At 39.9% G+C, this 57,671-nt stretch carries 60 protein-coding genes, 1 tRNA gene and 2 riboswitches (1 of these 63 running past the window's edge); of the genes, 40 read left to right on the top strand and 21 right to left on the bottom strand.

From position 1 onward, the window contains the following. Positions 1-245: 245 nt before the first annotated feature. On the bottom strand, positions 246-1,628 hold the full coding sequence (locus FPQ10_RS06195) for a glycine--tRNA ligase (protein ID WP_144161922.1): 1,383 nt from the start codon (positions 1,626-1,628) through the stop codon (positions 246-248). A gap of 420 nt (positions 1,629-2,048) precedes the next feature. On the opposite strand from FPQ10_RS06195, the gene pcrB reads away from it, so the two are divergent. The 6 genes from pcrB to FPQ10_RS13010 all read left to right on the top strand — a co-directional run bounded on the left by pcrB (position 2,049) and on the right by FPQ10_RS13010 (position 10,740). Beyond that, positions 2,049-2,756 (top strand): heptaprenylglyceryl phosphate synthase, encoded by a 708-nt coding sequence (pcrB, locus tag FPQ10_RS06200; RefSeq protein ID WP_144162233.1) that lies wholly within the window; start codon positions 2,049-2,051, stop codon positions 2,754-2,756. Beyond that, on the top strand, positions 2,757-4,970 hold the full coding sequence (gene pcrA / locus FPQ10_RS06205) for a DNA helicase PcrA (RefSeq protein WP_144161925.1): 2,214 nt from the start codon (positions 2,757-2,759) through the stop codon (positions 4,968-4,970). 39 nt (positions 4,971-5,009) lie between these two features. Continuing rightward, positions 5,010-7,004 carry an NAD-dependent DNA ligase LigA gene (gene ligA, locus FPQ10_RS06210; RefSeq protein ID WP_144161928.1) on the top strand — a complete coding sequence of 665 codons (1,995 nt, stop codon included), beginning with the start codon at positions 5,010-5,012 and terminating at the stop codon, positions 7,002-7,004. A gap of 12 nt (positions 7,005-7,016) precedes the next feature. Further along, on the top strand, positions 7,017-8,228 hold the full coding sequence (locus FPQ10_RS06215) for a CamS family sex pheromone protein (protein ID WP_144161931.1): 1,212 nt from the start codon (positions 7,017-7,019) through the stop codon (positions 8,226-8,228). A gap of 109 nt (positions 8,229-8,337) precedes the next feature. Continuing rightward, on the top strand, positions 8,338-9,894 hold the full coding sequence (gene pruA / locus FPQ10_RS06220; RefSeq protein ID WP_144161933.1) for an L-glutamate gamma-semialdehyde dehydrogenase: 1,557 nt from the start codon (positions 8,338-8,340) through the stop codon (positions 9,892-9,894). Positions 9,895-9,975: 81 nt separating this feature from the next. Beyond that, positions 9,976-10,740, top strand: coding sequence for a hypothetical protein (locus FPQ10_RS13010; protein WP_186278578.1), 765 nt, complete (start codon positions 9,976-9,978; stop codon positions 10,738-10,740). On the opposite strand, the gene FPQ10_RS06235 is transcribed toward FPQ10_RS13010, so the two are convergent. Next, positions 10,701-11,378 (bottom strand): Dph6-related ATP pyrophosphatase, encoded by a 678-nt coding sequence (locus FPQ10_RS06235; RefSeq protein ID WP_144161942.1) that lies wholly within the window; start codon positions 11,376-11,378, stop codon positions 10,701-10,703. The genes FPQ10_RS13010 and FPQ10_RS06235 overlap by 40 nt on opposite strands. 116 nt (positions 11,379-11,494) lie before the next feature. Next, on the bottom strand, positions 11,495-13,294 hold the full coding sequence (gene pepF / locus FPQ10_RS06240; protein WP_144161946.1) for an oligoendopeptidase F: 1,800 nt from the start codon (positions 13,292-13,294) through the stop codon (positions 11,495-11,497). A gap of 365 nt (positions 13,295-13,659) precedes the next feature. Here pepF and gatC point away from each other — a divergent pair, with 365 nt between their 5' ends. From gatC to FPQ10_RS06260, 4 genes are all read left to right on the top strand, one after another. Beyond that, positions 13,660-13,953, top strand: coding sequence for an Asp-tRNA(Asn)/Glu-tRNA(Gln) amidotransferase subunit GatC (gene gatC, locus FPQ10_RS06245; protein WP_144161949.1), 294 nt, complete (start codon positions 13,660-13,662; stop codon positions 13,951-13,953). A gap of 12 nt (positions 13,954-13,965) precedes the next feature. After that, a complete protein-coding gene (gene gatA, locus FPQ10_RS06250; protein ID WP_144161952.1) occupies positions 13,966-15,444 on the top strand; it encodes an Asp-tRNA(Asn)/Glu-tRNA(Gln) amidotransferase subunit GatA in 1,479 nt (492 codons plus the stop codon). After that, positions 15,441-16,871, top strand: coding sequence for an Asp-tRNA(Asn)/Glu-tRNA(Gln) amidotransferase subunit GatB (gene gatB / locus FPQ10_RS06255; RefSeq protein WP_144161955.1), 1,431 nt, complete (start codon positions 15,441-15,443; stop codon positions 16,869-16,871). Before gatA ends, gatB begins: the two co-directional genes overlap by 4 nt. 67 nt (positions 16,872-16,938) lie before the next feature. Next, positions 16,939-17,844, top strand: coding sequence for a diacylglycerol kinase (locus FPQ10_RS06260; RefSeq protein WP_144161958.1), 906 nt, complete (start codon positions 16,939-16,941; stop codon positions 17,842-17,844). Between the two features lie 85 nt (positions 17,845-17,929). On the opposite strand, the gene FPQ10_RS06265 is transcribed toward FPQ10_RS06260, so the two are convergent. Next, a complete protein-coding gene (locus FPQ10_RS06265; RefSeq protein ID WP_144161961.1) occupies positions 17,930-18,127 on the bottom strand; it encodes a hypothetical protein in 198 nt (65 codons plus the stop codon). A gap of 248 nt (positions 18,128-18,375) precedes the next feature. Between FPQ10_RS06265 and rlmD (FPQ10_RS06270) the strand changes: the two genes are divergently transcribed. Continuing rightward, on the top strand, positions 18,376-19,746 hold the full coding sequence (gene rlmD / locus FPQ10_RS06270) for a 23S rRNA (uracil(1939)-C(5))-methyltransferase RlmD (protein ID WP_144161964.1): 1,371 nt from the start codon (positions 18,376-18,378) through the stop codon (positions 19,744-19,746). Between the two features lie 183 nt (positions 19,747-19,929). Here rlmD (FPQ10_RS06270) and FPQ10_RS06275 read toward each other — a convergent pair whose 3' ends face one another. Next, entirely contained in the window at positions 19,930-20,214 is a 285-nt protein-coding gene (locus FPQ10_RS06275; RefSeq protein WP_144161967.1) for a phospholipase, read from the bottom strand. A 267-nt stretch (positions 20,215-20,481) separates the two neighbouring features. Then, positions 20,482-20,586 carry a YjcZ family sporulation protein gene (locus tag FPQ10_RS06280; RefSeq protein WP_144161970.1) on the bottom strand — a complete coding sequence of 35 codons (105 nt, stop codon included), beginning with the start codon at positions 20,584-20,586 and terminating at the stop codon, positions 20,482-20,484. A gap of 352 nt (positions 20,587-20,938) precedes the next feature. Here FPQ10_RS06280 and rlmD (FPQ10_RS06285) point away from each other — a divergent pair, with 352 nt between their 5' ends. Beyond that, positions 20,939-22,402 carry a 23S rRNA (uracil(1939)-C(5))-methyltransferase RlmD gene (rlmD, locus tag FPQ10_RS06285; RefSeq protein WP_144161973.1) on the top strand — a complete coding sequence of 488 codons (1,464 nt, stop codon included), beginning with the start codon at positions 20,939-20,941 and terminating at the stop codon, positions 22,400-22,402. 150 nt (positions 22,403-22,552) lie between these two features. Continuing rightward, positions 22,553-23,050, top strand: a complete 498-nt coding sequence (locus FPQ10_RS06290) for a hypothetical protein (RefSeq protein WP_144161976.1) — start codon at positions 22,553-22,555, stop codon at positions 23,048-23,050. 74 nt (positions 23,051-23,124) lie between these two features. Here FPQ10_RS06290 and FPQ10_RS06295 read toward each other — a convergent pair whose 3' ends face one another. Next, entirely contained in the window at positions 23,125-23,433 is a 309-nt protein-coding gene (locus FPQ10_RS06295) for a hypothetical protein (protein WP_144161979.1), read from the bottom strand. A gap of 1,065 nt (positions 23,434-24,498) precedes the next feature. Between FPQ10_RS06295 and FPQ10_RS06300 the strand changes: the two genes are divergently transcribed. Then, positions 24,499-24,852: a DUF2200 domain-containing protein gene (locus FPQ10_RS06300; RefSeq protein ID WP_144161982.1), complete on the top strand. Its 354-nt coding sequence runs from the start codon at positions 24,499-24,501 to the stop codon at positions 24,850-24,852. A 55-nt stretch (positions 24,853-24,907) separates the two neighbouring features. Here the strand turns inward: FPQ10_RS06300 and cyoE are convergent, their stop codons facing one another. Next, entirely contained in the window at positions 24,908-25,807 is a 900-nt protein-coding gene (gene cyoE, locus FPQ10_RS06305) for a heme o synthase (protein ID WP_144161985.1), read from the bottom strand. Between the two features lie 514 nt (positions 25,808-26,321). On the opposite strand from cyoE, the gene FPQ10_RS06310 reads away from it, so the two are divergent. Both FPQ10_RS06310 and FPQ10_RS06315 read left to right on the top strand, forming a co-directional pair. Continuing rightward, a complete protein-coding gene (locus FPQ10_RS06310; RefSeq protein ID WP_255439751.1) occupies positions 26,322-27,359 on the top strand; it encodes an alpha-hydroxy-acid oxidizing protein in 1,038 nt (345 codons plus the stop codon). Positions 27,360-27,431: 72 nt separating this feature from the next. After that, on the top strand, positions 27,432-27,884 hold the full coding sequence (locus FPQ10_RS06315) for an OsmC family protein (RefSeq protein WP_144161990.1): 453 nt from the start codon (positions 27,432-27,434) through the stop codon (positions 27,882-27,884). Positions 27,885-28,261: 377 nt separating this feature from the next. Here the strand turns inward: FPQ10_RS06315 and FPQ10_RS06320 are convergent, their stop codons facing one another. From FPQ10_RS06320 to FPQ10_RS06330, 3 genes are all read right to left on the bottom strand, one after another. Next, positions 28,262-28,780 carry a CueP family metal-binding protein gene (locus FPQ10_RS06320; protein WP_144161993.1) on the bottom strand — a complete coding sequence of 173 codons (519 nt, stop codon included), beginning with the start codon at positions 28,778-28,780 and terminating at the stop codon, positions 28,262-28,264. A 95-nt stretch (positions 28,781-28,875) separates the two neighbouring features. Beyond that, positions 28,876-29,295, bottom strand: a complete 420-nt coding sequence (locus tag FPQ10_RS06325) for a universal stress protein (protein ID WP_144161996.1) — start codon at positions 29,293-29,295, stop codon at positions 28,876-28,878. A 2-nt stretch (positions 29,296-29,297) separates the two neighbouring features. Beyond that, entirely contained in the window at positions 29,298-30,761 is a 1,464-nt protein-coding gene (locus FPQ10_RS06330; protein ID WP_144161999.1) for a SulP family inorganic anion transporter, read from the bottom strand. A 214-nt stretch (positions 30,762-30,975) separates the two neighbouring features. Here FPQ10_RS06330 and FPQ10_RS06335 point away from each other — a divergent pair, with 214 nt between their 5' ends. The 5 genes from FPQ10_RS06335 to FPQ10_RS13015 all read left to right on the top strand — a co-directional run bounded on the left by FPQ10_RS06335 (position 30,976) and on the right by FPQ10_RS13015 (position 36,168). Beyond that, positions 30,976-31,527, top strand: coding sequence for a recombinase family protein (locus FPQ10_RS06335; RefSeq protein ID WP_144162002.1), 552 nt, complete (start codon positions 30,976-30,978; stop codon positions 31,525-31,527). Between the two features lie 129 nt (positions 31,528-31,656). Further along, positions 31,657-32,439 carry an alpha/beta fold hydrolase gene (locus FPQ10_RS06340; protein ID WP_186278579.1) on the top strand — a complete coding sequence of 261 codons (783 nt, stop codon included), beginning with the start codon at positions 31,657-31,659 and terminating at the stop codon, positions 32,437-32,439. Between the two features lie 195 nt (positions 32,440-32,634). Continuing rightward, the gene (gene codA / locus FPQ10_RS06345) at positions 32,635-33,885 is read left to right on the top strand and encodes a cytosine deaminase (RefSeq protein ID WP_144162008.1); all 1,251 of its coding nucleotides are present in this window, start codon (positions 32,635-32,637) and stop codon (positions 33,883-33,885) included. An 841-nt stretch (positions 33,886-34,726) separates the two neighbouring features. Continuing rightward, entirely contained in the window at positions 34,727-35,995 is a 1,269-nt protein-coding gene (locus tag FPQ10_RS06350; RefSeq protein WP_144162011.1) for an MFS transporter, read from the top strand. 17 nt (positions 35,996-36,012) lie between these two features. Then, complete coding sequence (locus tag FPQ10_RS13015; protein ID WP_186278580.1) at positions 36,013-36,168, top strand: hypothetical protein; 156 nt, start codon at positions 36,013-36,015, stop codon at positions 36,166-36,168. A 51-nt stretch (positions 36,169-36,219) separates the two neighbouring features. On the opposite strand, the gene FPQ10_RS13020 is transcribed toward FPQ10_RS13015, so the two are convergent. Further along, a complete protein-coding gene (locus FPQ10_RS13020) occupies positions 36,220-36,393 on the bottom strand; it encodes a hypothetical protein (RefSeq protein WP_186278581.1) in 174 nt (57 codons plus the stop codon). A 119-nt stretch (positions 36,394-36,512) separates the two neighbouring features. Between FPQ10_RS13020 and FPQ10_RS06355 the strand changes: the two genes are divergently transcribed. From FPQ10_RS06355 to FPQ10_RS13025, 5 genes are all read left to right on the top strand, one after another. Then, positions 36,513-36,992: a MarR family winged helix-turn-helix transcriptional regulator gene (locus tag FPQ10_RS06355; protein ID WP_144162014.1), complete on the top strand. Its 480-nt coding sequence runs from the start codon at positions 36,513-36,515 to the stop codon at positions 36,990-36,992. 11 nt (positions 36,993-37,003) lie between these two features. Beyond that, positions 37,004-37,945, top strand: a complete 942-nt coding sequence (locus FPQ10_RS06360) for a ring-cleaving dioxygenase (RefSeq protein WP_144162017.1) — start codon at positions 37,004-37,006, stop codon at positions 37,943-37,945. A 19-nt stretch (positions 37,946-37,964) separates the two neighbouring features. Continuing rightward, the gene (locus FPQ10_RS06365; RefSeq protein ID WP_144162020.1) at positions 37,965-38,948 is read left to right on the top strand and encodes a ring-cleaving dioxygenase; all 984 of its coding nucleotides are present in this window, start codon (positions 37,965-37,967) and stop codon (positions 38,946-38,948) included. 253 nt (positions 38,949-39,201) lie between these two features. Continuing rightward, positions 39,202-40,131, top strand: coding sequence for an AEC family transporter (locus FPQ10_RS06370; protein WP_144162235.1), 930 nt, complete (start codon positions 39,202-39,204; stop codon positions 40,129-40,131). A 15-nt stretch (positions 40,132-40,146) separates the two neighbouring features. Then, positions 40,147-40,323: a hypothetical protein gene (locus FPQ10_RS13025; RefSeq protein WP_186278583.1), complete on the top strand. Its 177-nt coding sequence runs from the start codon at positions 40,147-40,149 to the stop codon at positions 40,321-40,323. A gap of 76 nt (positions 40,324-40,399) precedes the next feature. On the opposite strand, the gene FPQ10_RS06375 is transcribed toward FPQ10_RS13025, so the two are convergent. Together FPQ10_RS06375 and metX are read right to left on the bottom strand one after the other, a co-directional pair. Next, a complete protein-coding gene (locus FPQ10_RS06375) occupies positions 40,400-41,716 on the bottom strand; it encodes an O-acetylhomoserine aminocarboxypropyltransferase/cysteine synthase family protein (protein WP_144162023.1) in 1,317 nt (438 codons plus the stop codon). A gap of 14 nt (positions 41,717-41,730) precedes the next feature. Beyond that, entirely contained in the window at positions 41,731-42,780 is a 1,050-nt protein-coding gene (metX, locus tag FPQ10_RS06380; RefSeq protein ID WP_144162026.1) for a homoserine O-acetyltransferase MetX, read from the bottom strand. A gap of 94 nt (positions 42,781-42,874) precedes the next feature. Continuing rightward, positions 42,875-42,985, bottom strand: a riboswitch (SAM riboswitch). A 626-nt stretch (positions 42,986-43,611) separates the two neighbouring features. On the opposite strand from metX, the gene FPQ10_RS06385 reads away from it, so the two are divergent. The 3 genes from FPQ10_RS06385 to FPQ10_RS06395 all read left to right on the top strand — a co-directional run bounded on the left by FPQ10_RS06385 (position 43,612) and on the right by FPQ10_RS06395 (position 45,005). Continuing rightward, a complete protein-coding gene (locus FPQ10_RS06385) occupies positions 43,612-44,061 on the top strand; it encodes a cupin domain-containing protein (protein ID WP_255439753.1) in 450 nt (149 codons plus the stop codon). Positions 44,062-44,385: 324 nt separating this feature from the next. Further along, complete coding sequence (locus tag FPQ10_RS06390) at positions 44,386-44,595, top strand: helix-turn-helix transcriptional regulator (RefSeq protein WP_144162029.1); 210 nt, start codon at positions 44,386-44,388, stop codon at positions 44,593-44,595. Beyond that, positions 44,592-45,005 carry a hypothetical protein gene (locus tag FPQ10_RS06395; RefSeq protein WP_370512028.1) on the top strand — a complete coding sequence of 138 codons (414 nt, stop codon included), beginning with the start codon at positions 44,592-44,594 and terminating at the stop codon, positions 45,003-45,005. The genes FPQ10_RS06390 and FPQ10_RS06395 overlap by 4 nt, the downstream gene beginning before the upstream one ends. Before the next feature lie 308 nt (positions 45,006-45,313). Here the strand turns inward: FPQ10_RS06395 and FPQ10_RS06400 are convergent, their stop codons facing one another. Next, entirely contained in the window at positions 45,314-45,763 is a 450-nt protein-coding gene (locus tag FPQ10_RS06400) for a hypothetical protein (RefSeq protein ID WP_144162032.1), read from the bottom strand. 321 nt (positions 45,764-46,084) lie between these two features. Beyond that, positions 46,085-47,239 carry an MFS transporter gene (locus FPQ10_RS06405; protein WP_144162035.1) on the bottom strand — a complete coding sequence of 385 codons (1,155 nt, stop codon included), beginning with the start codon at positions 47,237-47,239 and terminating at the stop codon, positions 46,085-46,087. A 101-nt stretch (positions 47,240-47,340) separates the two neighbouring features. Between FPQ10_RS06405 and FPQ10_RS06410 the strand changes: the two genes are divergently transcribed. Together FPQ10_RS06410 and FPQ10_RS06415 are read left to right on the top strand one after the other, a co-directional pair. After that, positions 47,341-47,946 carry a hypothetical protein gene (locus tag FPQ10_RS06410; protein ID WP_144162038.1) on the top strand — a complete coding sequence of 202 codons (606 nt, stop codon included), beginning with the start codon at positions 47,341-47,343 and terminating at the stop codon, positions 47,944-47,946. After that, complete coding sequence (locus FPQ10_RS06415) at positions 47,939-48,445, top strand: DUF1648 domain-containing protein (protein WP_144162041.1); 507 nt, start codon at positions 47,939-47,941, stop codon at positions 48,443-48,445. The genes FPQ10_RS06410 and FPQ10_RS06415 overlap by 8 nt, the downstream gene beginning before the upstream one ends. Positions 48,446-48,458: 13 nt before the next feature. Here the strand turns inward: FPQ10_RS06415 and FPQ10_RS06420 are convergent, their stop codons facing one another. Further along, on the bottom strand, positions 48,459-48,719 hold the full coding sequence (locus tag FPQ10_RS06420) for a hypothetical protein (protein ID WP_144162044.1): 261 nt from the start codon (positions 48,717-48,719) through the stop codon (positions 48,459-48,461). Positions 48,720-48,812: 93 nt separating this feature from the next. On the opposite strand from FPQ10_RS06420, the gene FPQ10_RS06425 reads away from it, so the two are divergent. From FPQ10_RS06425 to FPQ10_RS06435, 3 genes are all read left to right on the top strand, one after another. Further along, positions 48,813-49,283 (top strand): hypothetical protein, encoded by a 471-nt coding sequence (locus tag FPQ10_RS06425; RefSeq protein ID WP_144162049.1) that lies wholly within the window; start codon positions 48,813-48,815, stop codon positions 49,281-49,283. A gap of 124 nt (positions 49,284-49,407) precedes the next feature. Further along, complete coding sequence (locus tag FPQ10_RS06430; RefSeq protein ID WP_144162052.1) at positions 49,408-49,824, top strand: DUF1801 domain-containing protein; 417 nt, start codon at positions 49,408-49,410, stop codon at positions 49,822-49,824. 78 nt (positions 49,825-49,902) lie between these two features. After that, complete coding sequence (locus tag FPQ10_RS06435) at positions 49,903-50,460, top strand: hypothetical protein (RefSeq protein ID WP_186278584.1); 558 nt, start codon at positions 49,903-49,905, stop codon at positions 50,458-50,460. Between the two features lie 63 nt (positions 50,461-50,523). Here FPQ10_RS06435 and FPQ10_RS06440 read toward each other — a convergent pair whose 3' ends face one another. The 3 genes from FPQ10_RS06440 to FPQ10_RS06450 all read right to left on the bottom strand — a co-directional run bounded on the left by FPQ10_RS06440 (position 50,524) and on the right by FPQ10_RS06450 (position 52,816). Further along, positions 50,524-50,838: a DMT family transporter gene (locus FPQ10_RS06440; RefSeq protein ID WP_144162058.1), complete on the bottom strand. Its 315-nt coding sequence runs from the start codon at positions 50,836-50,838 to the stop codon at positions 50,524-50,526. Between the two features lie 2 nt (positions 50,839-50,840). Continuing rightward, complete coding sequence (locus FPQ10_RS06445) at positions 50,841-51,176, bottom strand: DMT family transporter (RefSeq protein ID WP_144162061.1); 336 nt, start codon at positions 51,174-51,176, stop codon at positions 50,841-50,843. A 102-nt stretch (positions 51,177-51,278) separates the two neighbouring features. Next, a riboswitch (guanidine-I (ykkC/yxkD leader) is annotated at positions 51,279-51,375 on the bottom strand. A 43-nt stretch (positions 51,376-51,418) separates the two neighbouring features. After that, entirely contained in the window at positions 51,419-52,816 is a 1,398-nt protein-coding gene (locus tag FPQ10_RS06450; protein ID WP_144162064.1) for a sodium/glutamate symporter, read from the bottom strand. A gap of 559 nt (positions 52,817-53,375) precedes the next feature. Between FPQ10_RS06450 and FPQ10_RS06455 the strand changes: the two genes are divergently transcribed. Continuing rightward, a complete protein-coding gene (locus tag FPQ10_RS06455; protein WP_144162067.1) occupies positions 53,376-53,678 on the top strand; it encodes a hypothetical protein in 303 nt (100 codons plus the stop codon). 40 nt (positions 53,679-53,718) lie between these two features. Here FPQ10_RS06455 and FPQ10_RS06460 read toward each other — a convergent pair whose 3' ends face one another. After that, a complete protein-coding gene (locus FPQ10_RS06460) occupies positions 53,719-54,141 on the bottom strand; it encodes a hypothetical protein (protein WP_144162070.1) in 423 nt (140 codons plus the stop codon). 168 nt (positions 54,142-54,309) lie between these two features. Here FPQ10_RS06460 and FPQ10_RS06465 point away from each other — a divergent pair. The 5 genes from FPQ10_RS06465 to FPQ10_RS06485 form a co-directional block, all read left to right on the top strand. Further along, a tRNA-Ala gene (locus FPQ10_RS06465) sits at positions 54,310-54,381 on the top strand. A 264-nt stretch (positions 54,382-54,645) separates the two neighbouring features. Then, positions 54,646-55,671: a Delta(5) desaturase DesA gene (gene desA, locus FPQ10_RS06470; RefSeq protein WP_144162073.1), complete on the top strand. Its 1,026-nt coding sequence runs from the start codon at positions 54,646-54,648 to the stop codon at positions 55,669-55,671. A 67-nt stretch (positions 55,672-55,738) separates the two neighbouring features. Further along, positions 55,739-56,902, top strand: a complete 1,164-nt coding sequence (locus FPQ10_RS06475) for a sensor histidine kinase (protein ID WP_311379189.1) — start codon at positions 55,739-55,741, stop codon at positions 56,900-56,902. Between the two features lies 1 nt (position 56,903). Next, the gene (locus FPQ10_RS06480; RefSeq protein WP_144162076.1) at positions 56,904-57,503 is read left to right on the top strand and encodes a response regulator transcription factor; all 600 of its coding nucleotides are present in this window, start codon (positions 56,904-56,906) and stop codon (positions 57,501-57,503) included. A gap of 100 nt (positions 57,504-57,603) precedes the next feature. Then, positions 57,604-57,671, top strand: the 5' end (the start) of a protein-coding gene (locus FPQ10_RS06485) for an aldo/keto reductase (protein ID WP_144162079.1). Its footprint extends 757 nt past the window's final position; 68 of the gene's 825 nt are visible here — the first part of the coding sequence; the start codon lies at positions 57,604-57,606; the stop codon falls past the right edge of the window.

A 57,671-nucleotide genomic window follows, 5' to 3' on the forward strand; every position in this document is an offset into this window, starting at 1 on the left:
TTATTGCTCTATCGTTGAATAGACGCCCTCTAATCGACGGAAGGATCAAATTTTTTCACTCTATCGTAGAATAGAAGCCCTCTAATCGACGGTAGGATCAAATTTTATTGCTCTATCGTAGAATAGAAGCCTTCTAATCGACGGTAGGCCGGAATTTTCTTGCACTATCGTCGAATAGAAGCTCCGCAGCCCAGCCATAGCCACAAAAAAATGACACCAAGCCGAAACTTGGTGTCATTTTCATATTAATATTTCATTTTGTCAGCCAAAAAGGATTTTAGTTCGCTGATTGGCATTCTTGTTTGTTCCATTGTGTCGCGGTCGCGCACTGTAACTTGACCGTCTTCTTTAGAGTCAAAGTCGTAAGTGATACAATAGGGGGTTCCTACTTCATCGTGACGACGGTAACGTTTTCCGATTGAACCGGATTCGTCATAGTCGACCATGAACTCTGTTGCTAAGTCACGGAATACTTCTTGTGCTTCTTCAGAAAGTTTCTTGGACAATGGGAAGATTGCCGCTTTATATGGTGCGATTGCTGGATGGAAATTCATCACTGTACGTGTTGTTCCATCTTCAAGTTCTTCTTCTTGATACGCATCGGCTAGGAAAGCAAGGGCCAAACGGTCTGCGCCTAATGATGGTTCGATGACGTAAGGGATATAACGCTCGTTTGTTTCCTGATCGATGTATTCAAAGTTCTCGCCGGAATGCTCGGCATGCTGTGTTAAGTCATAGTCCGTACGAGATGCAATACCCCATAGCTCACCCCAGCCGAATGGGAAGAGGTATTCCAGGTCAGTTGTTTCTTTACTGTAGTGAGATAATTCATCTTCATCGTGTTCGCGGCGTCGAATCAATTCTTTATTCAGTCCGAGGTTTGTCAGCCAGTTGTGACTGAAGTCTAACCAATAATCAAACCATTCTTTTTCTTGGCCTGGCTTACAGAAGAATTCGATCTCCATTTGTTCAAATTCTCTCGTCCGGAACGTAAAGTTCCCTGGTGTAATCTCATTACGGAAACTTTTACCGATTTGTGCAATTCCGAATGGAACTTTTTTACGCATTGAACGCTGAACATTTTTGAAGTTCACAAAAATTCCTTGCGCTGTTTCCGGGCGCATAAAAATTTCATCTGAAGAGTCTTCGGTAACTCCTTGATATGTTTTAAACATCAAGTTGAATTGACGGATATCTGTAAAATCATCCGATCCACAATTCGGACAAGTAATGCCTTCTTCTTGAATGATTTTCTGCAATTCGTCAAAAGGCAAGCCATCAACGACACGCTCTTCGCCTTTTGCTTCAAAATGATTTTCGATTAAATGGTCTGCGCGGTGGCGTGATTTACATTCTTTACAATCGATCATTGGGTCATTGAAATTGCCTAAGTGACCGGATGCTTCCCACGTTTTTGGGTTCATCAAAATTGAAGCGTCCAAACCGACCATGTTCGGCTGTTCTTGGACAAACTTTTTCCACCAAGCATCTTTCAAATTACGCTTCACTTCTACTCCAAGTGGACCATAATCCCACGTATTTGCTAGTCCTCCATAAATTTCAGATCCTTGGAAAACAAATCCACGGTGTTTCGCATGATTGACAAGCTGTTCCATATCTTTCGCCATGTATATAGCCTCCTTCATAATCTGTTACATAAAAAAATCTCGTCCACAGGGCATTGACTGCCCAGGGACGAGATGTGATCTCGCGGTTCCACCCTGCTTGACATGAAACGATCATGTCCGCTTTCAAAATTACACTCCAGACTGCCTTTTCGCCAATCCTTGCTTCAGGCTTGCACCGTCCCTGAATCGCTTATTGCAGAGGTGATTGGTTACTATTGGTCCTTCTTCGTGGGTCTATATTCATATTTCCTGAGAACATCGTAGCATAACGGAATTTTTTTCTCAACAAAATTGTGTGGAGGGAGCGGATCGCCATCAAATTAATCCAAATTGCTTAAGAAGAATCGGTGAAAGACCCCCCTTGTTTCTGCTATAATAAGTGAGGTAAAGGTATGTAATTTTGGAGGCGTATGTCGAATGATTGAAGATTATCGAATGTGGAGACACATTTTTAAATTAGATCCCAATAAACCAATCGATGATGAATCGTTGGAAAAAATCTGTGAGTCGGGTACAGACGCAGTGATCGTAGGTGGAACGGACGACGTGACATTAGATCAAGTGCTTGATTTGTTGGCAAGAATTCGACGTTACCAAGTGACGTGTATTTTGGAAGTATCCAACTTGTCGGCGGTCACACCAGGCTACGATTTTTATTTTATTCCAATGGTATTGAATACAGAAAATCCAAACTGGTTGATTGATTACCATCAGCAAGCCGTTAAGGAATACGGGGAGTTCATTGAATGGGAAGAGTTGAAAGCGGAAGGCTATATTATGTTGAATCCCGAGTCAAAAGCGTATCAATGGACAGAAGCGAAGCAGGTAACGGATGAGGATGTCATCGCTTATGCACAAGTTGCTGAACATTTGATGCATCTTCCTTTCGTTTATATGGAATACAGCGGTACATATGGAGATGTAAAGCTTGTTGAACGAGTAAGTGAAGAACTCGATCAAAGTTTATTGATTTATGGCGGTGGAATTACCACAAAAGCAGAAGCGAGAGATATGGCGCGGCATGCAGATATCGTCGTTGTCGGAAATGTCATTTATGAAAATTTGAATGCAGCATTGCGAACTGTTCACGCGGTCCATTCAGTCGAGAAAATTAAGGGTGGGAAATAAATGAGTTTATCCATGCAAGAAATCCTTGAAGGAATGAACGAAGAGCAAGCGAAGGCGGTCAAGCATACAGATGGTCCACTGCTTGTCATGGCAGGTGCCGGAAGTGGAAAAACACGCGTGCTGACTCACCGGATTGCTTATTTACTATCAGAAAAAGAAGTCGCGCCAATGAACATTTTGGCGATTACATTTACGAATAAAGCTGCAAAGGAAATGAAGGAACGGGTCACGAAACTTGTCGGAGACCAAGCACGAGAGATCATCATGTCGACGTTCCACTCTCTTTGTGTTCGGATTTTGCGACGAGACGGGGATAAGTTAGGCATCGATCGCAACTTCGCGATTTATGATGCATCCGATTCGCAGACAGCCGTAAAAGAAGCGTTTCGGATTAATAACGTCGATCCCAAAGTGTTCAATCCGAAGGCGGTTAAGTACGCGATCAGTGATGCGAAGAATAAGTTGATCACGCCAAAAGTGATGAAGCAGCAAGCGAATGATTATGGTGAAGAAAAAATCGCTGAATTATATGAAACGTACGAAACGATTTTGAAGAAAAACCAGGCGCTAGATTTTGATAGCTTAATTATGGAAACCCATTTTTTATTCCAAAAAAATCCGGAAGTTCTTCATTACTACCAAAACCGTTTTCAATATATTCATGTCGATGAGTACCAGGATACAAACAAAGCGCAATATGAATTGGTGAAACAGTTAGCCGCTCGTTTTCAAAACCTATGCGTCGTAGGCGACTCCGACCAATCGATTTATAAATGGCGTGGAGCAGATATTTATAACATTCTTTCGTTTGAAGAGGACTATCCAAACGCGAAAGTAATCTTGCTCGAACAAAACTATCGTTCGACGAAGAAAATTTTACAAGCTGCGAACACGGTCATTGAAAATAACCAATCGAGAAAACCGAAAGATCTATGGACAGAAAATGATGACGGAACGGAAATCAAATTGTTCAAAGCACTTGATGAGCGGGATGAAGCACGTTATGTCATCGACCAAGTACAAGAGTTAAACCGGACAAAAGGTACACGTTATAAAGAAATGGCAATACTTTACCGGACGAACGCGCAGTCGCGTGCAGTGGAGGATGTACTCGTGAAGTCGGACATCCCTTACCAAATCGTCGGCGGGACTAAGTTCTATGACAGAAAAGAAATTAAAGACTTGCTCGCTTACTTACGGTTAATTACGAATCCGCATGATGATATTAGTTTTCAGCGTGTCGTGAATGTGCCGAAGCGTGGCATCGGAAAAACGTCGATGGAAAAATTACAAATGCATGCAGAAATCAATGATTTATCGCTGTTTGATGCGGTTAAAGAATCAGATTTTACTGGCATGAGCAAAAAGGCATCTAACCAGCTGAATTTGTTCCGTGAAATGATTGAAGACTGGCAACAACAGCAAGAATTTTTGAATGTCACGGATGTGGTCGAACAAGTACTGTCACGTTCAGGCTATGAAGCAGAACTGATGAAAGATCGTTCGATTGAATCACAAAGCCGCTTGGAAAACTTAGAAGAATTCAAAACTGTTACAAAGCAATTTGAAGAAACGAGTGAAGATCAGACGTTAATTTCATTTTTGACAGACTTAGCTTTGATCTCTGATTTGGATAACACCGATGAAGAGACGAAAGATAAGCTTACATTAATGACCTTGCACGCAGCGAAAGGACTTGAATTTCCAGTCGTCTTTTTAGTTGGAATGGAAGAAAACATCTTTCCACATACCCGCTCGTTATTTGATATGGATGAGATGGAAGAGGAACGTCGCTTAGCATACGTAGGCATTACCCGGGCAGAGCGCGATTTGTTTATTACACATGCGACGTCTCGTACGATTTTTGGCCGGACGCAATACAATGAGCGAAGTCGCTTTTTAGATGAAATTCCATTCGAATTAATTGAAGAAGACGTCAAAGAAACAACCCAACAAACAGGCTTTCGAACAACAATCGATGATTTCAGACCAAATCGGACGACGGGTAAAAGAAAATCTCGTGTAATTAAAGAAAAGCCAAAAGGTGATGTGAACTTCCAATTAGGAGATAAGGTTTCGCATAAAAAATGGGGCGAAGGTACGGTCGTCAAAGTGGTCGGTGAAGGTGAAGATACCGAGTTGGATATCGCATTTCCTGCACCGACAGGAATTAAACGATTGCTCGCCCAATTTGCACCGATCGAAAAAATATAAGGCGATTTTCTATGTGAAAAAGGATAAAGGATGAGTGACATGAGCGAAGCAGAAAAGAGAGCTGAAGCGTTACGAAAAGAGCTCAATCAATATAATTATGAGTATCATGTATTGGATCAACCGACCGTTCCTGATGCCGTGTATGATCAGAAACTACACGAGCTTGTTCAGCTGGAAGAAGAACACCCAGAACTCATTACAGATGACTCACCGACCCAACGCGTTGGCGGACAACCGTTAGACGAGTTTCGAAAAGTCGATCATACGGTACCGATGCTAAGTCTTGGCAATGCTTTTAATGCTGAAGATTTACGTGACTTCGATCGTCGTGTTCGAGGAAAAATTGGAGATGACTTTCAATATGTATGTGAGCTGAAGATTGATGGCTTGGCTGTTTCATTGCGTTATGAGGAAGGGAAGTTCGTACTTGGTGCAACAAGAGGTGACGGAAAGACAGGGGAAGACATCACGCACAATCTACGGACTGTCAAAAGCATACCCCTTCGTTTGACGGAATCTGTGACGATTGAAGCTCGCGGCGAAGTGTTCATGCCGAAACCATCTTTTCTTTCTTTAAATGATAATCGAGAAAAAGACGGGCTTGAACTTTTCGCAAATCCTCGAAATGCGGCGGCAGGTTCACTGCGTCAGCTCGATCCAAAAGTCGCCGCAAATCGTAATTTAGACGTCTTCTTATATGCGGTCGGTGAATGGCAAGCAGCGTCGACGGCTTCACATAGTGAACGATTGAAATACTTACGTGAATTAGGATTTAAAACAAACCCAGAAACGAAGCGATTCGACACGATTGAAGAAGTTATTGAATACACAGAAGAATGGACAATCCACCGAAATGAGTTGGACTATGATATTGATGGCATCGTCATTAAAGTTGATTCAATCCAGCAACAGGAGGAGCTTGGTTTTACAGCAAAGAGCCCGCGTTGGGCAATCGCTTATAAGTTCCCGGCGGAAGAAGCTATTACCGACTTGCTAGATATCGAACTCAGCGTCGGACGGACAGGCGTTGTCACACCAACAGCGATTTTGACCCCTGTTCAAGTTGCAGGAACGACCGTACAGCGTGCATCGTTGCATAATGAAGATTTAATTATTGAAAAAGATATCCGTATAGGCGATACCGTCGTCATCAAAAAAGCAGGCGATATTATACCGGAAGTCGTTCGTGTCGTTGAAGATCAGCGAGACGGTAACGAGCAGATTTTCCGGATGCCTGATAATTGCCCGGTATGCGGAAGCCATTTAGAAAAAATTGATGGCGAAGTAGCTTGGCGTTGTATGAATCCAAATTGTCCAGCTCAGCTAAAAGAAGGACTCATCCATTTTGTTTCACGGACTGCGATGAACATTGATGGTCTAGGTGAAAAAGTCATCGAACAATTATTTGACCATGAGCTTATTCGTAATATTGGTGATTTATACCATTTAAAGAAAGAGGACTTGCTTCAATTGGACCGAATGGGTGAAAAATCCGTTACTAATTTGTTGAATGCCATCGAAACATCTAAGGAGAATTCACTCGAACGACTGTTATTCGGGTTGGGAATTCGCTTTGTCGGCAGTAAAGCGGCAGATATTTTATCCGCTGAATTTAAATCGATTGATCCATTAATGGAGGCCGATCGCGAAACGCTTGAGCGTGTTCCGGAAATTGGAGAAAAAATGGCTGACTCCGTCGTGACATATTTTGAAAAACCAGAAGCAAAGAAATTGATTGAACGACTGAAGGAATCAGGATTGAATATGAATTATTTACACGAAGAGATCGAAGTACCTACTGATTCCCCATTTGCTGATAAAACAATTGTATTAACCGGTAAATTATCGGAAATGTCCCGCGGAGAAGCGAAAAGTCAAATCGAATCGCTAGGTGGAAAAGTAACAGGAAGTGTCAGTAAAAATACGGATTTATTGATTGCCGGCGAGGATGCTGGCTCTAAATTAGAAAAAGCCAAAGAATTATCCATCGAAATATGGAATGAAGCACAGATGCTAGAAGCATTGAATGCTTAGGGAGTGGACAGAATGAAACGATTTACGCTGTTCAGCCTGGCACTATTACTAATCGTCTCAGGCTGTGCACCAAACTATAACACCGACGAAGAAGTTGTTCAGGAAACAGAAGATGAAGAGGAACAGCGATACATTATCCCGACCAATAAGCTAGATGAAGATACGTATCGAACCATTTTGCCTTATGTTCCTGGTGTCGCGCGTGGATTGATCGTCAATAAAGTAAGAAATCGATACGATATCGATGAAGTCGAACAAGGATTGATCCGCCAAGCGAAAGACGTTTTCGATACAGAGGAATACTTTTTCCAAGAGGGGCAGTACTTAACAGAAGATTTGTTAAAAGATTATTTGAGTAGGCAACTTACAGAAGAAAAACTTCGTGAAGAATTAGCTGCGAACGAGGATGCAGACCCTGAGGATATTCAAGTCGGATTGAATCCGCCGTTAAATGAAAAGAAATATAAAAAGGCAGACAAAGAAAAGAAAAAAGAAATGCAAGAAGATAGTCCACAGATTCTCTCCTATATACACGAGCAAAACTATTTGCAACGCGTGAATGAAGATCAAATGCAACTTGGAGGAATCGCAGTAGCACTTGTATTGAAATCTGAATATGCTTTCCAAACAGATATTGGTGAACCGACGCTTTACACAGAAATCGATGAAGCGGAACTATTGAAGTTTGGCAAGGAAACGGCTGAAAAGGTGATCAATCGGCTAAGAGATCGTGAAGAATTAGCGGACATTCCGATTTTGGTTGCTTTGTATAAAGAAAATGAGGCAAGTGGAATTACACCTGGAAATTATTTAACCAAGGCGGTTGTCGATCCGAATGGCCGTACAATCGGTGAGTGGGAAAATATTAATGAAAAATACGTTCTTTTTCCATCTGGAGAAGCTGAGCGAAACCATTACGATCAATATGAAGCCTTTACGGCATTTGAAAGAGATGTCGGCGAATTTTTCCCGAATTATATTGGTGTAATTGGTACGGGTTATTTTAATGGTGGAAATTTACACGACTTATCAATTGATATAACAATAGAATTCAACGGAAAACAAGAAGTTGTCGGCTTCACACAACATGTGTACCGATTAGTTCAGGAACATTTTCCAAACCATTACGATGTGGAAGTGAATGTCATGTCACCGGAACGCCAAGAAAGCGTCGTTTACAGAAAAGCAGACAAAGAAGAACCAGAAGTTTATATCTATCAATAACTGTTTTTGATAGGGAGGCAAAAAAGAAGGATTGAATACCGCCTCCCTTTCATTTAGAATAGGTATGTAAGCGCTATAATATCAGAAAATTAAGAGGAGGAAGATTTCAATGGTAGTACCTTTCAAACATGAACCGTTTACAGACTTTTCATTAGAGGAAAATCAGAAAGCGCAGAAAGAAGCGCTTCATCAAGTTGAACAAATGCTTGGCAAAGAGTATCCTCTCCTCATCGACGGTGAAGAGGTTTATACAGATGATAAAATTGTTTCGACAAATCCAGGAAATAAAGATGAAGTGATCGGTAAAGTTTCCAAAGCGAATAAAGAACTTGCAGAGAAAGCGATCCAATCAGCAAATGAACATTTCGAATGGTGGAGAAAATCCACTGCCGAAATGCGTGCAGATATTCTTTTCCGTACAGCGGCAATTATTCGTCGCCGACGCTTTGAATTTAATGCATGGATTATCAAAGAAGGCGGAAAACCGTGGAAAGAAGCTGATGCGGATATCGCAGAAGGAATCGACTTCCTAGAATATTATGGAAGACAAATGCTCGAAATTGATAGTGGAAAAGGACTAGACATCGTCAGCCGTCCAATCGAAAATAACCGCTTCAGTTATATACCATTAGGCGCTGGTGTCGTTATTTCACCATGGAACTTCCTATTCGCTATTATGGCTGGAACGGCCGTTTCTCCAATGGTGACTGGAAATACCGTCATCTTAAAGCCAGCAAGTAATACACCAGTCATTGCTTACAAATTAATGGAAGCATTAAAAGAAGCAGGACTCCCTGGTGGAATCATTAACTACTTACCAGGACCAGGTGGAGAAGTCGGTGATTACTTAGTCGAGCATCCGAAAACGCGCTTTGTCAGCTTCACAGGTTCTCGTGAAGTAGGTACTCGTATTTTTGAACGTGCAGCAGTCGTGCAAGAAGGGCAAGAGTGGTTAAAACGTGTCGTCGCAGAAATGGGCGGAAAAGACACAATCATCGTGGATGACAATGCGGACTTGGAGTTAGCCGCTGAATCGATTGTTAACTCAGCTTTCGGTTTCTCTGGTCAAAAATGTTCAGCATGTTCTCGAGTTGTTGCGCATGAAGACGTTTATGATCAGTTGTTAGACCGCTGTGTTGAATTAACGAAAGAGCTTGATGTCGGTGACCCATCCGAGCAAAACTACTATATGGGTGCAGTGATTGATCAAGCTTCCTACGATAAAATCTTGAACTACGTTGAAATTGGAAAAGAAGAAGGTGCTCGCCTCGTACATGGTGGTACGGGAGATGACAAAAACGGCTTCTTCATTCAGCCGACAATCTTTGCGGATGCCGATCCAAAATCCCGCATCATGCAAGAAGAAATTTTCGGACCAGTCGTTGCCTTCACAAAAGCAAAAGACTTTGACGAAATGTTAGACATTGCAAACAATACAGAGTACGGCCTAACTGGAGCAATTATCTCCAACAACCGTACGCATATCGAAATGGCGAAAGAAGACTTCCACGTCGGAAACCTATACATTAACCGTGGATGTACAGCAGCAATCGTAGGATACCATCCATTCGGCGGATTCAAGATGTCCGGAACCGACTCCAAAGCAGGCGGACCTGACTACTTGAATAACTTCCTACAAGGAAAAACAATATCTGAAATGTATTAATAGATAGATGAGAAAATCCCGGCATAGCGCCGGGATTTTTCCTTTTGTATTTGGTTCTATGAGGTGGTTGATAAATGTGATTTGAATGTTGATAGAGTTGGTCTGACTGTCGATAAAAGCGCTCTGACTGTTGATAAACGTGTTCTAACTGCCGATAAGAGCGCTCTGACTGTTGATAAAGTGTTTCTAACTGTCGATAAGAGCGCTCTGACTGTTGATAAAGTGTTTCAAACTGTCGATAAAGTCGCTCTGACTGTTGATAAAGCGTTACTAACTGCCGATAAAGTCGCTCTGACTGTTGATAAAAGCGTTCTAACTGTCGATAAAGTCGCTCTGACTGTTGATAAAGCGTTACTAACTGCCGATAAAAGCGCTCTGACTGTTGATAAAAGCGTTCTAACTGTCGATAAAAGCGCTCCAACTGTTGATAGAGCGTTACTAACTGTCGATAAAGTCGCTCTGACTGTTGATAAAAGCGTTCTAACTGCCGATAAATACGCTCCAACTGTTGATAGAGCGTTACTAACTGCCGATAAAGTCGCTCTGACTGCTGATAACCACGAGTTTACTAGTCATAGCCACTCGCCTCACTCTAGTAGATGCACAGAGAGGTTTCAACCCTACACCAAATCATTCCGAATCTCTCCGGTTTTTCATTTCTTTAACTACATTGAGTCCTGCACCGATCGTGACACCTACAGCGATTCCGGTCACGAGGTTATCTGTAACGAGCCATACGGCAATGGCGATCATTACACCGATGACCATATCGGGAATCAAATTTGTTTTTTCTTTATCCTTATTTGTCATGTTGCTTCGCTCCTAACTAAATCGATATATGTATAATAAGGTCCTTCATGAGTGTGTTCACTAATCTTATAAGGTAAAGTTCGCTCAAATAACGGGCCGTCAACGACAAAGGTATGAAACTCACCATTTTCGCCGCAAACATCAACATTCTTAGGTAGAGCCTCTAGTAAATCCGTCGTTATTTTTTCTCCTAAAAAAGAAATCGGAACAGTCTTTGGATCTATTGTCGTGATGATCGTTTCATACCCGAGCTCCATGAATTCGTGAATTAAATCATCTGTCGATTCGCCCCATAATGGGAAAATCGCTTCCAATCCAGCTTCTTGTACTTGTTTTTCCCGGTAGTCACGAACATCCTTCAACAAAATATCACCGAAAACAATGTGAGAGATCCCTTCATCCCGTGCTGTTTCATAGGCATCGAAAATTAGTTGATTGTAATTTTCATTGGATGGATCTTTCGGTAAAAAAACTTTGTGCATCGGTAATCCTAAAAGTTCGGCTTGCAAATCGACGAGTTCTTCCCTGATGCCATGGGTAGTGGAACGTTCATATCCTTCAGTGATTGTCGTCAGCAAACCTACGACTTCAATATCTGATTGGTTCATCATTCGATGTAAGGCGAGCATCGAATCTTTCCCACCACTATGCGAAACCCATACTTTTCTAACCATATGTAAAACCTCCAGTTACTTATAGTTTATCGGATTTTAATCTTTTCTTCTAGAAAGTCGTATTTATACAAAAGAAAACAGAGCCCTGATTTCTTAGCAGCTCTGTTTCAATTCATTTATTCATAGCTTTTTTCAAGTTCATCAACGAGTGAACCGACATATGCGACCGCTTTTCTGACGGCGTCTGGTGTCGACATATCGACTCCTGCATATTTCATTAATTCAAGCGGTGTTTTCGTTCCACCCATTTTCAAAACGTCCAACCACCGATCAATTGCCGGCTGACCTTCTTCTTTAAACAATTGATGAACAGCGGTTGAAGCGGTGAGTCCAGCTGAATACGTATATGGATAAAGGCCCATATAATAGTGTGGCTGACGCATCCAAGTTAACTTGGCTCCTTCATCAATCTCAACGGTATCTCCCCAGAAGTTTTCCAAAGCTTCACCTTTTTGTTCAGATAACGTTTGGACTGTTAACGGAATGCCTTTTTCCGCCAATGAATAAACCCGGCGTTGATATTCTCCTTCGAGCAGGTGCGTCACGAAGTTATGGTAATACGTGCCAAGCAGTTGCAGGATAATCCAGCGACGCATCCGTGGGTCGTCCGTATTTTCCAATAGGTGATCGGCTAACAGCAACTCGTTCAATGTAGATGGTGCTTCAATGAAATAAGTTGACGGACGTGTATTGAAAATTCGCTGGTTTTGATTGGCAAAATAAAAATGACCCGCGTGACCTAATTCATGTGCCAAAATAAATCCACCACGCATGTTACCAGTAAATGTCAGTAAGATATATGGATGGGAACCATATGGACTCGCACAAAAGGCGCCAGTTGATTTTCCGACGTTATCGGCATAATCGACCCAACGCTCGGTCATCGCTTTTTTCATCGCGTCTGTATATTCTGGCCCCATCACTTGCAATGCATTGAGAATGGTATCGCACACTTCTTCATAAGAAGATTCTGGATTAAAGTCGGGGTCCAATGGAGCTTTTAAGTCGACAAAAGACATCTTGTCCAAGCCGAGCACTCGCTTTTTCAACTTTGCAAAACGTTGCATATGCGGTGCCAATTCTTTTTGAATGACATCCAGTTGGTTATGATACATTTCTTCCGTGACTTTTTGCGGTTGTAACAACATTTGTGTGACGTTATCATAGCCGCGAACCTTTGATAGCGTAACTTGCTTTGTCACTTCCGTTGAATACGTAGCGGCAAATGTATTTTGATAGTTTTTCAATGTTTCAACGAACGATTCATAGGCCTTATGGCGAATCGCCGTCTGAGGTGAAAGCTCATATTCATCTTCAAACAGAGCAAATGAATTCGGATACGTCTCGCCATCGTGTTCAAAGTCAGCGAAGGCCATATCTGATGACTTGCTCCGCTGATAAATCATATACGGCGCACTTGTCACTTGTCCAAGAGAAGCTAATACTTTTTCTGTTTCAGCGGATAAGGTATATGGTTTTTCTTCTATTAAATCCTGTAAAACCAATTGATAGTCACTCAGGTTTTCATTTTCGCTGAGATACTTTTCGATTGTACCTTCAGGCAACGCCAAGATCTCTGAATTTACAAAAGAGAGAGCTGCGCCAACCTTCGCGAGTGTAGCCGAAACTTTTGCTGAGTTCGCCTGGTTTTCTGCGTTCGTTCCATCTTCCGAACTACGTAGATTGGCATACGTTGCGACAAGCGTCGCTTTTTCCATCAATGCTGTTTGAGCTTCAAGGCAATCATACAAAACATTTGCCCCTTCATGGAGTCGCCCTTCATATTGTGTGACCGTCGGGAGCTCATCCTCCAACTCCATTCGTGCTTCTTCCCAATCAGCAAGTGTTGAAAATAAATCTTCTAAATTCCATGTTTGTTCAACAGGAACTTCTGAACGCTTTAAGCGTGTTGCCATGTAAATCCCCCTCATAAACTATTTCGTGATACTAAGTATTATAAAGGAAAGAATTAAATTTGTCAGTTTAATCTTACTATTTTTTATAGAAAGAATTTTTGAGAGGAAACCTAATGTCTAGCCCACGAGTTCGGACGTCCACCACGCAAATTTGAACGTCTATTGCTAAAAGTCATTAACAAGCAAAAGGGTGCCGTGCAATCTTAGTGAGTCAACTCCCGACCATCCAATTTTGTTAGCGATTCTCAACCTATACTTATCGTTGCCATGCGAACGGTTATTTTGCTATGATAAGGGAGTATTGTAAGGTTATTTTTGATTCATAATGTTACATATAGATGGATGTAAATATTGGAGGTGCCAGAATGTCTAAAAAGATTTCGACTGAAGATGTGAAGCATGTCGCTCATTTGGCAAGACTTGCGATTACAGATGAGGAAGCGGAAAAATACAGTGAGCAATTGAGCTCGATCATTAACTTTTCCGAGCAATTGAGTGAGGTTGATACAAGCAACGTTAAGCCGATGACGCATGTACTAGATATGAAGAACGTGTTCCGTGAAGATGAACCGAAAGATTGGATCACAAAAGAAGAAGCACTAAAAAATGCACCGGACCAAGCAGATGGGCAATTCCGTGTGCCATCAATTTTGGAATAAGGAGGGAACAAGGTGTCTTTATTAGATTTAACAATAAAAGAGCTACAAGAAAAATTAAGCAGCAAGGAAATTACGGTTACTGAATTAACACAAGCTTGCTTTGACCGGATTGAAGAAACCGATGACCAAGTAAATGCTTTTTTGACATTAAATAAAGAAGCGGCATTGGAACAAGCGAAGCAATTAGACGAAGAAGGAATCGATGCCGATCAATTCCTCTTGTTCGGTATGCCTATTGGGATCAAAGATAATATTATGACGAAAGATTTAAAAACGACGTGTGCAAGTGAATTTCTCAGCAACTTCGAAGACCCTTTATATGATGCAACAGTCATTACGAAACTCAAAAATGCGAATGCCATCAATATCGGTAAATTGAATATGGATGAATTCGCGATGGGTTCTTCAACTGAAAATTCAGCTTACCAAAAGACGACCAATCCATGGAATAAAGACTATGTACCAGGTGGGTCAAGCGGTGGCTCAGCAGCAGCGGTAGCAGCCGGACAAGTTCCATTCGCATTAGGCTCAGATACAGGCGGTTCCGTTCGTCAACCAGCATCCTACTGTGGTGTAGTCGGCATGAAGCCTACATACGGCCGCGTTTCGCGCTTTGGCTTAGTAGCTTTCGCTTCATCACTCGATCAAGTCGGCCCATTGACAAGAACCGTTGAAGATAACGCAAGAATTCTTGAAGTGATTTCTGGGGTAGACGAGATGGACCCTACGAGTGCAAACATTGACGTGCCAAATTACCGTGAAGCATTGACTGGTGATATTAAAGGCTTGAAAGTCGCTGTGCCTAAGGAATATCTCCAAGAAGGCGTCGACGAAGAAGTTGCCAATAAAATTAATCAAGCGATTGATACATTAAAAGAACTCGGTGCAGAAGTTGATGAAGTTTCCTTACCACACTCGAAATATGCAATCGCAACCTACTACATGCTTGCTTCCTCTGAAGCTTCTGCCAATCTCGCTCGTTTCGACGGAATCCGTTATGGAAAACGCGCGGAGAATGCGGACAACTTGATCGATATGTTCAAGCAATCGAGAAGTGAAGGATTCGGTGATGAGGTCAAGCGCCGTATTATGCTAGGGACGTTCGCATTGAGCTCGGGTTACTATGATGCGTATTATAAAAAAGCACAGCAAGTTCGCCGTTTAATTACAGAGGACTTTGAAAAAGTTTTCGAAGACTATGATGTGATCGTTGGACCGACTTCACCGACAACAGCATTTAAAATCGGTGAACAAATTGATGATCCACTAACCATGTATGCGAATGATATTTTGACGATTCCAGTCAACTTAGCCGGCGTACCAGCAATCTCTATTCCTTGTGGTTTCCATCCGGAAAACGACATGCCAATTGGACTGCAAATCATAGGGAAACACTTTGACGAAAGCAATGTCTATCGTGTTGCGCATGCGTACGAGCAACAAACAGAGCATCACAAACAAAAGCCAGCCATTGGGGGTGTCAACGAATGAACTTTGAAACAGTCATAGGACTCGAAGTACACGTCGAACTTAAGACGAAATCAAAAATTTTCAGCCCGAGCCCAAACGCTTTTGGTGACGAACCGAACTCTAACGTCAATCCAATTGACTTAGGCTACCCAGGCGTATTGCCAGTGTTGAATAAAGAAGCGGTCAATTTTGCGATGCGAGCTGCAATGGCGCTCAATTGTGACATTGCGACAGATACGAAGTTTGACCGAAAAAACTATTTCTATCCAGACAACCCGAAAGCTTATCAAATCTCTCAATTTGACCAACCAATCGGTGAAAATGGTTGGATTGAAATTGAAGTCGACGGTAAAAAGAAAAAGATCGGAATTACTCGTCTGCATATGGAAGAAGATGCAGGAAAATTAACACACGGTGATGACGGCTATTCCTATGTGGATTACAACCGTCAAGGAACACCACTCATCGAGATTGTTTCGGAGCCAGACATCCGCACACCTGATGAAGCTTATGCGTACTTGGAAAAACTACGGAATATTATCCAGTTCACAGGTGTTTCTGACGTAAAAATGCAGGAAGGCTCCCTTCGTTGTGATGCGAACCTTTCATTGCGCCCAGTTGGACAAGAAGCATTCGGGATGAAAACAGAACTGAAAAACTTGAACTCGTTTAACTTTGTTCGCCAAGGACTTGAGTTTGAACAAAAGCGTCAAGAAAAAGTGCTTCGCATGGGTGGAGAGATTCTACAGGAAACTCGTCGATATGATGAGAAAACAAAAGAGACAGTGCTCATGCGGATCAAAGAAGGCTCTGACGACTATCGTTACTTTCCAGAACCAGACTTAGTGCCACTTTATATTAGTGATGAGTGGAAAGAACAAGTACGCCAGTCGATTCCTGAGCTGCCGGAAGACCGGAAGAAACGTTATGTCGGAGAGCTAGGACTTGACCAATATGATGCAGAGGTTCTAACGTCTACAAAAGAAATGTCCGATTTCTTTGAAGAAACCGTTAAACACGGTGCCGATGCGAAACAAGCAACTAACTGGTTGATGGGTGATATTTCCGCGCATATGAACAAGCAACAATTGGAATTGTATGACTTGAAAGTTACACCAGAAAGCTTAGCAAAAATGACGAAGTTGATCGAAGAAGGCACGCTATCTAGTAAACTTGCGAAAAAAGTCATTACTGAACTGATGAAGCAAGGCGGCGACCCAGAAAAAATCGTCAAAGAAAAAGGTCTCGTTCAAATCTCTGATGAAAATCAATTGCGTGAAATCATTACGGAAATCTTGAATGAGAACGAACAATCGATCGTTGATTATAAGAATGGTAAAGACCGTGCCCTTGGCTTCCTTGTCGGTCAGGTGATGAAGAAGACCAAAGGACAAGCGAACCCACCAATGGTCAACAAAATTTTAAAAGAAGAAATAGATAAACGATAAAAAGAATATAATCCGACAACAATGATTTGCAACGACGAAAGAGTACAAGCTGAACGAAGGTGAAACGATGAAACGTGCTCGCGTAATTTATAATCCGACCTCAGGTAAAGAAGGAATGAGAAGATACTTACCTGATGTATTGGAAATGTTGGAGAAGGCAGGCTATGAAACATCTGCACATGCCACAACAGGTGAAGGGGATGCTACAACAGCGGCGCAAACCGCATGTGAACGACAATATGATCTCGTCGTTGCAGCTGGTGGAGACGGGACATTGAATGAAGTCATCCACGGCTATGCAAACCAGCCTCACCGCCCGAAGCTTGGAATCTTGCCGATGGGAACAACGAACGATTTCGCCAGAGCGTTAAAATTACCACGAGATCCCAAAAAAGCGACTGAGCTGATTTTAAAAGGGTATTCAAAAAAGCTTGATATCGGAAAAGTGAATGACAAGCATTTTATGAATATCGCCGGTGGTGGGAAACTGACGGAACTGACATACGAGACTTCCAGTAAGCAAAAAGCATTATTGGGTCAGCTGGCGTATTATTTGAAGGGAGTCGAAATGCTTCCTTCCTTACGTCCAGCTTACGTCAGAATTGATTATGACGGCAATGTATGTGAAGAAGAAATCATGCTTTTCCTTGTTGCGAATACCAATTCAATTGGTGGATTTGAAAAGCTTGCTCCTAGAGCCGTCATGAACGATGGGTATTTTGATTTGTTGATTCTGAAGAAAACGAACTTGGCTGAGTTTTTGTTATTGGCGAACAAAGCGTTGAGAGGGCAGCATGTTGATGATGATAAAGTCATTTATACCCATGCAAAACATATTGTTGTCGAACCACGAGATGAACTGTTATTGAACATTGATGGTGAATATGGAGGGAAGCTTCCAGGAACGTTTACAAACCTTCATAAACATATCGAGTTTTTTGTACCACAGGAATATTTTGAAGAAAACGAATAGTGAGCGAAACATCATAAAGTAGTTCAGGAAAGGATTGCATTTAAAAATCCTTCCTTGAACTACTTTTTTAGTTTTAAAACCGGTACTACTTAGGCAACGTTTCATTCCGTTGTTCATCTTTCACTTCCGTAATGTACCACTTTTTGTTTGATTTCGTATGCGAATTCAACTTTCTCACAAAGTTTTCTGCTGCAGAGAAATCATCGAATTTTTTGTTGGATGTACTGCTTGAATCTTTTAGAAATTCTGTTTTTCCATTTACTTTCCTAGCAATTATGTACATGACATCTCCTCCTTGGTTGTTTACAAGCATTTATTATTTTATAGCTGCATTTTAAATCTTTGAGTTTTCTGAATTGTTTAATTGTATTATACAATAATTAGCAAGTGATTGGAATAACATAATGATTAAATAATTATTTCATTTATATGTATAATGTTACGAAAACGAATGGTTTTCCCTTAGGCTTGGGAAAAATGAACTACTTCCTATATAATGGAACCACCAACACATAAAGGACGGAATGAAATATGGCAAAAGCACCTGTAGAAAAAAATCAATATATCGATGTTACATTCGAAGATCTAACACACGAAGGAGATGGAGTTGCGAAAGTAGATGGCTATCCTTTGTTTATTCCATACGGATTACCGGGTGAAAAAGCGAAGGTTAAAGTAGTCAAAACGCGAAAAAACTTCGGTTTCGGAAAGTTAATCGAACTGTATGAGGAAAGTGAGCATCGGACGACACCGCCTTGCGATATTTTCTTTCAATGCGGCGGCTGTCAGTTGCAACATATGACATATGAACGCCAACTTGAAATGAAACAAAAACAAGTGAAAGACGTGATGCGAAAAATCGCTCATCTGCCTGATGTCCCTGTCCATCCAACGATCGGCATGGAAAACCCATGGGATTATCGCAACAAAGTATCGATTCCAGTCGGTAAGCGGGATGGAAAGGTTATCACAGGCTTTTACCAAAAACGATCCCATAACATCATTGACATGGACTCTTGCCCGGTTCAACACCCGCAAAATGATAAGTTAATCCAAGAAATGGCGACTCTATTCGAAGAGCTCCAAATCGAACCATATGACGAGAATACTCATCGAGGTGTTATTCGCCATGTCATTGTACGAACAGGACAACATACAAACGAAATGATGGTCATACTCGTGACCAACACGAAAGAACTACCTAAAAAGAAGGAACTTATTGAAAAAATCCAAGCAATCGACCCGGACGTGAAAAGTATCATTCATAATGTGAATACGAAGAAAACGAATGTGATCATGGGTCCAGAGTCAAAGACAATTTGGGGTAGTGATACGATAACCGATCGAATAGATGACTTAGATTTTCAAATCGGCGCACATTCTTTCTATCAAATTAATCCACTGCAAACGGAAAAGCTGTATGCGAAAACGTTAGAGTATGCGCAGTTAAGTGGTAACGAAACAGTCATTGACGCTTATTGCGGTATAGGAACGATATCTTTGTTCCTCGCTCAGCACGCCAAAAAAGTTTATGGTGTTGAGGTTGTCCGCCAAGCGATCGATAACGCAAAAGATAATGCGAAGCACAACCGATTGACCAATACTGAATTTTACGTTGGACAAGCCGAAAAAGTCATGCCTTGGTGGCACGCACAAGGGTTAAGACCCGATGTAATTGTTGTCGACCCACCAAGAAAAGGGTGCGACGAAGAACTGCTGGATGCAATGGTCGGGATGAATCCAGATCGAATCGTTTACGTTTCCTGCAACCCATCAACATTGGCTCGTGATTTGAAAATTTTAGATGAAGCGGGTTATGAAACAAAACAAATCCAGCCAGTTGATATGTTTCCGCAGAGTAGTCATATTGAGTGTGTGACGGAGATTGTGAAAAAGGTTTAGTGTTGATAACAAATTCAAATTTAGGGTTCCCTCGGACTGATTATTCGGGGGAATTTTGCTTGCCAACGTATGTAATCAATGATAAAAAAATATCCCTCCACAATCGAAGAGATACTTATTCATGGGTATTTTAAACTTCTTAATATCTTGTAGACGCTTACTGCCTTGTGTATCCTTACTTTGCTAAAACCCACAGGTAAAGAATGTCTGCATCTTCATATAGTTATACATCAATCTCGCGCGACGCCCTTCTTCGGTATGCGGATTCATTAAATGACTTAACCTATCAAGAAACTCACGGTCGCAACGGCATGATGGGCCATATTGATCGTAACATTCATCATGGGCTTTGCAGGCAGCATCTACAGCATTAATCGGAGGCCTTGGCCCATGGCATCCTGGTCCACACCAATTATATCCGGGAAATATACAAAAACGTGGAGAAAACCTCCTGCCATTTTGATACATGATTATGTTCCATCTCCTCTCGCCATTAATTTAGGTGTCTTAAACAAAGAATGATGACATACCTTTCACCCGTTATTTGACAATATATGTAGAGAGGTGTCCTTGTGTATGTTTAGATACCTATAGAATATAAAATTTATGATTTTTTTAAGACAAATAAGAGAAGACCCTTTTGCAATCAGGCCTCCTCATTAACCACCTTTAAATCAATAACATTATTTACTATCAGAATGGTACAGTCGTTCCGAATTATTTAAACAGAACTAATTAATATCCATATCCTCCGTAACTGAATGCTCCTGCACCAACGATAATTAATAATACGAACAATACGACAATTAACGCGAATCCTCCGCCATAGCTTTGTGACATTCATATCAACTCCTTCCAGAATTAAAAGACCCCATTTAAAGGTCCTTTCTGTACTACTGTATGAAATTTTTCTCGATCTGTTTGGACTTCTGTATCTAAGACAGAAAAAGTTTAAGAAAAAAGTAAGGGAGATCATGTAAAAATCATGACCGAAAGAACGGGGAATTTATTGGTAGACTGATAATGTATAATAAAAAAACTTCCCGCGAAACAACCTATGTGTAGAACGGCTCCGTTATGTTAATTGCATGGGGAAATGTTATAATGTTTGATACTTATCCATTGTGATGTATTTAAAAGAAAAATAATCGATTTATATTATATAAAGAAGAAAGTTAGGTCGTGAATAAACATGAAACAAAAAAACAATAGAAATAAAGTGAAGAAAAATAAACGCAGCTCGACTAAAAAGCCAGCCAATCAAAGAACACATCAAAAAACGAATAACGCAAAACCTCAGCATAAGAACCAACCTAAATCGAAGAAAAAAACGATTGCTGAAGTTACTTGTACTGGTTTAACGCATGAGGGTAAGGGGATTTTTGAGTGGGAAGGGAAGTCTCTTTCTGTAGATAACTTCTTGCCAGGTGAGAAAGCAGAAGTACTCATTTCACAAAAGGGACGATTTCCAAAAACGGAACTCAAGCGAATCATTACGCCATCGAAAGACCGAGCGGGTTCACCAGCTTCCTATTATGCGCAGAGTGCGGGATGTCAAATTCACCATATGACGAATGAGGCCCAGGCTCGCTTCAAGCAGAATGTCGTGGACGATTTAATGAAGCCGTTCGGTAAGCCGAAACCAATTTTGACGATGGATCATCCTTATGATTATCGTAATAAAAACACGATGACATTCGGTTTGAATAAAAAGAAGGAAGTCATCACAGGTTTATACGCGCCGAATTCCCATCGCATCATACCGATGGAGCGTTCCATTATTCATGATCCGAAAGCCGATAAAATCATTCAAACGATTAAAGGGATGATGAAGTCCTTTAAAATGCAGCCATATGACGAAGATTCAGATCGAGGATTTTTGCGCCATGTGCTTGTAAGAGTCGGTAAAAACAGTGGCGAAATCATGGTTGTCATCGTTGCAGCTTCACCAATATTTAAGGGCCAGAAGAATTTTGTGAAAGCGTTAAGAGAAGCACACCCAGAGATTTCGACGATTTTATTGAACGTAAATACCAGAACGGACAGCATGATCCTCGGCGATCAAGAAAAAGTTCTTTTCGGCAAAGGTACGATCAAAGACACACTTTGTGGTTTGCAATTCGAAATTTCAGCCACATCTTTCTATCAAATCAATCCCGTTCAAACGGAAAAACTATATGCAAAAGCGATTGAAATGGCCAATCTGACTGGAAAAGAAACCGTCATTGATGCTTATTGTGGGATCGGTACAATTGGATTGGTTGCAAGCGAAAAAGCAGGAAAAGTCATTGGTGTTGAACTGAATAAAGGTGCTGTTCGTGACGCGATACAAAACTCGAAACGTAACGGTGTGAAGAATGCCAGGTTTTATCAAGGTGACGCAGGCAAATTCATGGTTCAAATGGCAGCGCGCGGTGAACAAGCAGACGTCGTTATTTTGGACCCACCGAGAAGCGGAAGCGATGAAGCGTTCCTATCGAGTGTCGTTAAACTCCAACCCAAACGCGTTGTATATGTTTCATGTAACCCAGAAACACAAGCTCGCGATATGAAGTATTTAGTGAAAAATGGTTATCGGGTAAAGGAAATTCAACCCGTAGACATGTTTCCGCAGACGAATCATGTGGAGAGTGTGGCTTTGTTGGTGTTGAAATAGCTGTCTAATTAAAATAAACTTTTAGCAACCATAATAAACTCTTCTATTTTTAAGATAATCTCTGGGCTTGAAACCCATTATTCTTATACCTATTCTCTATAAAAGGATATAATAAAGCTGTGAATTATAGAAATAACGGGGGAGTTAATTATGGAGATTATTTTACTTGTTATTTTGTATGCTCTTTTAGGATTAAGTCTTTATTTTATTTGGAAGGCTATAAATTTTGAGCGAGATAAAAATATAAAACTCGCAATTGGACTCAGCGCTATAACTTTTGGACTTTTAATCGCTATTCCTTTTATTATGATACCTAGATTCAATGGGTATTTCTGGTTAACTTTTTTGTCTTTCTTTATCTTTTTGATTGTTTTGTTAATTATTAATATAAAGACAGTTCCGAAGTGGGATGAGTTTATTAGTCTCACTCTAAAAATATTTGAATATTATTTAATTATTTTCGCATTTTTCTTTATTAACAGTTTTACTAGTATAGAGGAACAACTAAGGAAATTACCTAACTTTAGTACAGGTTTACCAATTGGAATAGCTACTACGCTATATATAATTTTTGTAATATTAAAGGTTTTAGATGCCATAGTAACACTCAAAGTTTTTTTAGAAAATAAAAAAATTAATAAGAATTAAATTCTACTTTACATAATCAGATTGTTTTTTAGCGTATTTGGTAATCTGTAAGTATATTTTAAATGACCCGGCTTTCATCTGAAACCTATATCTTTTATTTGTTCAATGTCCTCAATCCATACAGCATGACCGTATAAATTTTGTGCTTTATCATATACGATAAATAATTCAACTCTATCGGTGAAAAAGTTCTTTAAGAAACGTATCCAATCAGCTTTGAAGTCCTGTCCTTCATCAATTAGGCTATAATCAACTTTAAGATGGGGTTTTACGGCGTGTGACCGAAAGTAATCATTTGCAGTTTTCATAAGAGTAATATCATAATCCTCATCTTCACTATCACCATTGAAATTAACCTCTAATTGATGCTCTATTAAAAGCAATTTAAGAAAGTCATGAAAGTGACTAATAGTGATGTGCGATTTCAGTTTTTTCGTTCACCTTGATATTCTCCTGGACCAAATTGTTGACTACAAAGATCTCTTAAATAGTGTCTTAAAGTAATGTTAAAACTTAAAACTAAAACTTGATTATCTATTTTCGCTGCTTGAGTGGCCTTTTTAGCAATTATTACCGATTCCCCCGAGCCAGCGACTCCACTCCATCTACGTATAGAACCAGGACTTAAACTTGCTAGCTTTCTTTAATCACTTGTTAAAATAAAAGGTTGCCGACGTTCATAGTTATAATCAGCTTGTTAGAGTTGTAGGTTTAACTCAGTAACTAAATTTTCAAGCATACCATGGTGTGAAAAGTTTGAACAGTTTCTGGATAACGCATAAGTATGTTCATTATAATTTAATCGATTTTCAGACTTTCCTATATAATCTATATCTATTTTAGTCCATATTTTTGTATAGCTATCAAAAGCATTATAATAATCCATAGCAGCATGTTTATTTGCATAGTGAAAATAAGCAATCGTTTCAATACAAGAAAAGTAACGAGAAAACCTTTCAGATAGATTGACACTTGTAAGTAGCTGGTAATGTAAGATGTTTTTTTATAATATTCCACTTGATTTATTGGATTACTTTTATAATAATTTCCATCGGTACCGCGAATATAGCCATTTCTATTGTGGAATTTTATTGAAAATCTAAACTACGTAAATATTTAGTAGTATTTTTGAATTGCATTAGGTGTTGTTGAATTCCCTGGAGAAACGTGTATCAGTTAAAGGTTAAAGGAAGAAACAAGAGTATTTAAAAGAAAAGGGTTAAGCGTTGTCCAAACAAAATCGATGAATAAACGGTGTAGTATGTTAATATTTAATGTAAAGAACGAATTTTATATTATGCATGCTTATTTAATGAAAAAGCTTTAAACAAAATCACTCTTGAAAGAAATTACTTAACTACCCCTGCGTTCGCTAGCTCTTTGAACGGTTACCCAATGGGGCATTCATCTAAAGATCGGGCTGAAAATACAGAGCGGAGGAATATCTGATGGCTAAACATAAAATATATTCAATGAGCTTCGCAAGTGTCTATCCGCATTATGTCACGAAGGCGGAGAAGAAAAATCGTACGAAAGAAGAGGTCGATGAAATTATCCGCTGGTTAACCGGGTATTCACAAGCAGAACTTGATCAACAATTAGAAAATAAAGTGGATTTTGAGACGTTTTTTGCGGAAGCTCCCCAATTAAATGCATCAAGAAAATTAATTAAAGGAGTCATCTGTGGCGTTCGAGTAGAGGAAATTGAAGAACCGACAATGCAGGAAATTCGCTATTTGGACAAACTCATTGACGAGTTGGCAAAGGGAAAGGCGATGGAAAAAATACTCCGAACACAATAAAAAATGACCTCGAAATCCATTACGAGGTCATTTTTCATTGATTAAATTGAAGCGGTTATATTGTTAAGATAACCATCAAAAGGAACAGCAAAATTAAATAGATCAACGAGAAACGTAAACTTGTTTGTGCCCATTTCTTCTGGTCTTTTGCTTGGAACCCTTTCACTGCTTGGATCATCCAGCTAATGGTCAACAATATAGCAATGACGAAGAAAACCCAGCCTAGCGGTTCGATCAATAAGAACGGGAGAGGGAGTAACGCAATGATGTAAATCAAATGATGCATCATTGCGACTTGTACACCACGGACAACTGGTAACATCGGCACACCCGCTCGCGTGTAATCTTCCAAACGTCTGATTGTGATTGCTAATGTGTGTGGAACTTGCCAAATGAGTAAGATTACGAACAGTGTAATGGGAACAATGTGATTCGCAGGGGCGATGGCAGCCCAACCAATCAATGGCGTAAAAGCTCCAGAGATACTACCGATTAGCGTATTCCATGTATATCTTCGTTTTGACCAGAATGTGTAAAGTACAACATAGACAAACCAGCCTAAAAAGGAATAGAGCAGGGCTTCAGGTGTCGTGAACAACATGATGACCAATCCAATAATGGTTGTAAAGATACCAGCCCATAAAACAGCTTTTAAAGAAAAGTTCCTCGAGACGGTCGGCCGTTTCTGTGTACGGTCCATATTTTGATCCAAATCCACTTCAAACCAGTTATTCAGCATCAATGCTCCGGATATGACGAGAGTACTTCCGATCAACGTTAAGGAAAATAATCCGATATAGTCGCCGAATTGCTCTCCTTCGAAATAAATCGCTAACCAGAAAGCGGTGAACACTGGAAAAACGTTTGCGATTAACACTTTACCTTTTAATAAATTTTTTATATCAATAAAAAGGCCAATCAATCGATTTGAGCCATTGTTTGTTGCAGTTTTCATATAAATCTCCTAATCATTCACATCTAGTCATTCTAGTCTTATTATAGCACAAAAACGTTTTGGACTTATACGCCGAGAGATATTCAAAGTAGAAATTTCAGTGAATTAGTTGGAAAATGACTCCTATTACATATCATTGTCGAATGATTATAAAACTGACTTCTTGCAACCGCCCGACAAGCGGCTCCAACCGCCCGATAAGCGGTTCCAACCGCCCGACAAACGGATCCAACCACCCGACAAGCGGCTCCAACCACCCGACGAAATGCTCTAGCCGCCCGACATTAGCGCGAATCTATGTGAAATTAGCTCGAAACCCTGATAGATATAAAGTCGCTGATCTAACTAGGTATTGTTATTGTAGAATGGTAAACTAGTAAAAGAAATGCATTATGTTTAATAAGGGTGAGCAGTTATTTCTATTTATAAAAGCAACGATTATATCGTACAGTCGATCGAAGGGAATCAATTACCAATCAGTTACGAAGAGCTTGAACAAGCAGCTAAAGCGGCGTTGTCTCCACAAGCTTTTAGTTATATAGCATCGGGAGCTGGTGCAGAAGAGACGGCGCACAAAAATAAAAACGCATTTCAAAGGTATTCTATCGTTCCAAAGTTATTGAATGATGTTTCTGAATTAGATACAAGCATTTCATTGTTCGGAAAAACGTATCCAACACCTTTCGTCTTAGCGCCTGTTGGGGTGTTGAAGCAAGCGGATGAACAAGGAGATCTTGCTGTGACGCGGGCGGCTTTGAGATATGGCATCCCATTTATTCAAAGTACGGTCTCTAGCTTTTCCATTGAAGAGGTTGGCGAATCGAGTGATGGGCCGAAATGGTTTCAACTGTATTGGACGTCGCTTGAAGATATTTCTTTTAGTTTTGTGAAACGAGCGGAAGAAGCCGGTTTTGAGGCAATTGTCGTGACGATTGATACTGTTACGCTTGGATTTCGGGAAAAAGATTTGTTCTATGGGTATTCTCCGTTGGCTCATGGGTATGGGCAAGGGAATTTTGAATCTGATGATGTTTTTTTATCTACGCTGGATGAAGTGAGTAACAGCGCAATCGTTGATGGGATCATTAAACAGATTAACTATCCGGCATTGAACTGGTCACACATCAAAAAATTGAAAGAAAAAACGAGCCTACCAATTCTTTTAAAAGGTGTGTTACATCCAGATGACGCGCTTCGGGCGGTCGATTGTGGTGTAGATGGGTTGATTGTTTCCAATCATGGCGGAAGACAGTTGGATGGCTTGATTTCGAGTGTGGATGCCTTGCCTGAAATTGTGAACGTTGTTAACGGGAAAATCCCTGTATTATTTGATAGCGGTGTTCGACGCGGAAGTGATGCATTGAAGGTGTTAGCACTTGGGGCAGATGCGGTTTTGATTGGTCGACCTTATGTATATAGCTTGGCAGTCAATGGCGAGCAAGGAGTAGAACAATTTTTGACTACTTTCCTTCAAGATTTCAATAGTTCCATGACGTTATCCGGTGTAAAAGATATAAATCAACTAAAACAAATGAAGATTGTCCGCGATTAAGTTTTTTCCTGCATGCTTGTATTTATCCATTGTTTCACATTAAGTAATGAGATTAAAAAAGGAGATTTCAAAATGACCAAACCACGATTAGCAACATTAAATGTAAATGGAAATTTGGAAGAAGGGTTGAAAAATACAGTTCATGTAAGAGATTTGGCACCATTTTTCGTAGATGAACCAGAACGGTTAGGTGGGACGAATGCGGGACCAAATCCGTTGGAATATTTCCTCGGTGCTTATTCAGCATGTACATCCATTATGACTTCATATGCCGCTAAAGATTTAAACTTTACATATACAGGCTTGAATTTTGATACGAATGGAAGCTTGGATCCAAGAGGTTTTAAAGGAGTAGAAGGCATACAAACGTATTTTCAAACAGTCACGATTCAAGTAGAAGTAGAGACGGAAGAATCTGAAGAAGCTTTGGAGCAATTAAAAGAGACAGTAGAAAAAAGATGTCCATTACATAATTTGTTGGTGGATGCAGGTGTGGAAGTTCAAAGTCAGTGGATGAAAAAATAAATAACATAGAACAACAGTTCGTGTTCTGTTATACTGTTAGCAACAACAGATCGATGAATTTTATGAGGGGTGGCGTTACTGAGTGACCTTCTTTGGATTTTTCCGAGGAAGGGAGGTGACGCCTATGGACATTGCGAACGTATTGACTTTAATGATATCCTTCGGGATGTTAATCGCGTTTATTATGTCCGACCATAAAAAATAACCCCTCATATGCTTTGACCGGCAAAGGGGTTATTTTGTAACCTATAACGCCGCCTCCTCTGATGGAGTTCGACTGTTGTACCGTAGACGTGAAAATACGTCTACGGTTTTATTTTATGACTTGCTGTTTATATTATACCCGATATTTTGGTATATGAAAACATCAAGAAAGCTTACATCAATTGCATCGTAGTAACACACGTACCGTCTTCTTCAAAAGTAGAAACTTCAGATTCAACGGTTTTTCCATCATGCTTGACTAAAACTTGATACGTTTGATCTCTTGGAAGCCATAAGTCAACGAATCCGTTATTTCCAGCATTGCGTGTTTCATCAAAAACGACGTTTCCGTCAGCATCCGTAATGGTAATCTCAAAATCTTCATTCGCCAATTCGCCTTGACAGCCTGTCAGACTGTGATCGCCACATGGATGTGTTTGATTGATGAATGGAGCAATCGAGACGAAGAACTCATTTTCCGGTAATTCATATCGTTTTTCTTCGTCGTTTTCTTGAATGATCAATTCGGTTGATGTAATAGAAGCTTGTTCATCACCAAAATTTCCTGCACTATATTCATTGACCATTTCTTTTACATCCGTTTGTTCGGCAGGGGACGCATCATCTGATGTATTACATGCAGCCAACAAAAACAATGACATTAAAGCTATATAAAAAACCTTCAATCGCATGAAGTTCACTCCTCACAAAGTTTGTTAGCTTCATTATATACCGAATGCCAAACCTCTTATACAAAAACAGTAAATTGACATAAAAGCGTCATGATTTATTTAACAACCAATACGGGGCAGTCTGCTCGCTTGACGACCTTGTGACTGACACTGCCTAACACCATTTCTTGAAGCGTATTTAATCCACGACTGCCAATCACCAATAGATCAAATTGTTGATCATTGGCATGTGAAACAATCGTTGGTCCAGGTTCGCCATGGAGAATGTTTACTTCATAGTTCACATTTTTTTCTTGAATGATCTTTTCGATATCAATTAACTTTTTTCGTCTTGAGACTTCAAGTTCTTCTTTGCCTTGTGAATGAAGGACTTCGTTTTTGGCTTTAGAAAAATCTGCAACGAGTACAACTTCAATCAAGCTATCCTCAATTAAAGAGGCGATTGCTACCGCCTGCTCGGTTGCACGTTCGGAGTGCTCCGAGCCATCTACTGCAAGTAAAATACGTTGATACATCATTATCCCTCCTGAACTACTTCAGTATTCAAACGCTGAACAGCTAGCTGATTAACAATCTTTTGGCTTGATTTGTTTAGGCCTGTAATTGTCACTTCGTTGTCGTTTTCACTTAGTTTTAACACAACTTTATCGATGGCTCCGACAGCTGAGTCATCCCATACATGTGCTTGGGAAAAATCAATCTTAATCTTGCCTTCACGCTCTGTTAGATCAATCGCATCGACAAAGTTATCGACAGAGGCGAAAAACAGTTGCCCTGTAACATGGTAAATCGTTGAATGATCTACTATTTGTTTTTGTACTTGAATCTTGGAAATCTTAATGACGAAAAATACAGCACTTAACAACACACCGGCAATGACTCCTTTGGATAAATCATGTGTCGCTACAACAATCCCCATCGTCACTACCATCACGGCTGCGTCTGCTTTTGGTGCATTTTTCAAATATTTAAAGGATGTCCAATCAAATGTTCCAATGGATACCATAATCATAATTCCTACTAAAACGGGCATTGGAATTTGAACAACCAGATTACCTAAAACGAGAATCAAAAACATTAAGAAAGTACCAGCGACTAGCGTTGATAAGCGGCCGCGACCACCTGATTTTACGTTAATGACAGACTGACCGATCATCGCACAGCCGGCCATTCCGCCGAAGAAACCTGTTGCGACGTTCGCAATCCCTTGTCCACGTGCTTCTTTGTTTTTGTTGCTTTCCGTATCGGTCATATCATCAACGATCGAAGCGGTTAGCAATGATTCGAGTAAACCGACAATCGCTAATGCGAGTGAATAAGGAAAGATAATCATGAGCGTTTCAAAAGTGAATGGAACGTTCGGAATGAAGAAGGATGGTAACGATTGTGTAATCGCTCCTAAATCACCGACAGTTCGTAAGTCAAAATTACCATAAAGTGCAACGGCTGTTAAGAGCACGATTGCAATTAACGGAGCCGGAATCGTTTTGATAAATCGTGGTAGCAAATATACGATCAACAACGTAATCGCAACAAATACATACGTTAAGTTATTGATTCCGATAAAGTGTGGCACTTGGGCCATGAAAATTAAAATCGCCAGTGAGTTTACAAAGCCGATCATGACAGCTCTAGGAACAAATTGCATTACTTTCGCTACTTTAAAAATACCGAATAAGATTTGAATAACTCCTGTTAAGATGGTTGCTGCAAGTAAATAATCGAGTCCATACTCTTTGACTAATGGAACCATCAATAGCGCCATCGCACCGGTTGCAGCTGAAATCATTCCTGGACGGCCACCTGTGAATGCGATAATCACGGCGATACAAAAGGATGCGTATAAACCGACCATCGGATCGACACCTGCTATAATAGAAAAAGCAATGGCTTCTGGAATTAAAGCCAATGCTACGACAATACCAGCGAGAATATCTCCTCGGACGTTTGAAAACCAAGATGTTTTTATTTTCTCTATCAATTTTCTCTACTCCTACTTTATAATTTATGGCTTTTTTCCGTACTATAAAAAAGCAATAGCAATAGTCTATCATCTTTTGTGTCAAAAGGGAACGTTTTTGGGAACTTTTTTAAACTGAAAATGAACTTTTTGTGTAGTTAGTCGGATGAATGTTTATATCGACTTTTGCTGTGTTAATATAAAGGAAATGGCTTTTAGGAAGGTAAAATGATAAATGATTATTGGTTATTTGCGTGAAGCAAACATAAATATAGATTATAGAAAACAATTAGCACAATTGCAACAGAAAAACTGTACGGAAATCGTGGTCGAAACTGGACATTCGAACCAGCAGGACGAGCAACTTGATCGACTGGTTCATCGGTTGAAAGAAGGAGACAAATTAGTCGTCGTGAAACTTGCTGTTTTAGCAGACTCTATTCGTTCTCTGGCTGAATTACTTGAGAAAATACACCAAAAAGGTGCTTTCATTCAATCGATTGATGAAAAAATCGATACGAGTGAAACGACGAAATATGATTTGCTTGATGTAGTAAGTGGACTAGCCAATTTTCATCGAGATAAAATTAGTGAAAAAACGAGAAAAGGCCTTCATGAAGCCAAAAGCAGGGGAGCGAACACAGGTCGTCCTCGAAAACCGAATGCCAATGTGAAACGCGCACTCAGCTTATATAGTAGTAAAAAATATAGCTTACAAGAAATCAAAGAACAAACAGGAATCAGCAAATCTACTTTATATCGCTATCTTGAACGCAGTGAATCGTAACGAAAGAAAATTTAATTTACGATAATCCACGATTGATTGAAATGCATTCTTCATAAAGAATGTTAAGTAACCGGAAAACAACTGCCACCGCATTAAAAAGAATACCAAAACGATCGGGGATAGAAAATTTTGTTATACCACAAAGTATTGCAACATGAAAGTTCAGATGAATGGGTAATATTTGTACACGGCGCAGGCGGAAGCTCCGCAACGTTTTATCGCCAAATTAAGGATTTTAAAAAACATTTCAACATCGTTATGCTCGATTTGAGAGGGCATGGACGATCAAAGGATGTTAATCAAAAGAGACCATTAAAAAACTATTCTTTTGATAAAGTAACTGAAGACGTCATTGAAGTCATGGATCATTTGAAGATAAAAGAAGCTCATTTCGTTGGTGTATCCCTTGGGACGATCATCAATCGAATTCTTGCCGAGAAATATCCTGATAGAGTAAAAAGTCTTGTGATGGGAGGAGCCATCACGAAGATGAATATCCGTTCCAATACGTTGATTAATATTGGTAACTTATTGAAACACATTGTACCTTTTTCTTGGATTTATAAAATATTGGCATTCATCATTATGCCAAGTAGGTACCATAAAGAATCCAGGAACTTATTTATCCGTGAGGCAAAAAAGATTTATCAAAAAGAGTTTTTAAGATGGTTTAAGTTAACGAAAGATATCAATCCACTTTTACGGAAGTTTAAAGGAAAACCTCTTAAAAAACCTGCCTTGTATATCATGGGCGATGAGGATCACTTGTTTTTGGAAACATTGAAAAGAGACATTGGAGACCATCAGACAAGCCAACTGATTGTTTTGGATAATTGTGGCCACGTCTGTAATATCGACCAAGCCAATGAATTCAATAAACATTCCATTTCATTTTTAAAAGCTTGTAGTTAAAGATAAACTTATATCTTTCGGTAGACAAATGACTCCTTCTTAAGAGCAAGAAATTGTTTTTAGGTGGGAGTCGTTCAATAGATGACGACATGGCTGTCTAATCAAAAAATACAGTGTCGTTTTGATGGTAATCGTTCGAGACAGACCATAACATGATGCTAATTAAAGAAGATGGATGCGCTAGGAGATGATTGTATGATTTTAACAAATGCTAAACTATATGGTCAGGAAGGCCGTTGGGATATTGAAATTCAAGACGGCAGGTTCAAGAAAATTTCAGTTTCAGAAGGGCAAAAACAAAGTGAAAACGAGATTGATCTCGAAGGAAAAATTGTGTTGCCACCTTATGTAGAGCCACATATTCATCTTGATTATGCGTTGACAGCTGGTACGCCTCGTTGGAATCAGACAGGTTCTGTGTTTGAAGGAATCGAAATTTGGTCTGAACGCAAGCAGTTAATCGATGAATCCACTGAAGATATTAAAAAACGTGCTAAAAATGCGTTAAAAATGCAAATCAAACATGGCATTCAGCATGTACGGACACATGTTGATGTTGGCGATCCAGAGTTGAAAGGCATGAAAGCTCTATTAGAAGTAAAAGAAGAAATGAAACCTTGGGTCGATCTTCAGCTCGTTGCTATGCCACAAGAGGGACTTTATACGAAACCAAGTGCTGAGAGATTACTCATTGAAGCAATTGAAATGGGAGCCGACGTAATCGGTGGCATTCCACATTATGAGCTAACGAGAGAAGACGGCGTGCGTTCTATTCATCGGATCTTAGAGTTAGCAGAAAAATACGATAAACTCGTCGATGTTCACTGTGATGAAATCGATGACGATCAATCTAGATACTTAGAAGTACTTGCCGGGGAAGCACTTAAACGAGGAATCGGTCACCGTGTAACAGCAAGTCATACAACCGCTATGGCTTCCTATAGTAATGCTTACACGTATAAGCTTTTCCAAACTTTAAAGAAAGCAGGCATTCATTTCGTCGCTTTACCAAAAGCAAATCTACACTTGCAAGGTCGATTCGATAACTACCCAGTTCGAAGAGGATTGACAAGAGTAAAAGAAATGTTGCACGAAGGAATCAATGTTTGTTTTGGGTTGGATTCGATTATGGACCCGTGGTATCCACTTGGAGATGGAAACTTGATGCATGTCACTGAAATCGGATTGCATGCATGCCATATGACTGATTATGATCACATTGTTTCAGCTCTAAATCTCGTTACAACAAACGGAGCAAAAACGTTAGGAATTGATCAACTATATGGAATTGAGCAAGGAAACGAGGCGAACATGATTGTCATTGATTCGGACTCTGAATATGAAGCCATCCGGACACAAGCTCCAGTGCTTTATTCCATCCGTGAAGGTGAAATCATCGTTGAAACAAAACCTGCAGAAACAAAAATGAATTTCGAAATGGATTAATTTAAATCCGAACGAATATTTCGTTCGGATTTTTTATAGTTGAAAGCAAACGAACTCACTTCCGCTTGCTTAACAAATGTTCTAATCAAAGATAGCGGGCTAAAGTGATGCTCTATCATCGAATAGAAGCGCTCTAATCAAGGATAGCACGCCGAAAAAGATGACTACCCACGAATAGAAGCTGTCAAATCGGCGGTAGCGCTTCAGAAAAGAAGACTACCCCTGAATAAAGGCTGTCAAATCGGCGGTAGCGCTTCAGAAAAGAAGACTACCCCCGAATAGAGGCTGCCAAATCGGCGGTAGCGTGCCACAAAAGAGCGCTACCCACGAATAGAAGCTGTCAAATCGACGGTAGCGCTTCAGAAGAGAAGACTACCCACGAATAGAAGCTGTCAAATCGACGGTAGCGCTTCAGAAGAGAAGACTACCCCCGAATAGAGGCTGCCAAATCGACGGTAGCGCTTCAGAAGAGAAGACTACCCCCGAATAGAAGCTGTCAAATCGACGGTAGCGCTTCAGAAGAGAAGACTACCCCCGAATAGAAGCTGTCAAATCGGCGATAGCGTCCCAAAAAAGAAGACTACCCCTGAATAGAGGCTGTCAAATCGACGGTAACGTGCCATAAAAGAGCACTATCCCCGAATAGAGGCTGTCAAATTAACGATAACGCTTCAGAAATCGAACGCTATCCAGCGAAAACATAGAATCTACTCAAAGACGAACTAACCGCTCAATCATTTCGCTGAACGCCACCTCAATGAATGCTCAAAATAAAAATGAGTGATATAATCAACCTTTGTAAACGAATATACAGTGTCGATTTCTAAAGAGGTGAGCATTGATGGCGGCATTTTTCGGAAGGATTTATTATGGTTGGATTATTGTTTTTATCGGTGCACTTGGAATTTTCTTTTCGGGACCCGGTCAAACGTACTCCAACTCTATTTTCATTGACGCATATATAGAAGATTTCGGCTGGTCTCGCTCACTGGTTTCCAGTGTTTATTCCATTGCAACATTGGTTGCTGGACTCATTATGATTTTCGTCGGTCGGTTCATCGATCGTTTCGGCCAACGTGTCATGATGGTTGTCGTGGGAACTTTATTTGCGATTGCTTGCTTTTGGAATAGTGCCGTTTCGACCATTTGGATGCTTTCAATCGGTTTCTTTGCCATCCGTTTGCTCGGTCAAGGCAGTATGTCGCTCATTCCGAATACACTCGCTGCTCAATGGTTTGTGAAAAAAAGAGGCTTCGCTGTTAGTTTGATGGCACTTGGTAGCTTTATCAGTGCAATGGTCTTTCCGATTATCAATACATGGTTGATTGATACATGGGATTGGCGCTTTGCTTGGCAATTTTGGGGAATTCTATTATTGGTGATTTTCGTACCAGTTGCGTTACTTGGTGTACGTAACAAACCCGAGGATATCGGGCTTGAGCCTGATGGCCCCTTAAAGCAAAAAGAAGAATTAAAACCGATTCTAGGCAGTGCGGTAGTGAAAGAAGCAGAAGAGGACTGGACATTGCAGGAAGCGAAGAAGACACGTGCTTTCTGGGCGATATTAATTTGTGTCGGCATTCCATCAATGATCAACACCGGCATTACCTTTCATATACTATCGATTTTTGGATCGAATGATCTTTCCCCAGGAATCGCTGCGACTGTTTTAAGTTTAATGGCGATGGTAGGTATTCCCATGTCTTTCGTCTCGGGTTTTATTACCGACCGTGTCCAGACCAATTATTTACTTCTAGCCATTTTCATCATTGAATTTATCCTTTTATTAATGCTGCTCATTACGAATAATTTCTTTATGGCAATTCTGTTTGGTATCATATGGGGTACAGCCAACGGGTTGGAACGTATTAGTTTAAATGTTATTTGGCCGAACTATTTCGGTAGAAAATATATCGGAAGCATTAACGGTGTCGGTGTGACGATGACTGTTTTGGGCTCCTCATTAGGACCACTTCCGTTCGGTGTTGGTTTTGATTTATTTCATAGTTACACGCCAGTATTACTCGCTTCATTAATTTTTCCGGTTATAGGAATGGTTTGTGCGATCCTTGCAAAAAAACCGGATAAATCTGAAGTGTTAGCAAAATAGCTTGTGAGGTGTTGACGATGAGATGTGGAGAAAAATGTTTTGTTGTGGAAATGGAAACGAACGGGGAGTCGCAGACGAAGCAATTAAATGCGCGAACCCCAGCTGAAGCTCGAAAAAAGATTCGGAAACAGACAGGTGAACAAACGAAGATCATTTCAGTCTTGAAAAAATAAAAAGCCAGCTCTTCCGCCTATTAAAGGGGATGAGCTGGTTTTTTAATGGATTCATCGATTCGATAACTGCTGGAGTGCTTTGTTCACCTGTAAGAAACCGATTCCTGAAACCAATGCACCTGTAGCGCCGATCATGGCTGCAATTCCAATATCCCCGAACATCATCGATCCTAAAAGAATCCCAACCACTCCAATGACAATTAAAATAATTCCAATTGCTTTCATATAGAAGCCCCCTTTTTCTTTATTGTAATCGAACCTTCTGAAAATAGTAAGGATACTAAAAAGCATTATGGTTGAATTACAAATAATCATCTTGTAAAATTAATATTAATTCGAGATAAATGAATTTGAGAGATACAAAAGAGGTGATTCGTTTGGCAGAAGAACGAGACGAGGGATTATCTTTAAAACTTTTTATTGTTTTGACACGTGCGTTAGATGCTATTCAAAAGCGTGTCATTGAAGATATTAAACATTTAGGATTGAATCCGACTGAATTCGCGGTTCTTGAGTTAATTTATAACAAAGGAGACCAACCCATTCAAAAAATCGGTGAAAAGGTTTTGATTGCAAGCAGCAGTATAACTTATGTAGTCGATCAGTTAGAAAAGAAAGAGTTACTTGAAAGGAAACTTCATCCAAGTGATCGTCGTGTTAAATTAGCAACAATCACTCAAAAAGGCAAGACGCTTATGGATGACGTATTTCCAACACATAAAAAAGGGTTACAAGAAATCTTCGCTGGACTCGATGTCGAAGAAAAAGAACAGCTCATTGAGCAGTTGAAAAAACTTGGGCTACATGCTCAAAACTTAAATTAGGAGGCGTGTATATGGGAAAACAAACAAAAGGAATTCACCATATTTCAGCCATCGTCGGCCATCCGCAAGAAAACGTCGATTTTTATGCAGGTGTGCTTGGATTGCGATTAGTCAAAAAAACGGTTAACTTTGATGACCCGGGTACGTATCATTTATATTTTGGTGATGAAGAGGGAAGTCCAGGCACGATCATTACCTTTTTCCCTTGGGCGAATGGTCGTAAAGGAAGAATAGGAGATGGTCAAGTAGGTGTGACGACGTATGTTGTGCCAATAGGGTCATTGGAGGATTGGAGAAAACGACTGGAAAGTTTCCAAATTTCAATTAGAGAAACGGAACGCTTTGGTGAAACGTATTTGCAATTTGATGACCCACACGGACTTCATCTTGAACTCGTTGAACGTGAGGCTAGAGAGAATAACTCATGGGAATTTGATGGCATCACGCCAGGTATGGCGATTAAAGGATTTGGCGGGGGCATTTTATATTCATCCAATCCGACTAAAACGGCCAATTTACTTGAAGACCAGATGGGTTTAACGGAAATCGATGCGGATGATGAATATATTCGTTATCAATCGCAGGCAGATATCGGGAACATCATTGATGTAAAAATGGCATCAAATGACCGAGGCATGATGGGTGTAGGAACAGTGCACCACATTGCATGGAGAGCAACTGACGATAATGACTTAAGAGACTGGCAAGAACATTTACATCAAAGTGGATTCGGCGTCACAGAAGTCAAAGACCGAAACTATTTCAACTCTATTTATTTTAAAGAGCACGGTGGAATTCTGTTTGAAATGGCGACCGATTCCCCAGGTTTCGCGATTGATGAAAATAGAGATGAGCTTGGTAGTGAATTAAAGCTACCGCCTCAGTATGAAAATCTTCGCGATCAATTAACTGAATCATTATATCCAATTGAAGTTAGAAAGCGATCGAAATAAATTTATGGAGGAATTTTTAATGGAACAATTAAAGGGCATGCACCACGTAACAGCCATTACAAGCAGTGCGGAGAAGAACTATGAATTTTTCACATATACGTTAGGTATGCGCTTAGTGAAGAAGACAGTGAACCAAGACGATATTCAGACGTATCATTTATTTTTCGCGGACGATCAAGGGAATCCAGGAACAGACATGACATTCTTTGATTTTCCTGGTATCCCTAAGGGACAGCACGGAACAAACGAAATCGCCAGAACATCCTTCCGCGTACCAAGTGATGAAGCACTTGATTATTGGGTGAAGCGATTTAATCGCCTAGAAGTTAAACACCAAGGAATTCAAGAACAATTCGGCAAGAAAATACTTCCGTTCGTTGACTTTGATGACCAACAATATCAGTTGATTTCTGATGAAAACGATAACGGGGTTGCACCTGGAACGCCATGGCAAGACGGCCCAATTCCACTGGAATATGCAATCACTGGTTTAGGCCCGATTATCGTCCGCGTTGATGACTATGAATTTTTCAAAAAAATGATGGAGCAAATCTTGAAATTTAAGGAAATTGACAAGGAAGATTCATTCCATCTATTTGAAACGGGTGAAGGCGGAAATGGTGGCCAAATAATCGTAGAATACAACACGGTTTTACCAAGGCATCAACAAGGTTACGGAACCGTTCATCACGCCGCATTTCGTGTTTCAAACAAAGAAAAACTGGAAGACTGGATTAACCATTTCCAAAAAGTTGGATTACCGAACTCTGGATTCGTTGAACGATTTTATTTCGGTTCATTATATGCTCAAGTCGCACCACAAATTTTATTTGAAATTGCGACAGACGGACCAGGATTCATGGATGACGAGCCATACGAAACACTTGGTGAAAAACTAGCATTGCCACCAAAATTGGAACCACAACGTGAGGAAATTGAAAAAATGGTTCGCCCGATTGACACAGTCAGAAGTACGAAGACGTTCGAAAAAGAATATGAGTAAAATGGAGCCCAACGTCATGTTGGGCTTTTTTGATATGAGGGTAAGGCACATATATTTTTAAGTTAGTCACATATATCTTTAAATTGGGATCATATTTTTTGATGAGGGGTTCATAGATCAATGAAATAGGGCCAAATAGATGTTTACAGGCCCATATTTTTCTTATTTAGGCTCATATCATTCCAACCCGCCTAACCTCAACAGCTAAATTATGGTAAGATACAGGTAGAACAAACGAAGGTATGGATTGATCATGCAAATTTTATTCAATATTATTATGGGTATCATTTTACCATTGCTAATCTTAGTTGCGGTCGGTGCATTATTGCAGCGAAAATTTACGTTAGATTTAAAGACATTATCAAAGATCTTGACGTATTTACTGTTACCTGTTGTCGCATTTGTCAATATCTACGAGAGTGATATCAACTTAAACGTTCTCTTTGATGTCTTGTTTTTTCAAGGAATTTTATCCATTTTACTAATGATATTTTCGTATAGTGTCGTCAAATTACTTAAGCTTGATAAAGGGATGTCAGCGGTTTACAAGAATAGTGTTGTATTGATCAACTCTGGAAATTACGGAATACCCGTCAGCCAGATGATTTTTCACCAACATCCACTAGGGATGACCATCCAGATTATCGTGATGCTTATTCAAAATTTCATTACGTATACATATGGTTTAATGAATTCAGTTTCTGTTCATGCAAAAGGAAAAGGGGCTGCTTTCGGTCAATTTCTGAAGCTTCCGATGTTATATGCTTTGTTATTGGGAGTGGTTTTGAAAGCATTGAATATCAGCATCCCAACGGTTCTATGGCAACCGCTAGAAAACTTATCGGACGCTTTTTTGGCCATTGCTTTGTTGACACTTGGTGCGCAGCTTGCCTATGTCCAGTTAAAAAAGTTTAATAAACTTTTATTGTTGTCAATCCTTGGTCGTCTGTTTGTTTCGCCAGCTTTGGCGTTAGGGCTGATTTTTATTCTCGGATTGGATGGTATTGTCGCACAATCATTGTTTATCGCTAGTTCTTTTCCGTCCTCAAGAAATAGTGCGCAATTCGCCTTGGAATTCGATCATCATCCAGAGTTAGCTGGCCAGATTGTTTTGGTTTCTACAATTCTAAGCAGTTTGACTGTTGGTGTCGTGATCTATGTTGCTGAAGTGCTATTTGGATAATGGAAGGTGAAGGTAATGAAAAAAGTTTTAACAGATTTGACTTGGGTTGTGCTTCAATTGTCCGCGGTGATTGCTGCATTCATTGGCGTTCTTTTAGCCGGGAATGGAAATGGTTATTGGGTTTTTTTCATCGTTTTGACCTCTGTTTTGACGTTTTTGGCAATTACACGTGCTACTAAACTGGCTGAATAAATTTATAAGAAAAAATTCGTAGTAGTTGGATAGAAAAACGACAACCGAATATAGTGGTTGTCGTTTTTCTTTTTGTTTATACGGTTGTTGTTTCTGTGTTCGATGTTATCCCTGTAGCTTTGGCAATAGCTTGCTCTAAGTCATCGATTAAATCATCGACGTGCTCAATGCCGACAGACAAGCGAATTAAATCTTCAGTGACCCCAGAGGATTGCAGTTCTTCTTCGTTTAACTGCTGATGAGTTGTGCTTGCCGGGTGGATGATCAAGCTTTTGGCATCCCCGACGATTGCGAGGTGCGACCACAGATCTACTTGGTTAATGACTTCTGCACCTGCTTCGTATCCACCTTTAATGCCAAAGACGACGACAGACCCCGCACCTTTTGGTAGATACTTTTTGGCGAGTTCAACGGATTCATGGTTTTCTTGTTCAGGATACGTAACCCACTCGACAGCTGGGTGAGATTCCAGGTAGTCAACGATCTTTCGCGTGTTAGCTACATGTTCTTTTAATCGAACATGAAGCGTTTCGATTCCAAGGGCAATCTGGAAAGCGTTGAAAGGACTTAAAGCAGCACCGGTATCACGTAAAACCTGTACGCGGGCCTTTGTGATGAAAGCAGCTTCTGGTAAAGCTTCGGCATAAACTAACCCATGATAGCTAGGGTCAGGCTGTGTGAAACCAGGGAATCGTTCATTATCCCAGTCAAACTTTCCACCATCGACAATGATTCCACCTAATGTTTTACCGTTTCCACCTAACCATTTTGTTGCCGAGTGGACGACGATGTCAGCGCCGAAGTCAATTGGACGACAGAGATAAGGAGTTGCGAAGGTATTGTCAATGATGAGCGGCACGCCGGCTTTATGTGCGATTTTAGCGACTCTTTCAATGTCTAAAATGTTTAAACCTGGATTTCCGATTGTTTCGGCAAAAATGGCTTTCGTTTTTGGAGTGATGGCCTCTTTAAAATTCTCTGGATCTTTCGGGTCGACGAATCGAGTAGTAATGCCATGTTTCGGGAATGTCGTCGCAAACAAATTGTATGTCCCACCATATAACGTTGAGGCTGAAATAATTTCATCGCCAACTTCCGCTACGTTGAAAATTGCTGCTGTGATTGCCGCCATTCCACTGGAAAGCGCCAATGCACCGACACCACCTTCCAATTGAGCAACTCGTTCTTCCAATGCGCCGACTGTCGGATTTCCAATTCGTGTATAGATATAGCCTTGCTCTTTTAAGCCAAACAAATCAGCTGCATGCTCTGTGTTATTAAATTGGTAAGCATTCGTTTGATAAATCGGCAATGCACGTGAACCGGTTGCCGGGTCTGCTTCTAGTCCTCCATGAATACTGACAGTTTCCAAACGATAATTTTTCTTAGTCATGTAAATCGCTCCTTTTAATTTTTAATAGTTTCTAAAGACATTGATTTTTCTTGAATAAAAGGTCCCCATTTTTCAAACTCAACCAAAAATCCATCATGTCCGAAGATTGTTTCGACCTCGTGATATTCTGCATACGCCCCAGCTTTCTCAAGATCTGTCACGAAGCGGTTAATTTTTTCTGGTGGATAAAGCAGATCATTTTGAAATCCCAAAGCAAAGATCGGCACATTCAATTGCTCAAGTACTTGTTGATAGCTACCTCGGCCTCGGGTGATATCGTGTCCGTTCATCACTTCCAATAATCGAATATAACTATATGGATTGAAGCGGTTCGCAAGCTTTTCGCCTTGGTAATTTAAGTAAGACTCAACATCGTATACACCATTTTGTTGTTGTCTGGAAAATCGCTTGCTGAACAATTCTTCCGGTCGATAAGTGACCATACCGACCATTCGTGCCAAATGTAATCCGTCTTTTGGCTGTTCACCATTTTTAAAAGCCGGATCGCGTAGGATGGCTTGCTTTGCGATGTGATTAAAGGCGATCGCATAATCGGAAAAAACAGGTGTGACGGCAATGGGGAAGATGGCCTCCATGTAATCGGGATACATAAATCCCCACTCCAATACTTGCATTCCACCTAAGGAACCACCGATGACCGCTTTCAATTGATCGATGCCCAAAATGTTGAGTGCAACAAATTGAGCTTCAACCAAATCACGAACGGTGAGTGTCGGGAATTGATCCTGATAAGGTTTACCATTCGATTGCAGTGAACCCGGTCCAGTCGAACCATCACATCCACCTAACACATTGAACGTAATTACTTGATAGCGTGTCGTATCGATGTATCCACCGTCTTGAATCAATCCATGCCACCAACCAGGATTGGATTCAGTCCCTACAGCGAATTGGTTTCCAGTTAGTGCATGACAAACGAGAATGGTCGGTGCATCGATCGGACCACATTGTTCGTAGGCAAGGTGGATCTCATCCAATTGTTCGCCGCTTTCCAAACTGAAATTTGGAATGGAAACTGAACCATGCTGCACAGTCTTTGTCATTGATGTTCTCCTTTCATTTTGATCTCACGGTATTAAAAAGACCTCCCTGCTTTGAGCAGAGAGGCCAGAATATACGATGTCGACATTTTGGTCCCTCTCATCTCTCAAAGCAGATTTGCTTTGCTGGAATTAGCACCTTTTAAAACCGTTGTTTAAAGGTTGCCGGGCGTCATCGGGCCAGTCCCTCAGCCACTCTAGATAAGAGTTTGAAAAATATTAATTTTTTGAGTTAAATGATATGTTAGCACGTTGAAGGAGAAGTGTCAACGCGTAAAATGATTTTTTGTATCTCTATATACCTGGTCGGCTGTGAAAATTGCATGGAAATTCTTATAGGAGGTCTCTAGACGTCCGAATGGCTGAAAAAATAGAGAGCGTCTATCAAGCACGGAAGCTGAGCGAATATTGCTGCTTCCGTAGAAGAGAGCGTGTATCGAGCACGGAAGCTGGGCGAAAATCGAAGTTTCCGTAGAAGAGAGCGTGTATCGAGCACGGAAGCCGAGCGGAAATTGAAGTTTCCGTAGTAGAGGGCGTCTATCGAGCACGGAAGCTGAGCGATTATTGCTGCTTCCGTAGTAGAGAGCGTCTATCAAGAACGGAGACCGAGCAAATTTCGTGACTTCAGTAGTTGAGAACACGTATCAAGAACAGAAGTCGGGTAATTATTGCCATTTGCCGGAAAATTTATAGAGAATGTCTATCCTCCGAGTGGCTATGAAAATTGCACAAAGAGTCTTATAGAATGAATCGCTGTCGATACAAACCAATAATCACAAAAATGGTTATTCGCATAGATTAAACTGAAATATATTTTTGAAAGGAAGTTGGTTTATGAATTACGGATACCTAAATCATCCATATAACCATTCCATGCCTGATTGTGGTTGTCACCCATTTGTTGTCAATATTGCCGGCGCTACCCGGTCCAATGAAACATTTCGTACAGCGATTTGGACGGGAGAACATTTTCAGGTGACGTTGATGACCATTATGCCTGGTGACGATATAGGCTTGGAAATTCATCCGAATACGGATCAATTTTTACGGATAGAAGAAGGGCATGGATTTGTTCAGATGGGAGATCAAAAGGACCGGTTAGATTTCTGTGTGGAAGTTGGACCAGGTGATGCGGTGATGGTACCAGCAGGAAAATGGCACAACATGACAAACATCGGTCCATTTCCATTAAAACTGTATTCAATTTATGCGCCCCCTGAGCATCCCTATGGAACTGTACATGCAACAAAATTAAATGCGATGGAATCAGAACACGGGTATTAAATGTAGAAGCACGAAAAGATCATTTGAAGAAACAAGAGGAATGCACATGCAAAGTGCGTTTCTCGTTACATATATTTTTCGAATTATCAATGTTCAATAGCAACCTTAACTTTGATTTGGCAGGCCCGTTAGAAATGAAAAATTGGCGCTATAAGACTAAGTAGTTCCGTTTCTGTGGAGAAAATTCGAAATATCAATAAAGTTTTTGATAAAACGCTTTTCCATCGAAAGGATTAGCGCTTTTTCATAAATACGATGTAATGTATAATTTGAATTATGTAATTTATATGTTACAGTAACACTGTGTGAGGAGGGATTATATAAGTGAAAAATAATGTGAAGATAGCTCGTGTTCAAAGGGACTTAACCCAACAGCAACTAGCTGAAAAAGTAGGCATCACCCGTCAGACAGTTAGTTTAATTGAAAAAGGAAAATATAATCCCACTTTAAAATTGTGTCTTTCGATTTGTGATGTCGTAAATAAGTCATTGGATGAATTATTCTGGGTAGAGAAGGAGGAGCGAATGGAATGATCAAAAAAATTAAAGATGAACGATTGAAACTGCAAAACTTACAGAACATCAGGATTTTATTCTTATTTGAGAACATTGCGATTATTGGTATATTAGGGTATGACCTAGTCACCAAAGGAATGGATGGAATGAGAGCTAATCCGTTATGGTATGTTCTTATTTTGACAGGAGTTATTTCCGCATACTTGTCTATGGGGATCAGTGTAGATCATGAATCAAGTAAAAAGTCTCCGAAAAAGGGACTGGTCATTTCAGTAATTGTAAGTTCGATTATTGCCATTGTATTTGGGGGTTTAATTACCTTTACAGGTGATATTTCAACTGGAATACTTGTAGGAGGAATATTCTTTGTTTGTTTCCTTGTTCCATCAATTTACATTTATTTCCTGCGTACAAAGCGACAAAATTAAATTTCAACAATCGGGCACAGTCGTGACACACTCATTGCGCATGAATAAAACATCATCCTTGAAAATGAAAATACATTGCACCAAGCGGAATTAGAACAACTTGTGTTTTGCAAGTCGAAAACAGTTGGAGAAATTGTATTCAATTATTGGGATTAACTTCTAAGTTAACAGATTGAGTCTTTCAACGTCGTTTTCTAATTAACTATATTCATGTCTAAACATTGGAAACCACTCGACGAAAAAAGAATCTCCTATAAATTTACCATGAAGCTGGGCGCTCCCAGAACTATTAATTAACAACATTTCAACTAATGTCCAGGATGTTTGCTTTCCCAATTAAAATCAGTATTCTCAATAATATCATATAATTTATTCTCTCCTACTACTTTATACGCAGCGTCGGGTAAATGAACAAACTCTTTACCTAATGCGATGGTATAATAACTACCATTCGCAGCGGAATAAGTACTAGTCGAAGTTCTAATAGTGATTAAATAATCAATCGAAGGAGTTTTATCTGTTTCTTTAAGCTCCATTTTTTTAGGTTTCTCTATAATGCTTTGAATTACTTCTTGGGAATTTGAATGCACCAGTTTGTGATTTCGCTTGTCATCAATTTCAACTTCCACTATACCTTTACGATCAATTGACAATTCAGATATTGCAGATTCATACGTAGTATATTTACTTTGATCATTGATAAACCATGCTACCGCAACAAACACAATAAGCATTGTAATCAGAATTTTTTTCTTCAAATCATCTCTCCTTTTTTAATCATAATCATATAGTTACTCTTATTAAAACATATAAGTATTATAATGGTAAAAATGGCTTAAACCTTCATTTGAAGTTTAAGCCAATATTTTCATTTGTTTATGCTAACAATTCTCAATAACTTTTCTATCTTTATTAATGATATAAAAAAACGCTTGGAGTACTAAAACCCAAGCGTTTTATATGCTTTTTATACTGCTATTATGGTGCAAGATGCAGTGCAATCAGTACGTTATTTAAACGATTATTTTATTGCAGAATCAGAGCCACTTTCCAAAAAAAGTGGATTTACCTCAAATTTATTATGCTTTTTTCCCATAAGGCAATAGATGGTAAAGTGTCATGAGGATTGTACCACCTAATGCGATGAATCCTAATACAAAGTACAATGTCGATCCACCGTATTGGTCAATAATTGCACCACCGAGAAGGGAGCCAATTATTCCTGATACACCGAAGAAAACGGCATAGAAAAGTAGGTGCCCGGTCGACTGCAAAATACGTGGAATTAGTCGTGTGACATAGTCCATTGCAGACAAGTATAAAATTCCGAAGGTTAGACCGTGTAAGAATTGCAACCCAATAATCATCCAATAATCATCGACAAGAGTAAATAAGAACCAACGAAGCGTGTAGATTGCTCCGGCTAAAATCACGAAGATCAATGTGTGATACTTTCTGAACCATTTTCCGGCAAAGAAAAATACAATGGCTTCACTAATGACTCCGACAAACCAAGCGACACCGACGTTAAAGTTGGAACCGCCTAGTTGAGCAATATATAAACCGATGTAACTATCATTCGCACGGTGTGATACGGTTAAAAACATCATAAAAAATAGAAAGAAGATAAAAGGCTTATATTTTAATAAACTAGCCGCATCTTTGAAACTGATCGGCTCTTGTTCAACTTTCACGTCTTTCACTCGGAAAGTGACGAACAAAGCGATGAATGCGAAAGCCAAATATGGCCAAATCATGTATTCTACACCGTAAATAGTGAGTACGAGTCCAATGGCGAGTGAAGACGTCGCAAAGCCGACAGATCCCCAAGTACGAATCGTCCCGAATGAAACCCCGACATCATCTGCACGGCGTTGCGCTAAACTATCACCAAGTGCGCCAATTGGTGTTGAAAAGAAATAAAATAAAAATCCGAAGAAAATAAGTAAGTAAAATTGCGTGACACTTAAGAAAATCGAGCTGAATATAATTAATCCGAAAATACAAATCAATAAAAATCGTTTAACGGTTTTATGCTTGTCACTCATATAGCCCCAAAAAGGTTGGGATATAATTTGCGCAAGCGGGCCGACCGCCAACACAAATCCGATTTCTGACCCTGTTAATCCTCGTTCAGCAAGGTATAATGGTAGATAACTAATAATAATTGTATTGGTTGCATGAAAGGCAAATAACAATGCTTTCAGAGGTGTCAACGATTGTTGTTCTGACATAAAATCACATATCCTTTAATTAGATTGACTAAATTACTATAACTCATTTTCAAGGGAGTTTCCAGAAACATAATTTCGAATGAAAAAAAGGTGGAATATCCATGGCGATCAATTATCGCAAGTGCCCAGCGTGTGACTCAACGAATGTCATTCCGATTGTATACGGTGAACCCGATTCTTATTTAGCCCTGGAAGCCGATGAAACAAAAGTCTTATTGGGCGGCTGCGTAATCATGCCAAATTCACCCGAATATCATTGCCGCAATTGTGAAAAAGAGTGGACCCGTGAAGAATCAATCACTCATGCTTATGAACAAATTGAACGGTTGGAAATGAAAATTGGTAGTTTTTCTGAAGGACATACGAATATGATGATCGATTTCGTGAAACAAACAGTGGTGTTGAGCCGTAGTTATATAGAAGAAGACTCAGTTCAAAGAACATTAACAAATGACGAAATAAAAAGCATTCGTTTTAGGTTACGGCTTGTCGATATTCTAAATTGGAGAAGACAGTACACCGACTCCCGAATTTTGGATGGTCAGCAGTGGAAAATAACTTTGTATAGAAGTCGAAATCGTCGAAGTATAAAGCGGGCTGGTGACAACCGATATCCGGAGCAATGGGAAGATTTTTGTGAGTTAATGAGTGACATAACAGGGAAAGAATTTAATTATTCGTCAAATGGAGGAGGAAAATATGATTGAAAAAGACGATCGGCCTAAATTAGATATACCGAAAACGGCATCAGAAAAGCTTTGGGACATTATTGGCTATACAGCTTTTATAGGCTCGTTGGTTTTCCTTGGATTTGTGTGGGGGGAGTTGCCAGACGAAGTGCCAGCACATTATAACTCCAGTGGAGAAGTCGACCGTTGGGGATCTAAGTTCGAGTTATTCATTTTACCGGGAATTGGCCTTTTCATTTTGTTACTGATGCAGTTGTTCGAACGCCATCCAGAGACACATAATTATCCTCAACGAATCAATGAAAAGAATGCACGTGAATTTTATATAAATAGCCGTAAAATGATTAATCTGATCAAAAATCTATGTTTAGTAATATTTTCATTGATTTTAATTGAATCGGTATCTATTGCGATGGAGTGGACAGGAGGATCGGGGCCATGGTTGTTTATTTTATTGACTGTTAGTGCGATTGTTCCGATTATTATTGGTATGTTGAAACAACGAAAAATTCGATAACATTGAAAATAATTTAGAAGATGATGGATACCGAGTGATCAACGGCTGGAAGCAAACATTCGATGTCTGCGAAAGATAATTCGATGGCTAGGGAACGGAATTCGATGTCTGCGCAAGCTAATTCGACGGCTTGCTGCGATAATTCGATGGCTAGAGAAGGGAATTCGACGGCTGCAAGTGAAAATTCGATGTCTTTCCAGTGAAATTCAACGGCTAGGTTTAAAATTTCATAAAAAAAGTCACCTGAGTGGAATCCTTCAATCCCAAATCCCATTTAGGGCACGAGCCCCTTTTCGGCAGTACAAGGTGACGAAGCTTCCCTCAATGCATAGGATGATGTAAGCCTAGCAATTGAGGAGATGATTATATGAACCACTCAAACTTTGGTGGACCTTATCCACACCCAGATGACGAAAGGCAATGGGGAAACTTATTACAAGGACTTTTCGGTTTTGGAAATTGGGGGAATCAACCACCATTTGGACCACCCGGACAGGGAGGTAGACCACCAGGCCCACCATTCGGACCGCCTAGTGGAGGACCAGGAAGACCGCCATTTGGGCCGCCGCCAGGTCAAGGAGGAGATGGACCACCAAGCTCACCGCCACCATCATTTACACCGACCCAGCAACAGGTGAGTGTATATGCTGTAGATCCTGGTGGCATAAGAGGATGCCTTTACCGTTATACGTATGTTTGGTTGAATAACCGTCAACAGTTCTGGTATTATCCAACATTTGTCGGCAGAAATTCCATTGCCGGCTATCGCTGGATGGGCTTTTATTGGGCCTATTTCGGTATCGATTTAAAACGAATCGATTCTTTCCAATGTTTCTAAAAGAATAGAAGGAAGCCACATACAATGTGGTTTCCTTTTTTAATGTATTTCTTTTAATCTACATAAATTCAGAAAATAATGTATGTTAAAATAATAGTTAAGAAAACTAGAGGAGCTAACCACTATGTATGAATTAAAGACAAAAGAAAATGATCACAGTGTCATCGAGTTTATTGAAAATGTAGAGAGCGATAAGAAGAGAGAGGATGCTTATCGTTTGCTCGACCTTTTTACGGAAACATCAGGTTATGAGGCGAAAATGTGGGGAACAAGTATTATCGGATTCGGATTCTATCATTATAAATACGATACAGGTCATGAAGGAGATGCCCCGTTGGTTGGTTTTTCACCAAGAAAAGCTCGGTTCTCCATATATTTAGCAACAGGCGATACGGAGAGAGAAGAATTGCTTGGAAAGCTGGGAAAGCACAAGGCGGGCAAGGGTTGTATATATGTGAATAAGCTGCAAGATATTAATACCGATATACTTAAACAATTAATTAATCAATCGATTGATTTTTTGAAGAAGCGTTATGAATAGATACTGTTGGAACGGTCATACAAAAATATAGTAATAGATAAAGATAGCGTACGAGCTTGATAGATGGAGGAATCATTCGTGGATGTGTTAACACGCGCCTATTTTGTCAACTTAGAATCTGATGAATGGGATTTACAGTATGAGGCATATCAAAGAATCTTAGAAATGACGAAGCAAGAAGTAGATTGGGCCTATGAAGTATGGGATGACATTGTACAAAATCTTTCAAATCGAGATGCTCATATACGTTCGCGCTGTGCTCAGCTATTGGCACACTTAGCAATCAGCGACCCGCAAAAAAGAATCCTTGATGATTTTTCACTGCTGTGGAAGGTGACAACGAGAGACCCAAAATTCATTACGAAAAGACATAGCTTGCAATCCATCTGGCGAGTCGGTTTAGCCGGTCAAGAGCAAAAAGAGCTGTTGCTAGAGCACTTCATAAAATGGTTTAAGCATTGTCATCAAGAGAAGAATTGTACATTAATCCGTTCAGATCTGTTGCAAGGATTACGAAACCTTCACGAACAACAATCTTGTGACGAGGTGAAGAAAATTGCTCTGGAGTTAATTGAAATCGAACCACAAGAGGAATATAGAGAAAAATATAAACGAATATGGAAAGGTTATCAGTAGGGCTCTCGAGATCCAGTTCGAGACAACTGCAGATGAAAGCCCTCAAATTTAACATATGGTTATTTATGACACCAAACGTAACCCAATTGTCGCGCAAATAATGAGGAAAATAAAGAAGATTCGTTTATAGCTTTTGGACTCACCATAAAAAATCATCCCCATAATCGCCCCGCCTGTTGCACCAATACCTGTCCAAACTGCATAAGACGTACCCATCGGCAATGTTTTCATTGCAAGTCCCAGCAAGGAAAAACTAGCCGCAAAAGCAGCAGCGAGATAGAGCACCGAGCGTATATTCCTTTTTTGCTGGACGAGATTCATCATCATCACGCCGACCATTTCAAACAACCCACCGAAAATCAATGAGATCCATGCCATCGTTATTCAACCGCCTTTCCTTCTGCGTCTTCAACTAATTTGAGTCCAATAATGCCAATGAGCATCAATCCGATCAATAGCACTTTCGCTAAACTGAATGGCTCTCCAAAAATAATGAAATCCAAAAGTACAGTTCCCGCTGTTCCAATACCGACAAAAACGGCATAAACCGTTCCAATCGGTAAATTTCTACCAGCAAGGATCAATAAATAAAAGCTTCCAATCATTCCGATTACTGTCAATGACCACTCAATCATTGAATCGGCATACTTCAAACCGACGACCCACATAATCTCAAAGAAAGCCGCTATGAGTACTTTCAACCAATCTTTTCCCATTTTTAATACCACCTTTTTACCAACGAATACGAGATTGTTCATATTATTAAGAAGGAATTTCGCATAATAAAAAGCCCGAGATTGCTGAATTGATGGTTCAGCATCTCCCGGGCTTTTGTCCCTCCGTGTCACAGAAAAACTGTGTGTTTTCTCTCGGACCAGTCTGGAATTTCACCACGGAACCCTAGAAAACATTCTTATATGACTTTAGTTTACATGAACTAATCATTTTCATCAAACCATTACTTCTTTCCAAAGTAGAATAAACCGACGAATAAGCCAATGAGGCACATCACAATAGCAAATATGAGAAATGGCCATGGTCCGAATTGGAATATTAACGGGACAGATAATGCTGTCGCTAAACCACCACCTAGAAACGGTTCATAAACGAGCTGTTTATACCCAAATGCTTCAAATGCAGGTGATTCGTTATCAGGATCGGCCACACGCATAAGCAATAAACCAGTGGCTGTAACACCCATCGATTGACCGAGATCACCAATTCCACGCTCAAACCAATACGATGGAATGATTCGTGGAGCAAGAAACATAAACCCAAGAATGTTCCAAGCAATCCCTACGATAGCCAGTAGTAAAAATGGCACGAGATATTCCCCGATCACGTCAATGGATACGGTGGCGATCGCTGTTACAATTAAAATATCCAAAGCAAATCCTTGAATGCGGTTCATCATTTTCCGGTCGATGACTTCCGCTTGGTCCAATTTGTTGAAAAATACTTGTACGATAATGCCACCAATCATTGCTAATGGGAAAAGTGGAATATACGTCATGAACCCTGCATCAAACGTAATGGATTCAAGCCAAATCAATAGTTGCAATACTAAATAACCTACTAAAATAGCTAAACCAACAATGGCAAAATGGAAGGATAGCGGCTCAATCGATTCAGGACGTAATGTCATCTTAGCTGCAGGTTCACGATTCTCAAATTCCATAATACCTTTTTTACGTAATTCGCTAAATCCGTGAACATCATTAATGACTCTTGTTTTTTCTTTCCGAACCGCCCAGTTAATTAAAATAATTCCTGTAATGACACCTGCCAAAATACCAACTGTCGCTAATCCGATCGCTAAATCATAGCCTTCTGGGAAATTCATCTCTTCAAACGTATTCGCCATACCAGCGGCCGTTCCGTGACCACCTTCAAAAGCGACTTCGATTAATGCACCTGCAATAGGAGGCACACCAAATAGTGGCCCTAACACTAAGAGGACCAATATAATCCCGACAACATACTGTCCCCAACCAATCGTCCAACCAAAAGCGAGTTGAGGTCCACCGAAGTTCCAGACACGTTTTATACCAGGGATTACGGTGCCCAGAAACAATGTTGCAAAGACCACGTTAATCATTAAGCTAGGCAAGGCACTCCAAACTTCTAAAATATTTTCAGTCATGAGTCCATTTGTCCAAAAAGAATCTTGTCCAACAAAATTTCCGATGATTTTACCTAATACTTGAGGACCAAGGAATAATGCTAAAAACCCGCCGATGATGGACGAGGGAATAAATAACTTCTGTAACCATTCGACATGTACACGAACCCACTTACCAATCAATAAAAAGATAGCTAAATACAAGAACGCAAAACCTATCTGTTCGGGTGACATATCCAATACTCCCTTCATTGCTGATAATCTAACTTGTCTCTTCCCCGAAAATGTGCGAGTCAAACTGAATGCAGTTAAGGAGGGATTTATTGGTTAATGAGTGATCTGTATAATGGGATACAGTGGATAAACAGAAAAGCAGAGGAAAAGAACATTAAAAGAAGATAAATAAACGTTGAAGCCGAGCGAAAAATTTTGAATCGTATCACGTTATTGGATTCTATAGGACATTTTGCGATGATTTTACGTCCGTTCGAGGTTATAGAGAGCTTCTATAGGACGTTCCGAGAAGAAAACAGAGCCGTTCGAGGTTATAGAGAGCTTCTATAAGACATTTCACGAAGTTTTCATGGCCGCTCGAGGTCATAGAGGCCGTCTATAGGACATTTAGAATAGTATTCTCGTTCATTCGAGGTTATAGGGAGATTTTAGTAGAAAATGAATCGTTCAAAGTTTCAAAAAATCGATGATTACACTGCCATATTTCATCACAAGGATTTTTAATATGTTCTATGATAGAATGATGGGTGGAATGAGAAACTAACAGGAGGTCAATAAGTTGTCTAAACAGTTAAAAATGATTTGGTCGTTAATGATTCTAGCGGCTATCCTTGGGTTAGGTGCACAGCCTTTCGCTCATTTGATGAATGCGTTGGTTGAAGTAAGTCCATTGTTTTATCTATCTGTGTTTTCTGCAATCAGCGTCGTTTTGTTTTTAGCTGCTCTTGGCATTGGTTTTGCCTTTGTGTCATCAAAGAAAATTAAAGATATCCAATTCGGTGTCTTTTTTGGTTTTTCATTTTTAGTTGGAGGAATTACTTTATTCTGGATCGTATTTACGATGATTCATTGGACACAATAGCGTGTTTATAAATCATGTTAAAAAAGATTGAGTTTATCCATCAATACAGGTACGGTTGTAGATCAAACACATAGCCTACATACAGATAAATTAGATAACCCATTACGATGAATAAAGCGATTAAGCCAAATTGATTCATCGATGTAGGCTTCTCTTTTATTGCTTTGATGGTAGAAGGAATCGGCAATAATGTAGCGGCAATACTTGATAGTGTTCGTTCAATACTTATCACTAAAAAAGAGATTCTTAACTCATCCTCGTGTGCCATTTCATTGGGGATTCTTTCATAAGGTCCCCAAACAATTTCGCCTATACCATTTTTAACAGCTACTTCACGATCGCTGACTATGTAATCATAAATATAGGGATAAAATTGATGGGCTACCCAAATTTCATAAATGAAGGCACAAATAAGCAAGTAACTTACGATCAGTAACCAATTTTGTTTGTATTTTTCTAGCAACGAAATCACTCCAACCGTATATACCTATTCCATTTAAACTGTTGTGATTCCTGCAACAGGAACAGATTTTTCTAAAATATGTATAATCAGGTTGGAGATCTTAAATTCACCAAGTTGTCATTTACAATCAAAAATTCTATGATATAATCATTTGTGGAAATAACAAACGGGGCCATAGTTCAGCGGGAGAATGCTTCGCTGGCAGCGAAGAGGTCGAGGGTTCGAATCCCTCTGGCTCCATCTATAAATATGGTGATCAGACTATCGTTTATTGAAAAGCGATAGTCTTTTTTTTATTTTGTATATGGGAAATGATGTAACTAATGGGCTGAAAATGAAGACATAGTTATTCATAAAGCTTATGAATAGATACAGCCTCAGCAATCATGCATCGCAATAAAACATATGACATTTGTCATATAAAATTCCTGACGTTCATGACTAGTCCGAAGAATCGTTTTTTTATAAGATGAATGAACTGAAAACTTTTCTTTGGAGGAAGTTATGGCAAATAAAAAATTAGCTCAACTTAAAAAACACATTAAACCATTTGAAAACCCTGATACGAAAGCAAGTGTATGGCAGCTGGTCAATACACTGCCACCGTTCTTCTTACTTTGGTATTTAGCTTATGAAGCCATTTCAGTTTCTTTGATTTTATCCATCGCCCTATCTATTTTAGCTGGGGGATTTGTGGTAAGGGTATTCATTATTTTTCATGATTGCTGTCATGGATCATTCTTTAAAAACCGCAAACTGAACCATTTTGTTGGAACAGTTACAGGAATTCTGACAATGTTCCCTTACGAAAAGTGGAAAAGAGAGCATTCCATCCATCACGCCACGAGCAGTAACTTAGATAAGCGTGGAACCGGTGACGTTTGGATTATGACTGTGGAAGAGTATAAAAAGGCATCAAAGCTAGAGAGACTTCAATATCGATTATATAGAAATCCGTTTATTATGTTCGTTTTAGGACCACTCTATTTATTTTTGATAACCAATCGAATGAATCGAAAAGATGCACGGAGAAAAGAACGTCGAAATACGTATTTGACGAATGTTTCAATCATCGGAATAACAGCATTATTAATTTGGGCAATTGGCTGGTCGAGCTTTTTGATCGTGCAATTACCGATTATGTTCGTTGCTGGATCACTTGGCATTTGGTTGTTTTATGTACAGCACCAATTTGAAGATTCTTATTTCGAAGATGAAGCGGATTGGGACTATGTGAAGGCAGCAATCGATGGAAGTTCTTATTATAAACTTCCGCGTGTTCTTCAGTGGATTACGGGTAATATCGGTTATCACCATGTTCACCACTTAAGTCCGAAAGTGCCGAATTACAATCTAGAACAAGTGCATGAGTCGACACCACCTTTACAGCAGGCAACAACGATTACGGTAGGATCTAGTTTAAAGTCAATCCGATTTAGGCTTTATGATGAAGAAAGTAAGACCTTCGTTCACTTTAAAGAAATTAAAGAACGACTCCATGCATCTGATCGGCTATCTGCAGAAAATTAAATACAATAAAAAGAAAATCATTCATGTCGTGAATGATTTTCTTTTTCTTTATAATAGGTGATACTATATGAAAGAGATGAAGAAAGGGAATTTTCTGATGCAAAATTGGTTCAATTTATTTCCGAAAAACATTAGTTTAAGTATATATGTATGGGTGATTATGAGTTTGTTGCCCTTTTATTTCATTTTTCGGTCGAATACACAATGGGAAATACTGCTCGGCATAGCTTTAATCGTTATTTTCTTCGGTGCTTATCGGCTGTCATTCCTATCGATCGGCGGATTATTGTATGTCTGTGTGTCGATTATGATGCTGATCAGTGTCGGGATGTCTTTGTTTTATGGATATGTATATTTTTCACTGTTCATTGCTTTTTTCATCGGAAATGCCAAACATAAAGGTGGTTTTATATCACTTTATGTTGTCCATTTAGTCTTGACCGTTCTAGCTTCTGCTTTGAGTTATTTTACACAGAAAGAGTTGTTCTTTTCTCAATGGCCATTTTTAATACTGACAATTCTTGGAGTCATCTTGTTGCCAATCAATACATACAACCGCAGAAAAAGACAAAATCTTGAGGCTCAATTATCGGATGCAAATAAAAAAATATCCCAATTACTGGTTTATGAGGAACGTCAGCGAATTGCTCGTGATTTGCATGATACGTTAGGTCAAAAGCTGTCTTTAATTGGTTTGAAAAGCGACTTGGCAGGACGGCTGATTAATAAAGATAACAATAAGGCAAAAGGTGAAATCGACGATATTAACCAAACTGCAAGAACGGCATTAAATGAAGTGAGGGAAATGCTAGCCGGCATGAGAATCTCGAAGTTCTCTGAGGAGATCAAGCATGTGAAGCAGCTGTTAGAAGCGGCTACTATTGGGGTGGACATTCAAGGAGACAAGGAACTGAAATATGTGCCTTCTTTAGTGGAAGACGTCATGAGCATGAGTCTAAAAGAAGCCGTGACGAATATTGTGAAACATAGTCAAGCTACCGAGTGCAAAATAGCTACGACTGAGTCGGAACATGAAACTGTTTTACGGATTGAAGATAATGGAGTCGGTATAGGGTCTAAAGAACATTCACCGACCGGCCATGGACTAGATGGCATGAAGGAACGACTGGAATTTGTGAATGGAGAGCTTGAGATTAAAAGCAGCGACCGTGGAACTACATTAATTGTCACTGTACCGAATGTCATGCAACAGTTGAAGCAGGAGGGATAAAATGATTCGAATCGTGTTGGCGGAGGATCAAGGAATGTTACTTGGCGCGTTAGGCTCATTGCTCGACCTTGAAGAAGATATGGAAGTGGTCGGGAAATCAAGAAACGGAGAAGAGGCCGTACGATTAGTCAGTGAGCTTCAACCGGACATTTGCATCATGGACATTGAAATGCCGATTAAAAACGGCTTGGATGCAGCAGAAGAAATGAAAGATGAGAAGTGCGAAGTCATCATATTGACGACGTTTGCGCGTGCCGGATATTTCGAGAGAGCTCGTCAGGCAAAGGTTAGTGGTTATTTACTAAAAGACAGTCCGAGTGAAGAGTTAGCCAGCTCTATCCGTAAGATATTAGATGGACGTAAAGTATATGCGCCAGAATTAATCGATCTGGCTTATGAAGAAGAAAATCCTTTAACAGATCGTGAGAATGAAGTTCTTCAATTGATCGCTGAAGGGAAAAGTACAAAGCAAATTTCGAAGGAACTCTATTTAACGAACGGAACTGTACGTAATTATATCTCTGTGATTTTTGATAAACTGGAGGTGTCGAATCGGATTGAAGCTGTTTCAAAGGTGAAGGATAAGGGGTGGATGCAGTGAGTCTCTTTACAAGCACACATCTACATAAAGACTTTGTTTTGTGCGTCAATTTATTATCCTTTAAACTAATGGAAGAGTAAGTTATTTAGGAGGGGATCACATGATTACTCATCTACAAGATACTGTTACATTGAACAATGGCGTAAAGATGCCAGGTTTCGGGCTTGG

It is taken from the genome of Allobacillus sp. SKP2-8 (assembly GCF_007559355.1).
Taxonomy (GTDB): Bacteria; Bacillota; Bacilli; order Bacillales; family Alkalibacillaceae; genus Allobacillus; species Allobacillus halotolerans.

Coding starts and splice junctions, on each gene's coding strand:
- FPQ10_RS06195 (WP_144161922.1), bottom strand. CDS start 1,628: ATGGCGAAAGATATGGAACAGCTTGTCAATCATGCGAAACACCGTGGA.
- pcrA (WP_144161925.1), top strand. CDS start 2,757: ATGAGTTTATCCATGCAAGAAATCCTTGAAGGAATGAACGAAGAGCAA.
- ligA (WP_144161928.1), top strand. CDS start 5,010: ATGAGCGAAGCAGAAAAGAGAGCTGAAGCGTTACGAAAAGAGCTCAAT.
- FPQ10_RS06215 (WP_144161931.1), top strand. CDS start 7,017: ATGAAACGATTTACGCTGTTCAGCCTGGCACTATTACTAATCGTCTCA.
- pruA (WP_144161933.1), top strand. CDS start 8,338: ATGGTAGTACCTTTCAAACATGAACCGTTTACAGACTTTTCATTAGAG.
- FPQ10_RS06235 (WP_144161942.1), bottom strand. CDS start 11,378: ATGGTTAGAAAAGTATGGGTTTCGCATAGTGGTGGGAAAGATTCGATG.
- pepF (WP_144161946.1), bottom strand. CDS start 13,294: ATGGCAACACGCTTAAAGCGTTCAGAAGTTCCTGTTGAACAAACATGG.
- gatC (WP_144161949.1), top strand. CDS start 13,660: ATGTCTAAAAAGATTTCGACTGAAGATGTGAAGCATGTCGCTCATTTG.
- gatB (WP_144161955.1), top strand. CDS start 15,441: ATGAACTTTGAAACAGTCATAGGACTCGAAGTACACGTCGAACTTAAG.
- FPQ10_RS06260 (WP_144161958.1), top strand. CDS start 16,939: ATGAAACGTGCTCGCGTAATTTATAATCCGACCTCAGGTAAAGAAGGA.
- FPQ10_RS06265 (WP_144161961.1), bottom strand. CDS start 18,127: ATGTACATAATTGCTAGGAAAGTAAATGGAAAAACAGAATTTCTAAAA.
- rlmD (WP_144161964.1), top strand. CDS start 18,376: ATGGCAAAAGCACCTGTAGAAAAAAATCAATATATCGATGTTACATTC.
- FPQ10_RS06275 (WP_144161967.1), bottom strand. CDS start 20,214: ATGTATCAAAATGGCAGGAGGTTTTCTCCACGTTTTTGTATATTTCCC.
- FPQ10_RS06280 (WP_144161970.1), bottom strand. CDS start 20,586: ATGTCACAAAGCTATGGCGGAGGATTCGCGTTAATTGTCGTATTGTTC.
- rlmD (WP_144161973.1), top strand. CDS start 20,939: ATGAAACAAAAAAACAATAGAAATAAAGTGAAGAAAAATAAACGCAGC.
- FPQ10_RS06290 (WP_144161976.1), top strand. CDS start 22,553: ATGGAGATTATTTTACTTGTTATTTTGTATGCTCTTTTAGGATTAAGT.
- FPQ10_RS06300 (WP_144161982.1), top strand. CDS start 24,499: ATGGCTAAACATAAAATATATTCAATGAGCTTCGCAAGTGTCTATCCG.
- cyoE (WP_144161985.1), bottom strand. CDS start 25,807: ATGAAAACTGCAACAAACAATGGCTCAAATCGATTGATTGGCCTTTTT.
- FPQ10_RS06315 (WP_144161990.1), top strand. CDS start 27,432: ATGACCAAACCACGATTAGCAACATTAAATGTAAATGGAAATTTGGAA.
- FPQ10_RS06320 (WP_144161993.1), bottom strand. CDS start 28,780: ATGCGATTGAAGGTTTTTTATATAGCTTTAATGTCATTGTTTTTGTTG.
- FPQ10_RS06325 (WP_144161996.1), bottom strand. CDS start 29,295: ATGTATCAACGTATTTTACTTGCAGTAGATGGCTCGGAGCACTCCGAA.
- FPQ10_RS06335 (WP_144162002.1), top strand. CDS start 30,976: ATGATTATTGGTTATTTGCGTGAAGCAAACATAAATATAGATTATAGA.
- codA (WP_144162008.1), top strand. CDS start 32,635: ATGATTTTAACAAATGCTAAACTATATGGTCAGGAAGGCCGTTGGGAT.
- FPQ10_RS06350 (WP_144162011.1), top strand. CDS start 34,727: ATGGCGGCATTTTTCGGAAGGATTTATTATGGTTGGATTATTGTTTTT.
- FPQ10_RS13015 (WP_186278580.1), top strand. CDS start 36,013: ATGAGATGTGGAGAAAAATGTTTTGTTGTGGAAATGGAAACGAACGGG.
- FPQ10_RS13020 (WP_186278581.1), bottom strand. CDS start 36,393: ATGAAAGCAATTGGAATTATTTTAATTGTCATTGGAGTGGTTGGGATT.
- FPQ10_RS06355 (WP_144162014.1), top strand. CDS start 36,513: ATGAATTTGAGAGATACAAAAGAGGTGATTCGTTTGGCAGAAGAACGA.
- FPQ10_RS06360 (WP_144162017.1), top strand. CDS start 37,004: ATGGGAAAACAAACAAAAGGAATTCACCATATTTCAGCCATCGTCGGC.
- FPQ10_RS06365 (WP_144162020.1), top strand. CDS start 37,965: ATGGAACAATTAAAGGGCATGCACCACGTAACAGCCATTACAAGCAGT.
- FPQ10_RS06370 (WP_144162235.1), top strand. CDS start 39,202: ATGCAAATTTTATTCAATATTATTATGGGTATCATTTTACCATTGCTA.
- FPQ10_RS13025 (WP_186278583.1), top strand. CDS start 40,147: ATGAAAAAAGTTTTAACAGATTTGACTTGGGTTGTGCTTCAATTGTCC.
- FPQ10_RS06375 (WP_144162023.1), bottom strand. CDS start 41,716: ATGACTAAGAAAAATTATCGTTTGGAAACTGTCAGTATTCATGGAGGA.
- metX (WP_144162026.1), bottom strand. CDS start 42,780: ATGACAAAGACTGTGCAGCATGGTTCAGTTTCCATTCCAAATTTCAGT.
- FPQ10_RS06385 (WP_255439753.1), top strand. CDS start 43,612: ATGAATTACGGATACCTAAATCATCCATATAACCATTCCATGCCTGAT.
- FPQ10_RS06395 (WP_370512028.1), top strand. CDS start 44,592: ATGATCAAAAAAATTAAAGATGAACGATTGAAACTGCAAAACTTACAG.
- FPQ10_RS06405 (WP_144162035.1), bottom strand. CDS start 47,239: ATGTCAGAACAACAATCGTTGACACCTCTGAAAGCATTGTTATTTGCC.
- FPQ10_RS06410 (WP_144162038.1), top strand. CDS start 47,341: ATGGCGATCAATTATCGCAAGTGCCCAGCGTGTGACTCAACGAATGTC.
- FPQ10_RS06415 (WP_144162041.1), top strand. CDS start 47,939: ATGATTGAAAAAGACGATCGGCCTAAATTAGATATACCGAAAACGGCA.
- FPQ10_RS06420 (WP_144162044.1), bottom strand. CDS start 48,719: ATGGGATTTGGGATTGAAGGATTCCACTCAGGTGACTTTTTTTATGAA.
- FPQ10_RS06425 (WP_144162049.1), top strand. CDS start 48,813: ATGAACCACTCAAACTTTGGTGGACCTTATCCACACCCAGATGACGAA.
- FPQ10_RS06430 (WP_144162052.1), top strand. CDS start 49,408: ATGTATGAATTAAAGACAAAAGAAAATGATCACAGTGTCATCGAGTTT.
- FPQ10_RS06440 (WP_144162058.1), bottom strand. CDS start 50,838: ATGGCATGGATCTCATTGATTTTCGGTGGGTTGTTTGAAATGGTCGGC.
- FPQ10_RS06445 (WP_144162061.1), bottom strand. CDS start 51,176: ATGGGAAAAGATTGGTTGAAAGTACTCATAGCGGCTTTCTTTGAGATT.
- FPQ10_RS06450 (WP_144162064.1), bottom strand. CDS start 52,816: ATGTCACCCGAACAGATAGGTTTTGCGTTCTTGTATTTAGCTATCTTT.
- desA (WP_144162073.1), top strand. CDS start 54,646: ATGGCAAATAAAAAATTAGCTCAACTTAAAAAACACATTAAACCATTT.
- FPQ10_RS06475 (WP_311379189.1), top strand. CDS start 55,739: ATGAAAGAGATGAAGAAAGGGAATTTTCTGATGCAAAATTGGTTCAAT.
- FPQ10_RS06480 (WP_144162076.1), top strand. CDS start 56,904: ATGATTCGAATCGTGTTGGCGGAGGATCAAGGAATGTTACTTGGCGCG.